The organism is Ruegeria sp. CDSA021, assembly GCF_059612325.1.
In genome coordinates this window covers 54,119-107,385 of record NZ_JBXWQJ010000013.1, presented here as the reverse complement: position 1 = coordinate 107,385, position 53,267 = coordinate 54,119, and the positions used below count along the sequence as shown (strand labels likewise).

66 protein-coding genes (2 of these 66 running past the window's edge) are annotated in these 53,267 nt (G+C 57.3%); 32 read left to right on the top strand and 34 right to left on the bottom strand.

Annotated features, from left to right (window positions below; all coding sequences use genetic code 11):
• On the top strand, positions 1–563 hold the 3' portion of the coding sequence (locus AC2FLD_RS17135) for an iron chelate uptake ABC transporter family permease subunit (RefSeq protein ID WP_050605307.1). Its footprint begins 235 nt before the window's first position; the window shows 563 of its 798 coding nt (coding positions 236–798); the start codon falls outside the window, past its left edge; it ends in the stop codon at positions 561–563.
• Positions 564–659: 96 nt separating this feature from the next.
• On the opposite strand, the gene AC2FLD_RS17130 is transcribed toward AC2FLD_RS17135, so the two are convergent.
• A complete protein-coding gene (locus AC2FLD_RS17130) occupies positions 660–1,256 on the bottom strand; it encodes a LysE family translocator (RefSeq protein WP_050605306.1) in 597 nt (198 codons plus the stop codon).
• A gap of 73 nt (positions 1,257–1,329) precedes the next feature.
• Here AC2FLD_RS17130 and AC2FLD_RS17125 point away from each other — a divergent pair, with 73 nt between their 5' ends.
• On the top strand, positions 1,330–1,782 hold the full coding sequence (locus AC2FLD_RS17125; RefSeq protein WP_496670855.1) for an Lrp/AsnC family transcriptional regulator: 453 nt from the start codon (positions 1,330–1,332) through the stop codon (positions 1,780–1,782).
• A gap of 119 nt (positions 1,783–1,901) precedes the next feature.
• The gene (locus AC2FLD_RS17120) at positions 1,902–2,480 is read left to right on the top strand and encodes a PA14 domain-containing protein (protein ID WP_496670858.1); all 579 of its coding nucleotides are present in this window, start codon (positions 1,902–1,904) and stop codon (positions 2,478–2,480) included.
• Between the two features lie 44 nt (positions 2,481–2,524).
• On the opposite strand, the gene AC2FLD_RS17115 is transcribed toward AC2FLD_RS17120, so the two are convergent.
• On the bottom strand, positions 2,525–3,487 hold the full coding sequence (locus tag AC2FLD_RS17115; RefSeq protein ID WP_496670861.1) for an L-malyl-CoA/beta-methylmalyl-CoA lyase: 963 nt from the start codon (positions 3,485–3,487) through the stop codon (positions 2,525–2,527).
• 295 nt (positions 3,488–3,782) lie between these two features.
• On the opposite strand from AC2FLD_RS17115, the gene dgcN reads away from it, so the two are divergent.
• From dgcN to AC2FLD_RS17100, 3 genes are all read left to right on the top strand, one after another.
• Positions 3,783–4,784 (top strand): N-acetyltransferase DgcN, encoded by a 1,002-nt coding sequence (gene dgcN, locus AC2FLD_RS17110; RefSeq protein WP_496670864.1) that lies wholly within the window; start codon positions 3,783–3,785, stop codon positions 4,782–4,784.
• 74 nt (positions 4,785–4,858) lie between these two features.
• A complete protein-coding gene (gene dgcA / locus AC2FLD_RS17105; protein ID WP_496670867.1) occupies positions 4,859–5,824 on the top strand; it encodes an N-acetyl-D-Glu racemase DgcA in 966 nt (321 codons plus the stop codon).
• A 10-nt stretch (positions 5,825–5,834) separates the two neighbouring features.
• On the top strand, positions 5,835–6,695 hold the full coding sequence (locus AC2FLD_RS17100) for a D-amino-acid transaminase (RefSeq protein ID WP_496670870.1): 861 nt from the start codon (positions 5,835–5,837) through the stop codon (positions 6,693–6,695).
• 42 nt (positions 6,696–6,737) lie between these two features.
• Here the strand turns inward: AC2FLD_RS17100 and AC2FLD_RS17095 are convergent, their stop codons facing one another.
• From AC2FLD_RS17095 to AC2FLD_RS17085, 3 genes are all read right to left on the bottom strand, one after another.
• Complete coding sequence (locus AC2FLD_RS17095) at positions 6,738–7,052, bottom strand: DUF1244 domain-containing protein (protein WP_496670872.1); 315 nt, start codon at positions 7,050–7,052, stop codon at positions 6,738–6,740.
• A gap of 89 nt (positions 7,053–7,141) precedes the next feature.
• On the bottom strand, positions 7,142–7,381 hold the full coding sequence (locus AC2FLD_RS17090) for a DUF6868 family protein (RefSeq protein ID WP_496670875.1): 240 nt from the start codon (positions 7,379–7,381) through the stop codon (positions 7,142–7,144).
• Positions 7,382–7,467: 86 nt separating this feature from the next.
• Positions 7,468–8,205 carry an N-formylglutamate amidohydrolase gene (locus tag AC2FLD_RS17085; protein ID WP_496670880.1) on the bottom strand — a complete coding sequence of 246 codons (738 nt, stop codon included), beginning with the start codon at positions 8,203–8,205 and terminating at the stop codon, positions 7,468–7,470.
• A 140-nt stretch (positions 8,206–8,345) separates the two neighbouring features.
• On the opposite strand from AC2FLD_RS17085, the gene pyk reads away from it, so the two are divergent.
• From pyk to rplT, 5 genes are all read left to right on the top strand, one after another.
• Positions 8,346–9,791, top strand: a complete 1,446-nt coding sequence (pyk, locus tag AC2FLD_RS17080; RefSeq protein WP_050605298.1) for a pyruvate kinase — start codon at positions 8,346–8,348, stop codon at positions 9,789–9,791.
• 254 nt (positions 9,792–10,045) lie between these two features.
• Positions 10,046–10,483, top strand: a complete 438-nt coding sequence (locus tag AC2FLD_RS17075) for a universal stress protein (protein ID WP_496670883.1) — start codon at positions 10,046–10,048, stop codon at positions 10,481–10,483.
• Positions 10,484–10,496: 13 nt separating this feature from the next.
• Positions 10,497–12,047, top strand: a complete 1,551-nt coding sequence (locus AC2FLD_RS17070) for an alanine/glycine:cation symporter family protein (RefSeq protein WP_496670886.1) — start codon at positions 10,497–10,499, stop codon at positions 12,045–12,047.
• A 184-nt stretch (positions 12,048–12,231) separates the two neighbouring features.
• Complete coding sequence (gene rpmI, locus AC2FLD_RS17065) at positions 12,232–12,432, top strand: 50S ribosomal protein L35 (RefSeq protein ID WP_005981143.1); 201 nt, start codon at positions 12,232–12,234, stop codon at positions 12,430–12,432.
• Between the two features lie 14 nt (positions 12,433–12,446).
• Positions 12,447–12,812 carry a 50S ribosomal protein L20 gene (gene rplT / locus AC2FLD_RS17060; protein ID WP_008756009.1) on the top strand — a complete coding sequence of 122 codons (366 nt, stop codon included), beginning with the start codon at positions 12,447–12,449 and terminating at the stop codon, positions 12,810–12,812.
• Positions 12,813–12,959: 147 nt separating this feature from the next.
• On the opposite strand, the gene AC2FLD_RS17055 is transcribed toward rplT, so the two are convergent.
• Together AC2FLD_RS17055 and AC2FLD_RS17050 are read right to left on the bottom strand one after the other, a co-directional pair.
• Positions 12,960–14,201, bottom strand: coding sequence for a membrane dipeptidase (locus AC2FLD_RS17055; RefSeq protein WP_496670889.1), 1,242 nt, complete (start codon positions 14,199–14,201; stop codon positions 12,960–12,962).
• 172 nt (positions 14,202–14,373) lie between these two features.
• Positions 14,374–15,765 carry an aminotransferase family protein gene (locus AC2FLD_RS17050; RefSeq protein ID WP_496671161.1) on the bottom strand — a complete coding sequence of 464 codons (1,392 nt, stop codon included), beginning with the start codon at positions 15,763–15,765 and terminating at the stop codon, positions 14,374–14,376.
• 215 nt (positions 15,766–15,980) lie between these two features.
• On the opposite strand from AC2FLD_RS17050, the gene AC2FLD_RS17045 reads away from it, so the two are divergent.
• Positions 15,981–17,609 (top strand): acyl-CoA synthetase, encoded by a 1,629-nt coding sequence (locus AC2FLD_RS17045; RefSeq protein ID WP_496670892.1) that lies wholly within the window; start codon positions 15,981–15,983, stop codon positions 17,607–17,609.
• Here AC2FLD_RS17045 and AC2FLD_RS17040 read toward each other — a convergent pair.
• From AC2FLD_RS17040 to hmgA, 8 genes are all read right to left on the bottom strand, one after another.
• Entirely contained in the window at positions 17,606–17,941 is a 336-nt protein-coding gene (locus AC2FLD_RS17040) for a DOPA 4,5-dioxygenase family protein (protein WP_496670897.1), read from the bottom strand. The genes AC2FLD_RS17045 and AC2FLD_RS17040 overlap by 4 nt on opposite strands.
• Before the next feature lie 88 nt (positions 17,942–18,029).
• Entirely contained in the window at positions 18,030–18,665 is a 636-nt protein-coding gene (gene maiA, locus AC2FLD_RS17035) for a maleylacetoacetate isomerase (protein WP_496670900.1), read from the bottom strand.
• An 11-nt stretch (positions 18,666–18,676) separates the two neighbouring features.
• On the bottom strand, positions 18,677–18,874 hold the full coding sequence (locus tag AC2FLD_RS17030) for a DUF2783 domain-containing protein (RefSeq protein ID WP_496670903.1): 198 nt from the start codon (positions 18,872–18,874) through the stop codon (positions 18,677–18,679).
• A 5-nt stretch (positions 18,875–18,879) separates the two neighbouring features.
• Positions 18,880–20,490, bottom strand: coding sequence for an FAD-dependent oxidoreductase (locus AC2FLD_RS17025; protein ID WP_496670905.1), 1,611 nt, complete (start codon positions 20,488–20,490; stop codon positions 18,880–18,882).
• Between the two features lie 133 nt (positions 20,491–20,623).
• Positions 20,624–21,574 carry an MBL fold metallo-hydrolase gene (locus AC2FLD_RS17020; protein WP_050605287.1) on the bottom strand — a complete coding sequence of 317 codons (951 nt, stop codon included), beginning with the start codon at positions 21,572–21,574 and terminating at the stop codon, positions 20,624–20,626.
• A gap of 10 nt (positions 21,575–21,584) precedes the next feature.
• Entirely contained in the window at positions 21,585–22,841 is a 1,257-nt protein-coding gene (gene fahA / locus AC2FLD_RS17015; protein ID WP_496670908.1) for a fumarylacetoacetase, read from the bottom strand.
• A gap of 21 nt (positions 22,842–22,862) precedes the next feature.
• Positions 22,863–23,486, bottom strand: a complete 624-nt coding sequence (locus tag AC2FLD_RS17010) for a LysE family translocator (RefSeq protein WP_496670912.1) — start codon at positions 23,484–23,486, stop codon at positions 22,863–22,865.
• Positions 23,483–24,838, bottom strand: a complete 1,356-nt coding sequence (gene hmgA / locus AC2FLD_RS17005; RefSeq protein WP_050605284.1) for a homogentisate 1,2-dioxygenase — start codon at positions 24,836–24,838, stop codon at positions 23,483–23,485. Before hmgA ends, AC2FLD_RS17010 begins: the two co-directional genes overlap by 4 nt.
• Positions 24,839–25,021: 183 nt before the next feature.
• On the opposite strand from hmgA, the gene AC2FLD_RS17000 reads away from it, so the two are divergent.
• Positions 25,022–25,348: a MarR family winged helix-turn-helix transcriptional regulator gene (locus AC2FLD_RS17000; RefSeq protein WP_496670917.1), complete on the top strand. Its 327-nt coding sequence runs from the start codon at positions 25,022–25,024 to the stop codon at positions 25,346–25,348.
• A 60-nt stretch (positions 25,349–25,408) separates the two neighbouring features.
• Positions 25,409–26,659 carry an adenylate/guanylate cyclase domain-containing protein gene (locus AC2FLD_RS16995; protein WP_496670924.1) on the top strand — a complete coding sequence of 417 codons (1,251 nt, stop codon included), beginning with the start codon at positions 25,409–25,411 and terminating at the stop codon, positions 26,657–26,659.
• Positions 26,660–26,831: 172 nt separating this feature from the next.
• Here AC2FLD_RS16995 and AC2FLD_RS16990 read toward each other — a convergent pair whose 3' ends face one another.
• On the bottom strand, positions 26,832–27,731 hold the full coding sequence (locus tag AC2FLD_RS16990; RefSeq protein ID WP_496670929.1) for an MBL fold metallo-hydrolase: 900 nt from the start codon (positions 27,729–27,731) through the stop codon (positions 26,832–26,834).
• A gap of 131 nt (positions 27,732–27,862) precedes the next feature.
• The gene (locus tag AC2FLD_RS16985; protein ID WP_050605281.1) at positions 27,863–28,672 is read right to left on the bottom strand and encodes a division plane positioning ATPase MipZ; all 810 of its coding nucleotides are present in this window, start codon (positions 28,670–28,672) and stop codon (positions 27,863–27,865) included.
• Between the two features lie 218 nt (positions 28,673–28,890).
• On the opposite strand from AC2FLD_RS16985, the gene AC2FLD_RS16980 reads away from it, so the two are divergent.
• A complete protein-coding gene (locus AC2FLD_RS16980) occupies positions 28,891–29,778 on the top strand; it encodes an AEC family transporter (RefSeq protein WP_496670933.1) in 888 nt (295 codons plus the stop codon).
• Between the two features lie 53 nt (positions 29,779–29,831).
• Entirely contained in the window at positions 29,832–30,242 is a 411-nt protein-coding gene (locus tag AC2FLD_RS16975; protein ID WP_496670938.1) for a VOC family protein, read from the top strand.
• 72 nt (positions 30,243–30,314) lie between these two features.
• On the opposite strand, the gene rpmE is transcribed toward AC2FLD_RS16975, so the two are convergent.
• Both rpmE and rplS read right to left on the bottom strand, forming a co-directional pair.
• Positions 30,315–30,536, bottom strand: a complete 222-nt coding sequence (gene rpmE / locus AC2FLD_RS16970) for a 50S ribosomal protein L31 (RefSeq protein ID WP_050605278.1) — start codon at positions 30,534–30,536, stop codon at positions 30,315–30,317.
• A gap of 11 nt (positions 30,537–30,547) precedes the next feature.
• Positions 30,548–30,931: a 50S ribosomal protein L19 gene (gene rplS, locus AC2FLD_RS16965; RefSeq protein WP_496670941.1), complete on the bottom strand. Its 384-nt coding sequence runs from the start codon at positions 30,929–30,931 to the stop codon at positions 30,548–30,550.
• 370 nt (positions 30,932–31,301) lie between these two features.
• Between rplS and AC2FLD_RS16960 the strand changes: the two genes are divergently transcribed.
• Positions 31,302–32,102 carry a glycoside hydrolase family 25 protein gene (locus AC2FLD_RS16960; RefSeq protein ID WP_496671164.1) on the top strand — a complete coding sequence of 267 codons (801 nt, stop codon included), beginning with the start codon at positions 31,302–31,304 and terminating at the stop codon, positions 32,100–32,102.
• Here the strand turns inward: AC2FLD_RS16960 and AC2FLD_RS16955 are convergent.
• From AC2FLD_RS16955 to ffh, 10 genes are all read right to left on the bottom strand, one after another.
• Positions 32,099–32,524: a hypothetical protein gene (locus AC2FLD_RS16955; RefSeq protein WP_050605275.1), complete on the bottom strand. Its 426-nt coding sequence runs from the start codon at positions 32,522–32,524 to the stop codon at positions 32,099–32,101. The genes AC2FLD_RS16960 and AC2FLD_RS16955 overlap by 4 nt on opposite strands.
• A gap of 134 nt (positions 32,525–32,658) precedes the next feature.
• Complete coding sequence (trmD, locus tag AC2FLD_RS16950) at positions 32,659–33,468, bottom strand: tRNA (guanosine(37)-N1)-methyltransferase TrmD (protein WP_496670944.1); 810 nt, start codon at positions 33,466–33,468, stop codon at positions 32,659–32,661.
• Positions 33,465–34,280: a hypothetical protein gene (locus AC2FLD_RS16945; protein WP_496670947.1), complete on the bottom strand. Its 816-nt coding sequence runs from the start codon at positions 34,278–34,280 to the stop codon at positions 33,465–33,467. The genes trmD and AC2FLD_RS16945 overlap by 4 nt, the downstream gene beginning before the upstream one ends.
• Positions 34,280–34,783, bottom strand: a complete 504-nt coding sequence (gene rimM / locus AC2FLD_RS16940; protein ID WP_496670951.1) for a ribosome maturation factor RimM — start codon at positions 34,781–34,783, stop codon at positions 34,280–34,282. Before rimM ends, AC2FLD_RS16945 begins: the two co-directional genes overlap by 1 nt.
• Before the next feature lie 148 nt (positions 34,784–34,931).
• Entirely contained in the window at positions 34,932–35,567 is a 636-nt protein-coding gene (bluB, locus tag AC2FLD_RS16935; protein ID WP_496670955.1) for a 5,6-dimethylbenzimidazole synthase, read from the bottom strand.
• 12 nt (positions 35,568–35,579) lie between these two features.
• A complete protein-coding gene (gene rpsP / locus AC2FLD_RS16930; protein ID WP_050605270.1) occupies positions 35,580–35,960 on the bottom strand; it encodes a 30S ribosomal protein S16 in 381 nt (126 codons plus the stop codon).
• A 42-nt stretch (positions 35,961–36,002) separates the two neighbouring features.
• Positions 36,003–36,299, bottom strand: coding sequence for a chorismate mutase (locus AC2FLD_RS16925; RefSeq protein ID WP_050605269.1), 297 nt, complete (start codon positions 36,297–36,299; stop codon positions 36,003–36,005).
• Positions 36,296–36,847 (bottom strand): GNAT family N-acetyltransferase, encoded by a 552-nt coding sequence (locus AC2FLD_RS16920; protein WP_496670959.1) that lies wholly within the window; start codon positions 36,845–36,847, stop codon positions 36,296–36,298. The genes AC2FLD_RS16925 and AC2FLD_RS16920 overlap by 4 nt, the downstream gene beginning before the upstream one ends.
• On the bottom strand, positions 36,844–37,398 hold the full coding sequence (locus tag AC2FLD_RS16915) for a GNAT family N-acetyltransferase (protein WP_496670964.1): 555 nt from the start codon (positions 37,396–37,398) through the stop codon (positions 36,844–36,846). Before AC2FLD_RS16915 ends, AC2FLD_RS16920 begins: the two co-directional genes overlap by 4 nt.
• Positions 37,399–38,907 carry a signal recognition particle protein gene (gene ffh, locus AC2FLD_RS16910; RefSeq protein ID WP_050605266.1) on the bottom strand — a complete coding sequence of 503 codons (1,509 nt, stop codon included), beginning with the start codon at positions 38,905–38,907 and terminating at the stop codon, positions 37,399–37,401.
• 352 nt (positions 38,908–39,259) lie between these two features.
• On the opposite strand from ffh, the gene AC2FLD_RS16905 reads away from it, so the two are divergent.
• Positions 39,260–39,790: a prolyl-tRNA synthetase associated domain-containing protein gene (locus AC2FLD_RS16905; protein WP_496670968.1), complete on the top strand. Its 531-nt coding sequence runs from the start codon at positions 39,260–39,262 to the stop codon at positions 39,788–39,790.
• Here the strand turns inward: AC2FLD_RS16905 and AC2FLD_RS16900 are convergent, their stop codons facing one another.
• Together AC2FLD_RS16900 and AC2FLD_RS16895 are read right to left on the bottom strand one after the other, a co-directional pair.
• Positions 39,791–40,528 (bottom strand): aspartate/glutamate racemase family protein, encoded by a 738-nt coding sequence (locus AC2FLD_RS16900; protein WP_496670971.1) that lies wholly within the window; start codon positions 40,526–40,528, stop codon positions 39,791–39,793.
• A 70-nt stretch (positions 40,529–40,598) separates the two neighbouring features.
• The gene (locus AC2FLD_RS16895; RefSeq protein ID WP_496670974.1) at positions 40,599–41,180 is read right to left on the bottom strand and encodes an FMN-dependent NADH-azoreductase; all 582 of its coding nucleotides are present in this window, start codon (positions 41,178–41,180) and stop codon (positions 40,599–40,601) included.
• 120 nt (positions 41,181–41,300) lie between these two features.
• Between AC2FLD_RS16895 and AC2FLD_RS16890 the strand changes: the two genes are divergently transcribed.
• From AC2FLD_RS16890 to AC2FLD_RS16880, 3 genes are all read left to right on the top strand, one after another.
• Complete coding sequence (locus AC2FLD_RS16890; RefSeq protein WP_496670977.1) at positions 41,301–42,179, top strand: LysR family transcriptional regulator; 879 nt, start codon at positions 41,301–41,303, stop codon at positions 42,177–42,179.
• On the top strand, positions 42,176–43,090 hold the full coding sequence (locus AC2FLD_RS16885) for a DMT family transporter (RefSeq protein ID WP_496670981.1): 915 nt from the start codon (positions 42,176–42,178) through the stop codon (positions 43,088–43,090). Before AC2FLD_RS16890 ends, AC2FLD_RS16885 begins: the two co-directional genes overlap by 4 nt.
• A gap of 127 nt (positions 43,091–43,217) precedes the next feature.
• On the top strand, positions 43,218–43,631 hold the full coding sequence (locus tag AC2FLD_RS16880; RefSeq protein ID WP_496670984.1) for a universal stress protein: 414 nt from the start codon (positions 43,218–43,220) through the stop codon (positions 43,629–43,631).
• Here AC2FLD_RS16880 and AC2FLD_RS16875 read toward each other — a convergent pair.
• Both AC2FLD_RS16875 and AC2FLD_RS16870 read right to left on the bottom strand, forming a co-directional pair.
• Positions 43,628–43,963, bottom strand: a complete 336-nt coding sequence (locus AC2FLD_RS16875) for an ArsR/SmtB family transcription factor (protein ID WP_050605260.1) — start codon at positions 43,961–43,963, stop codon at positions 43,628–43,630. The two genes, AC2FLD_RS16880 and AC2FLD_RS16875, sit on opposite strands and share 4 nt — an antisense overlap.
• Before the next feature lie 40 nt (positions 43,964–44,003).
• Positions 44,004–44,216 carry a hypothetical protein gene (locus AC2FLD_RS16870; RefSeq protein ID WP_496670987.1) on the bottom strand — a complete coding sequence of 71 codons (213 nt, stop codon included), beginning with the start codon at positions 44,214–44,216 and terminating at the stop codon, positions 44,004–44,006.
• A 106-nt stretch (positions 44,217–44,322) separates the two neighbouring features.
• Between AC2FLD_RS16870 and AC2FLD_RS16865 the strand changes: the two genes are divergently transcribed.
• From AC2FLD_RS16865 to AC2FLD_RS16830, 8 genes are all read left to right on the top strand, one after another.
• Positions 44,323–45,222, top strand: a complete 900-nt coding sequence (locus tag AC2FLD_RS16865; protein WP_496670990.1) for a LysR substrate-binding domain-containing protein — start codon at positions 44,323–44,325, stop codon at positions 45,220–45,222.
• Positions 45,223–45,422: 200 nt separating this feature from the next.
• Entirely contained in the window at positions 45,423–45,755 is a 333-nt protein-coding gene (locus AC2FLD_RS16860; protein WP_050605258.1) for an AtpZ/AtpI family protein, read from the top strand.
• A 2-nt stretch (positions 45,756–45,757) separates the two neighbouring features.
• Positions 45,758–46,516, top strand: a complete 759-nt coding sequence (locus tag AC2FLD_RS16855) for a F0F1 ATP synthase subunit A (RefSeq protein ID WP_496670992.1) — start codon at positions 45,758–45,760, stop codon at positions 46,514–46,516.
• Between the two features lie 48 nt (positions 46,517–46,564).
• Positions 46,565–46,789: a F0F1 ATP synthase subunit C gene (locus AC2FLD_RS16850; protein ID WP_005981269.1), complete on the top strand. Its 225-nt coding sequence runs from the start codon at positions 46,565–46,567 to the stop codon at positions 46,787–46,789.
• Positions 46,790–46,875: 86 nt separating this feature from the next.
• Positions 46,876–47,427 carry a F0F1 ATP synthase subunit B' gene (locus AC2FLD_RS16845; protein WP_496670995.1) on the top strand — a complete coding sequence of 184 codons (552 nt, stop codon included), beginning with the start codon at positions 46,876–46,878 and terminating at the stop codon, positions 47,425–47,427.
• A 5-nt stretch (positions 47,428–47,432) separates the two neighbouring features.
• On the top strand, positions 47,433–47,993 hold the full coding sequence (locus AC2FLD_RS16840) for a F0F1 ATP synthase subunit B (RefSeq protein ID WP_496670998.1): 561 nt from the start codon (positions 47,433–47,435) through the stop codon (positions 47,991–47,993).
• Positions 47,994–48,225: 232 nt separating this feature from the next.
• Positions 48,226–49,026 carry a hypothetical protein gene (locus AC2FLD_RS16835; protein WP_496671000.1) on the top strand — a complete coding sequence of 267 codons (801 nt, stop codon included), beginning with the start codon at positions 48,226–48,228 and terminating at the stop codon, positions 49,024–49,026.
• A gap of 3 nt (positions 49,027–49,029) precedes the next feature.
• A complete protein-coding gene (locus tag AC2FLD_RS16830; protein WP_496671004.1) occupies positions 49,030–49,803 on the top strand; it encodes a class I SAM-dependent methyltransferase in 774 nt (257 codons plus the stop codon).
• A 26-nt stretch (positions 49,804–49,829) separates the two neighbouring features.
• On the opposite strand, the gene AC2FLD_RS16825 is transcribed toward AC2FLD_RS16830, so the two are convergent.
• Positions 49,830–50,600, bottom strand: coding sequence for a FadR/GntR family transcriptional regulator (locus AC2FLD_RS16825; RefSeq protein ID WP_496671006.1), 771 nt, complete (start codon positions 50,598–50,600; stop codon positions 49,830–49,832).
• Positions 50,601–50,749: 149 nt separating this feature from the next.
• On the opposite strand from AC2FLD_RS16825, the gene AC2FLD_RS16820 reads away from it, so the two are divergent.
• The 3 genes from AC2FLD_RS16820 to AC2FLD_RS16810 all read left to right on the top strand — a co-directional run.
• Entirely contained in the window at positions 50,750–51,943 is a 1,194-nt protein-coding gene (locus AC2FLD_RS16820) for an aminotransferase-like domain-containing protein (protein WP_496671009.1), read from the top strand.
• A 44-nt stretch (positions 51,944–51,987) separates the two neighbouring features.
• Entirely contained in the window at positions 51,988–52,383 is a 396-nt protein-coding gene (locus AC2FLD_RS16815) for a hypothetical protein (protein WP_496671011.1), read from the top strand.
• A 141-nt stretch (positions 52,384–52,524) separates the two neighbouring features.
• A protein-coding gene (locus tag AC2FLD_RS16810) for a chromosome segregation SMC family protein (RefSeq protein ID WP_496671014.1) crosses the window boundary here: on the top strand, positions 52,525–53,267 show its beginning. The gene runs 2,713 nt beyond the window's last position; only the first 743 of its 3,456 coding nucleotides appear in the window; the start codon lies at positions 52,525–52,527; its stop codon lies beyond the right edge, outside the window.

The following is a 53,267-nucleotide window of genomic DNA, read 5'->3' as shown; positions in this document are numbered from 1 at the left end:
GCTATGCGATGGATACGCTGTTGGGCGTTCTGGCGCATTCTGCCTTGGCGTTTGGATTGGTCGCTGTTTCGTTCCTGTCCGGTGTGCGCATTGATCTGATGGCCTATCTGTTCGGGGATATTTTGGCGGTCTCACGCTCGGATCTGCTCGTGATCTGGGGCGGTGCCGCGCTGGTCGTTGCGCTGATCACGTGGCGTTGGTCACAGCTGTTGACGGCCACTCTGAACGAGGAACTGGCTTATGCCAGCGGTTTTGATCCCAAGCGAGAGCAATTGATCCTGACTTTATCCTTGGCTGTTACCGTGGCGGTAGCGATCAAGGTTGTAGGCGTGTTGCTGATCGCGGCGATGCTGATCATTCCGGCTGCCGCAGCGCGCAATCTGGCGCGCTCGCCGGAATCGATGGCCTTAATTGCCGCTGGGATCGGGGCGTTCTCCGCCGTTGCGGGATTAAGGGCGGCTTACGTTTTCGATACCCCTGCAGGGCCTTCGATTGTCTGCGTGGCCGCCGTTCTTTTCGCCTGTTTTAGCATCCTCGGTTTGAAATCACGGGGCAGGACGTAAGGCAGCGTTGAGCCTAAGTGTTTGTGATCATGTCATTGTGCTGACCGTGCAGAGTGGGCTGTATCCAGATTCGGACCGCATCCGATTGGACTGTGCTCAATGGGGCCAAAGCACTGGATAGAGCGAGGCAAGTAGCAGCGCGGCCATTGTCCAGTTGAACGCAACCAACCGGCGCGGGTTTGTCAGCACGCGCGCCATCTGCTGTCCAAGGACAGTCCAGGTGCTGACCGAAGGCAGATTGACCGCTCCAAAGACAAGCGCCACCAGCAAGATCGCGTGCAACGTCTGGTTAGGGGCATAGGCGGTCGTTGCGGTCAGGGCCATGGCCCAGGCCTTGGGATTCACCCATTGAAAGGCCGCCGCTTGCAGGAATGTCATGGGGATGCCTGACGCCTCGGATCTTTTGGCAGGTGCGGCATGGGCGATCTTCCACGCCAGATACAGCAGATATGCCACCGATACGATTTTCAGCGCGGTATAGCTGACCGGGTATCGGTCAAAAACCTGCACCAACCCTGCGCCGACCAGCAGCACCATGATCGTGAAACCCAAACCAATGCCCAGCATATGCGGGATCGAGCGCCGAAAACCGAAATTTGCACCTGATGCCATCAGCATCAGGTTGTTGGGCCCTGGTGTGATCGAGGTCACGAAGGCAAAGACGATCAGGGCCATCAGGATATCATAGGTCATGGCGCGCAGTATTGACCGTGACCATGAAAATGAAATTGCTTATTTGTGCGTGTTTCCGGTAAATTCACAACTTATGACGAAAGATGATCAGATAAACCGCCAGATATTGCGAGAATTAACACGCGACGGGCGCATCAGTAACCTGGAATTGGCCGAACGGATCGGTCTGTCGCCCTCGGCCTGCTTGCGCCGCGTGCAAGAGCTGGAAAAGGCAGGGGTGATTACCGGCTATCGCGCCGTTTTGGATCCAGCCGCTATGGGCGTGGGTTTTGTTGCCTATATCGGTGTTGGCCTGGGTGAACACACTAAGGCCGCGCAAGAGGGGTTTGAACGGGCCCTGCAACAAGCCCCCGAAGTGGTCGAGTGCCACAATATCACCGGTACAATCGAATACCTGCTTCGGGTCGAATGTGCGAACCTGCCGTCCTACAAAACATTCCATACCGAGGTGCTGGGAACGCTGCCACATGTCACGTCAATCACCTCCTACGTTGTTATGGGATCGCCCAAGGACTTGAGGGCGTAGCGGCCGAAATTGTGAAGTTTCACTCTCTTGCAGGGAAAAAATTCAGAGCCTAGTGTCATGGTAATGACGTTGCCAGGGGATACGCCCAGCCATAATGGCACGCAAACAGGGAGATACCGATGAAACTTGTTCGAACAGTGGCGACCGCAGTAGCCATGTCGCTTGTTGCCGGGGCTGCTTTGACTGCCCCGCTGAAACTGCAACCCGCCAGTCCACAACCCAGCCCAAAGGCAGGGTTGAATGTGAAGTATTATGGTACAGGCAACCAACACAAAAAGATCCGAGATCTGAGCGAGGCAAAAAGTCTGCTGTCTCAAGCGAAGCCCGGAAAGCCGTTGCGGGGGTTGGATTACAGGGACACCAGCAAGGGCGAAGACGTCATGACGTTCGACCAGGCTTACAATGTTGCTGCCGAGGTGACGGGGTATATGAAGTTCGACTCGGCGGGGGTTTACGAGTTGGAAACGTGGTCGAATGACGGGATCGAGGCTTGGGTAGGTGGCCAACAGATTGGCCGCGTAACAAGCATTCAAGGCTGTGAAGCCAATCAACGCACCGAAGTAGAAGTGCCCAAAGCGGGCTGGTATCCATTGAAGATCGTCTATTTCCAAAAACTGGGAACTTCATGCCTGATGATGAAGTCAGGAAAGAAGGGTGAACGTGTCACATGGACGCCCAACGAGGTCTTTGGTCGTTGAATTGACTACATGAGGGCGCTCGATTGAGCGCCCTTTTTTGTGACCTAGCTGCCCGACGCAATCAGTTCGGCCTGCGCCACAATAACTTCGGCTTGCTTGATTGAGGCAATATCGACCAAACGCCCTTTATAGACGGTCGCGCCTTCACCATTTGCCTTGGCCTGTTCCATTGCCGCTAGAATTTCGCGGGCCTCGGAAACGGCTTCGTCCGACGGGGTGAATACCTGATTGGCCAGCGCGATCTGCTTGGGATGGATCGCCCATTTGCCGACCATGCCCAAAGTTGCAGACCGTTTGGCCTGAGCGATATAGCCTTCGTCGTCGCTGAAATCGCCGAAAGGTCCATCCACTGGCAACACACCATGCGTGCGGCACGCCGCCACAATGGCCGCCTGCGCCCAGTGCCATGGATCAGACCAGTGTTTCTCGCCCTCGCGCAGCATGTAATAGTTTTCCTGCGTGCCGCCGATGCCCGTGGTCTGCATCCCCATCGAGGCAGCAAAATCTGCGGCCCCAAGGCTCATGGCCTGCAAACGGGGTGAGGAGGCTGCGATCTCTTCCACATGCGCGATACCGGCAGCGGATTCGATAATGACTTCGAAGCTGATCGGTTTGGTCCGGCTCTTGGCGCGCTCAATCGCAGTGACAAGGGCATCCACGGCATAGACATCCGCCGCGCAACCGACTTTGGGAATCATGATCTGATCCAGACGGTCGCCTGCCTGTTCCATCACGTCGACAACATCGCGGTACCAGTATGGGGTATCCAGCCCGTTGATCCGGACGGACATGTATTTGTTGCCCCAGTCCACGGTGTTCAGTGCCTCGATGACATTGGCGCGTGCTACGTCCTTGTCCGAGGGTGCGACCGAGTCTTCAAGATCAAGGTTGATGACATCAGCAGCCGAGGCGGCCATTTTGGGGAACAGCTTGGTGTTCGACCCCGGGCCAAAAAGCTGACAACGATTGGGGCGTGCTGGTGCAGCGGGTTGGATGCGGAAGCTCATCTGGACCTCGTGTGGGTAATGAAATTGCGATTTTCCTGCTCAATGAGGTATTAAATTGCGTGTCACAGCGCAAGAGCGATTGTGCATCTGCGGCAATGCGGCTGCAGAATGGAACTTTAGGTTAACTGGGAAGGGGTGATTAAAGTTTAATCACTTTGAAAACTTCGAATAAATTTGCGCCATGGCGTAAGTACGCGCAAAAACGTCGCGCGTTAATCGTGTTGGGCGGATCAAAACGCGAAACGTTCGTTTTGCTGCTTCTCTAGCTTAGGCCGGAATCAAAGGAGTGACCGCAATGATCGAGACACCGTACCTGCTGTTTCTGGGCGATGCGCCCGACCAATTGGCGGCCAAAGTGGCTGTGGGCATCAAGGATTGGCGCCCGGAAAACGCCGTGGGCCAATACCGGATGGATGGCTGCAAGGCCGATCTGGGTCTGACAGACATGACCCTGACCGAGGCGAAAGAGGCCGGCGCCAAAACGCTCGTGATCGGTGTGGCCAACCGTGGTGGTGTGATCAGCCAGGAATGGAAAAAGGTTCTGGTCATGGCGCTGGAGGAAGGGTTTGACCTGGCTTCGGGTCTGCACAACTTGCTGCGCGATGAGCCCGATCTGGTAGCCGTGGCCGAAGCAACCGGTCAAAAGCTGCACGACGTACGCGTGCCCGAAGTGGATTACCCGATTGCCAACGGCATAAAGCGTAAGGGCAAGCGTTGTTTGGCTGTGGGTACCGATTGTTCGGTCGGCAAGATGTACACGGCCATGGCGATGGATGCCGAAATGCGCAAGCGTGGTATGAAATCGACCTTCCGGGCGACCGGTCAAACGGGTATCCTGATCACTGGCGATGGTGTGCCGCTTGACGCGGTCATTGCCGACTTCATGGCCGGTTCGATCGAATGGCTGACACCCGACAATGATGACGACCACTGGGACCTGATCGAAGGGCAGGGTTCACTGTTCCACGTGTCTTATTCCGGCGTGACTATGGCACTGATCCACGGCGGCCAGCCGGACGCCCTGATCCTGAGCCACGAACCGACTCGCGAACACATGCGTGGTTTGCCGACCTATCAGCAGCCATCTTTGGAAACACTTCACGACACCGCGCTTGCGCTTGCCAAGGTAGCGAACCTGGATTGTCAGGTTGTTGGCGTTTCGGTCAACACGCAGCATATGTCCGAAGAAGACGCAATCGCCTACTTGGCCAAGATCGAAGCCGACATGGGTCTGCCTGCAACCGACCCGTTCCGCTTTGGATCCGGCAAGCTGGTGGACGCGCTGGCCGCGATGTGATCTGAGACACGTGCCGGTGGCGGGCTCATCCGCCTCCGGCGGGCGTATTTGGGAAAAGATGAAGGGGCGGGTGCGTGCAGATAGAGGTCTCTCGCGATGTGTTTCGGCTGGCGCAGGTGTTCACCATCTCGCGCGGGTCGCGGACTGAAGCAAAGGTGCTGACGGTACGGGTGTCGGACGGAACCCATCAGGGCTGGGGCGAATGCGTTCCCTATGCGCGCTATGACGAAACGCTCGAGACGGTTGAGGCCGAGATTGCGGGTTTGCCTGCAGAGTTCACTCGACAGTCGCTGATGAATCTATTGCCAGCGGGTGCGGCCCGAAACGCCATGGATTGTGCCCTGTGGGATCTGGAGAGCAAGCGCGCTGGCAAACGTGCCTGGGATTTGGCCGGTCTGCCGGTGCCGGGCCCAGAGATCACCGCGTACACCCTGTCGTTGGATGCGCCAGAGGCGATGCAAGCTCAGGCGGCTGAGAACGCGCATCGTCCGCTGTTGAAGATCAAACTGGGCACGCCTGACGATATGCCACGGCTTGAGGCTGTACGCGCGGGCGCTCCGAACTCCAAGATCATTGTGGACGCGAACGAAGGGTGGACGGCCGAAGTTTATGCCGATCTTGCGCCGCATCTGGTGCGCCTGGGCGTGGCCCTGGTCGAGCAGCCCCTACCGGCCGGAGATGACGATGCGCTGATCGGAATGGATCGCCCGGTCCCGGTCTGTGCTGATGAATCCTGCCATGACCGCAACAGCCTGCCCAAGCTGAAGGGCAAATATGATGTCATCAACATCAAGCTTGACAAGACCGGGGGCCTGACCGAGGCGCTGGAACTGCGCACGGCCGCGATTGCCGAAGGCTATGACGTCATGGTGGGTTGCATGGTTGGCAGTTCGCTTGCCATGGCCCCTGCGACATTGCTGGCGCAAGGTGCGATGGTAACGGACCTTGACGGCCCGCTTTTGTTGGCCGAAGACCGTGATACCCCGCTGATTTTTGACGATGCCGGAGTGCACCCGCCGGTGTTCGCGCTCTGGGGCTGAGGAGACAAACATGACCCGAACCGTTTACGTAAATGGCGAATACCTGCCCGAGGCAGAGGCCAAGGTGTCGATCTTTGATCGAGGTTTTCTGTTCGCAGACGCCGTTTATGAAGTGACCAGTGTACTGGACGGCAAGCTGATTGATTTCGAAGGCCATGCAGTACGTCTCAAGCGATCGCTGGACGAGTTGGAGATGGCCGAGCCCTGCACCAAGGATGAGTTGCTGGAAATCCATCGTAGGCTGGTTGAGCTGAACGGCATCGAAGAGGGCCTCGTTTACCTGCAGGTCTCGCGCGGCAGCGATGGCGACCGGGATTTCGTATTCCCCTCGGCAGATACCGAACCGAGCCTTGTTCTGTTTACGCAGAACAAACCTGGTCTGGCTGATAGTCCGGCTGCCCAGAAAGGTGCCAAGATCATCTCGATCGAAGATATCCGCTGGGGCCGCCGCGATATCAAAACCGTGCAGCTGCTCTACCCATCAATGGGCAAGATGATGGCCAAGAAAGCAGGTTGCGATGACGCTTGGCTGGTCGAAGACGGTTATGTGACCGAGGGCACCAGCAACAACGCCTATTTCGTCAAGAACGGCAAGATCATCACCCGACCGCTGTCGAACGACATCCTGCATGGGATCACGCGTAAGGCTGTTCTGCGCATGGCAGCGGAAGCGCAGATGGAAATCGAAGAGCGTCTGTTCACAATCGACGAAGCCAAAGAGGCAGATGAGGCATTCACAACCTCGGCCAGTGCTTTTGTGATGCCGGTGGTCGAGATTGACGGGGTCGCGTTGGGTGATGGTACGCCAGGGCCGATCGCCAAACGCCTTCGCGAAATTTATCTGGACGAAAGCCGCAAAGCTGCAGTCTAAAGAATAGGCCCGCCGATTTGGCGGGCCTTCTTCGTTTCGAACTTAACCCTTTTTCGTTACATTCTCTTCGAACGCAACCTTGAAGGCTGCCTGTTTTTCGGGGCTGGCGTCGGTCTGATAACTAGCTTTCCATTCATCCATGGTCATGCCGTAGAAAACCTCACGGGCTTCGTCCTTGCCCATCTCGATGCCTTTGTCATTGGCGGCCTCCTGATACCAGCGCGAAAGGCAGTTTCGGCAGAACCCGGTCAGATTCATCATGTCGATGTTCTGGACGTCTGTGCGGTCTTCCATCAGGTGCTTTTGCAACCGACGAAACGCGGCGGCCTGAAGTTCGATTTCGGTTTGCTTGTCCATGATGCGGCTCCGGGTGGCTTTGTGTGCAGTGTCTGACCTAACAATCCCGCTGTCCTGTTACAACAATCAGACTTGCGATCCGAACTTGCTCACATCAGTTTCAAGGCCAACCAAGGTACGACACAAAAGATCAGTGTCAGAATCTTGTAGTTGGCAAGATATCTGAAATAGGCACGTTTCACATCGGGACGCTCCATCTGAAACATCCTGCCGTGAATGCCCGCGATCCAATCCTGCAACAGCAGGACCATCACGGTGGTGAACAGAAGAACCGCGATATTGAGCGCAGCCATCCAGCCAAAAAACGTCGTCAGAAATTCATGTGTCACGATGATCCCCTTTCTTGCAGAATATGGGGATCAGGGGAGGTGCTCACAATGGCGTGAGCTGTGGAAAGCCACTGTCGAACTTGCGGTTAAAGGTCGCTGTTCTCCAATGTATCCCGCAGGACAAGGGCCAGGCGTTCGGCCCATTCTTTTTGCCCCACATGGTTGGCAATTAGATCATTGCGCAGTTCGATCAGGGCGTTGGGACGCCCGAACGCCGTACAGTGCTTGTCAATCGCATCGCCCGGCAGAACGCCGGTGTAGGGTTCGTTGACGCCTACGCACATATCGTCCTCGGCCTGAAGCCGGTCGATCAGGGGGCGCGCGAACCTCTCGTCTGGGGTGTGCAAGACACCTATGTGCCAGGGGCGCGGGTTACGTCCGCGCAGCTGGCGGGTGAAGGAATGCATGGAAACGATCACAGCGTGCGGCAATGCGGCCATCTGAGCCAGCGCCTCGTGATAAGGGCGATAGCACATGTTCAGGCGACGCTCGCGTTCAGCTGCGTCCGCATGGCGGTTGCCGGGGATGATCGAGCCGTCATAGAGCTTCATCAACAATGTCGGGTCGTCTTCACCGCGGTTGGGATCGATCACCAAACGCGAGAAATTTGCGGCAATTACTGGCGCGTTCAGGATCTCGCCCAAATGTTTTGACACCTCATAGGCACCGACATCATAGGCGATGTGGCGCTCCATGTCTTCGCGTGACAGGCCAAGGTCGCCTCCGTTCACCTCAGGGGGTACAGAATTGGTTGCGTGGTCGCATGTGATCAGCCAACGGGACGGGCGATCCGCGCCGTGAACGAAAAACGGGGTGTATGTCATGGGCCTGTCATCTAGTTTGTCGCAGGTGTAGGGCAGTTGCTTTGAAAAGGGAATTGGGCAATAAGCACTCAGCTAATGTTTGCGGTAACATTTTACTGCACCCTAACTGCAACTAAGACGACGTGAGGAGAGCAGGACTGATGCGACGCCTGAGAAATGTAAAAATCGTGGCGACGCTGGGACCGGCGTCCAGTGATTATGAAACCATTCGTGCCCTGCACGAGGCTGGTGCGGATGTGTTCCGTTTGAACATGAGCCACGGCAGCCATGATGAGATTCGCGAACGGCACAAGATCATTCGGCAGGTTGAAAAAGACCTCGACAGCCCGATTGCCATTCTGGCTGACCTTCAGGGGCCCAAGCTGCGCGTTGGCGTTTTTGCCAATGAGGCGGAAGAGTTGGAAGAAGGCGCGGCATTCCGCCTCGACCTTGACCCTGCTGCCGGCGACATCAATCGGGTTTGCCTTCCGCACCCCGAGATTTTTGCTGCACTTGAGCAAGGCGCGCGCCTTCTGGTGAATGACGGAAAGATACGTCTGACCGTACAGGATTGCGGACAGGATTTCGCCAATTGCAAGGTTGATGTGGGAGGTACGATCTCTAACCGCAAGGGCGTAAATGTGCCGGATGTGGTGCTGCCGCTGGCAGCGCTTTCGGCGAAGGATCGCGATGATCTTGAGTTTGTCTGCCAGTTGGGCGTCGACTGGTTGGCGCTGAGCTTTGTGCAGCGCGCAAAGGATGTGTTTGAAGCTCGGGCTTTGGCTGATGGCCGTGCTGCGATCCTGTCGAAGATCGAAAAGCCCGCCGCTGTTGAGGCATTTGAGGATATTCTCGACGCGTCAGATGGGATCATGGTAGCGCGGGGCGATCTGGGTGTGGAACTGCCCGTATCCGCCGTGCCGCCAATCCAGAAACGGCTGGTCCGCAGGTGCCGTGGTGCCGCCAAACCGGTTATCGTCGCGACCCAGATGTTGGAAAGCATGATCGAAAGCCCGATGCCCACCCGCGCCGAAGTGTCGGATGTGGCCACTGCGATCTATGAAGGCACGGACGCCATCATGCTCAGCGCGGAATCGGCGGCAGGTGCCTATCCAATCGAAGCCGTGCAAACCATGAACAAGGTCGCCATCGAGGTCGAGGCCGATCCGACCTACACCCAGATCATCGCCGCCTCGCGTACTGCCAAGGGCAGCACCGTGGCCGATGGCATCGTCGCAGCGGCCCGTGAAATAGCGGAAAAGACCGACATCAAGGCCATCTGCTGTTTCACCCAGAGCGGCACAACTGCCTCGCTGACTGCGCGTGAACGTCCTGGTGTGCCGATCATTGCCATGACCTCGCAACGTGGCACGGCGCGTCGGTTGTGTCTGAGCTGGGGGTGCAACTGTGTGATGACGCCCGAACTGCAACGGTTCAAAGGCGCGGTGGTGAACGCAGCGCGTGCCGCGCGGGCGGGCGGTTTTGCGTCTGAATCGGATCAGATCGTGGTCACCGCCGGTGTGCCGTTCAATGTCCCCGGCACTACCAACATTCTGCGGGTTGCCCCCTGTGACGAACGCCTGATTTACAGCACCGATCCTGAATAATTTGGGCTCAAGGCGACATCGGAACCTAGAAAACGGCTGCTTCAGAAGCAGCCGTTTTCTTTTTCGCACCGGGTGAAAAACTTGATTAATAAGCGAAATTTGACCGGTGCTGGTGAATTTGCCACAATAGTCTTCATTCATGAGTAGAATTTTCTAATAAATGACCTAAGGGCAGTCTCAGCCAAAGTTCCAAGTTCCGGCTGTCCTGCCGGGGGCACGGGCCCCGGACTTAACAACAATAATGGAGGAACAAGATGACAACAAAGATTGTCATAGGACTCGACGGGACAGAGACCGGTGAACGCGCGATTACTTTTGCCAAAGATCTGGCAAAGCTAATCGGATCCTGCGAATTGCTGGTCGCTTATGTGATTGAATGGTCCCCTTACACATTTCAGACACCGGAGGAAAACGCCTTGCGTCACAAGCGGCGCGAGGAAGAGGTCGATCTGGCAACGTCACGCGTCGTGACGCCCGCCGTCGATGCCCTCAAGGCGGCTGGTTTCGAGGCGCGAGGCGTCGTGCGACATGGCGATGTGGCAGAAACCCTGAACACCATCACGGTCGAAAACGGCGGTTCTCAGATCGTTGTCGGCCGGGCTTCGGCGGATGGGATCAAGAAACGAATCTTCGGCAGTTCAACGCAAAATCTTGTGATGCACGCTGAAGTTCCGGTCACAGTTGTAAATTGAGGTGGGCAGAAGAATGAAAACGCTACAACACCTGTACCTTGCGGCGCTTGCCGCCATAATGGCCACCGCCGCTTCCGCGCAAGAGGCTCCGGGCCTGGATGACAAGATCAATCAGGCTTTCGCTGATGCAACCGGACCCTTCGTCAGCTTTATCTTTGCCCCTTTCCCGGGAACTGGCTTTCCGTGGATTGTGGGGTGGCTGGTGGTCGCGGCCACAGTTTTCACGCTGTATTTTGCGTTTGTTCAGTTCCGCTTCTTTGGACACTCGATCAGCCTTGTCAAAGGCGACTATTCTGATCCAAACGATGCCGGAGAAGTCAGCCACTTTCAGGCTCTGGCCACGGCGCTGTCCGGCACAGTTGGTCTGGGGAATATCGCCGGTGTGGCGGTTGCAGTCGGCATCGGTGGTCCGGGCGCGACCTTCTGGATGATCGTCGCGGGCCTGCTGGGCATGGCGTCGAAATTCACGGAATGTACGCTGGGCGTGAAATACCGAAATGAATACGATGACGGCACCGTATCCGGTGGCCCGATGTATTACATGTCCAAAGGGTTCGACGAGTTGGGCCTGCCGGGTGGCAAGATCCTCGCGGTTCTGTTCTCGATCTTCTGTATCCTTGGCGCGCTGGGTGGGGGCAATATGTTCCAGGCCAATCAGGCGCATCAGCAGATCGCGGGCATTGTGGGTGACTATCCGGGCTGGATCACGGGTCTGGTCTTTGCGGCGATTGTGTTTGCGGTGATCGTCGGCGGTCTGAAATCCATCGCACGGGTGACTGAGAAGGTCGTGCCGTTCATGGGAGTGATGTATGTACTGGCGGCGCTGGTTATCATCATCATGCATGCCGATCAGATCGGCTGGGCCTTTGGTCAGATCTTCGCGGGCGCCTTTACTGGCCTCGGCGTTGCGGGCGGCATGGTCGGCGCGCTGATCCAGGGGTTCCGCCGGGCGGCGTTCTCGAACGAAGCGGGCGTTGGTTCTGCCGCGATTGCCCACTCGGCCGTGCGGACCAAAGAGCCGATTACGGAAGGGTTCGTGTCGCTGCTGGAGCCGTTCATCGACACCGTCGTGATCTGCACCATGACAGCGCTGGTGATCATCATCACCCAGCAACTGATTGTGGACCCGGAAACCGGCAACTACATGCTGAACGAGGCGGGTAACGCCATTGCCACCGTTGACGGCAACACCGGTGTCAGCCTGACCTCTGCCGCTTTCGGCAGCGCGTTCAACTGGTTCCCCTTCATCCTTGCGATTGCCGTGGTTCTGTTTGCCTTCTCAACCATGATAAGCTGGTCTTACTATGGCCTAAAAGCCTGGACCTACCTGTTCGGTGAAGGCCACACCAAAGAGCTGGTTTTCAAGTTTATCTTCTGCGTCTTCGTGGTTATCGGTGCGGCAGCCAACCTTGGTCCGGTCATCGACTTCTCGGATGCGGCGATCTTTGCGATGGCTGTGGTGAATGTTTTTGCGCTCTACTTCCTGATGAAAGTCGTGCGTCAGGAACTGGCGTCTTATGCCGAGCGGTTGAAAAGTGGAGAAATCCGCAAGTTCGAGCATTAAACCGATCCACCGGGGCGGCGAGTGTCGCCCCGGTGCCAGACCAGCCGCGCACAAAGCGCAAATTCTGGTCGAATCCCCCTTGCCAGTATGGCGGAACTTGCGTAAATGGCGCTTCTGATCGCGTGACCGGCCGAGATGGCATGCCGAGTCGCGTTTGAAACCGAACCCGGAAAAGGAGACGGAAATGCCTAAGATGAAGACAAAGTCGAGCGCCAAGAAGCGCTTCAAGGTGACTGCGACCGGTAAGGTCATGGCAGGCCAGGCCGGTAAACGGCACGGCATGATCAAGCGGACCAAGAAATTCATCCGCGACGCCCGTGGCACCACCACCCTGTCCGCCCCCGACGCCAAGATCGTCAAGGGCTACATGCCCTACGACCGCTAAGAGGAGATTAAGACATGTCCCGCGTTAAAGGTGGAACCGTAACTCACGCCCGTCACAAGAAGGTCATCAAGGCCGCCAAAGGTTACTATGGCCGCCGCAAGAGCACCTTCAAGGTTGCCCGTCAGGCCGTCGACAAGGCCAACCAGTATGCAACCCGCGACCGTAAGAACCGCAAGCGCAATTTCCGCGCGCTGTGGATCCAGCGTATCAACGCTGCCGTCCGTTCGCATGACGAGGCACTGACCTATTCCCGCTTCATCAACGGCCTGAACCTGGCCGGTATTGAAGTGGACCGCAAAGTTCTGGCCGACCTGGCCGTGCACGAACCGGAAGCGTTCGGCGCGATCGTCGCCAAAGCTCAGGCCGCTCTGGCTGCCTGATCCTCTCTTGGAGAGACAGTGAAAGAAGGGTCGTTCCGCAAGGAACGGCCTTTTTTGTTTTCTGGGTAGAGAATGTCGGCTGAGAGCCCAGACCGGTCAATTAATTAGGCGATGGGAGTAACTCCGCGTGTGGTCGTTCTAGGACAACTAGCGCGAGAAGAACAACTCTTCCATTTCGCGTCGCATCCGCAAGCGCTCGGGATACTCCTGCAAAAATACGTCGGGTGGCTTGCCTTCCCAGACCTGTGCAAAAACCCGCATTTTGTTCCCCCCATAGATCTTGGCAAGGTCTTCGTTCGTGTAGCCACGTGCCCACAGATCGTCAGTAATCGCGGCGAGAATCTTGGCCAGTTCGCCATTGCCGGTCGCGCCGCGATTAAAGGCATCGATCATGTAGCCGCCATCGTTGTACAAGTCGGCATTTGCTGTGGCGAAATCAACGACAAGCTCAGTTGAGAACATGTCGTCCGATGCTATTCCAACATGATCGACCCCAATAAGCTTTACGTAGTAGTCGATCATGTCGGCCGCTTGTTTCGGCGAAATGTCTTCTGGCCACACCCCATCCATCATCCATTCAGTGAAAGTTGGTGACACATAGCCACCGGAGTTTGCAGCCCTAATTGCTTCGTCGTCCGGAATGTTCCGATAGCAACCCTGTGGGGTCGCGTTCGGTTCATTTGCATACAGCCCTGCAGGAATAGAATGGGTGTAGACATAGGGTACGCCTGGGTAGTTTTCGTCCATGTAGTCCATGGCATCATTGGCAGTCTTCGATCCGGTGTGGCTAAGATCAAGCAGAATGCCGAACCGCACCATTTCGTCGATGACCGACTCCCCCCAAGCCGTGAGGCCGATATCGCGTCCGTTTTGCGCGGCCAGTTGACCCGAACCTGTCCGAAAAATGTCGTTGTAGGCGAGGATCATGCTCTTTATGCCCATGTCCTTGAGCAGCGCCATCTTCTTCAGATCGCCGTTCAGGATTGTGGCGGTCTGGCTGTTCCAGATGACGGCGGTTTTGCCCTGGATATGCGCCGCCTCGATGTCGCGTGTCTCATTCACGATCTGATAGTTTTCGGGTTGCTGCGCCATCGCGGCGCGGTAGTGATAGTGCTGCTCTAGGAGTGTTTCAAACGTCATGTCGGCCGCAGAGAGTGTCATCTCATGCCCTGTGATCCCATTGTCACGAGCCCGCTGAAAATAGGTATGGAGTTGTTCAGGGTCTGTCCATCCGGTTCCATAGGGACTGGCGATCATCCCCAACACGATGGTTTCTTCAACAAACTGCTTAGCCTCGTTCGAGGCCTCCCACGTTTTGCTTTCTTCGCTCGCGTGGGCGGGTATGACCAGTGCCAATGCCAGCGAACCCGCTGAAATCAATCGCTTCATGATGTTTGAACCTCCGCAAGCAAGTCAATTAGGTTCTACCGTGCACTCTTCTCAGTGATTACGACAGGCTTTTTATTGGTATGGCAGTGTGTCCGCTTAGTCCGCGTAGCAGAAGTTTAAAAAAAAACCGGCGCTTCGGGCGCCGGTTTAGCATTTTTGGTGTCTGACCGGGTTACCCAAACACACGCCCCAACGCGCCATCGACCGCGTCGGTGATCTGGTCGATGTCATCCGCAGTGGCGATCAGCGCGGGAGAAAAGCACAGGGTGTTGTTGCGGCTGGGGATCGACCGGTTGGTGGCGCCGATGATCACACCTTGCGCCATACAATCGGCAACAACGGCCTGAACCCGCTTTTCGTCCACCGGATCTTTGGTCTCTCGGTCGGTGACAAGTTCAGCACCCAGGAACAGACCCTTGCCGCGCACATCGCCAATGACTTTGTGCTTTTCCATCAACGCCTGCAGGTTGCCCATCATGCGGTCGCCCATGTCGGCGCAGTTGCCCAGCAGGTTCTCATCTTCGATGATGCGCATGTTCTCGATGGCTGCGGCCGGACCGGCGGTGCAGCCGCCAAAGGTCGAGATGTCGCGGAAATAGTTCAACGGATCCGACGCATCGTCCTTGAACATGTCAAAGACTTCCTCGGTCGTTACCATCACCGCAATTGCGGCATAACCCGAGGCGACGCCCTTGGCCATTGTCACGAAGTCGGGCTTGATGCCGTACTGCTGATATCCGAACCACGTGCCGGTCCGACCAACACCGCAGACAACCTCGTCGATATGCAGCAGGACGTCGTATTTCTTGCAGATCTCCTGCACGCGCTGCCAGTACCCTTCGGGCGCTTCGATGACGCCGCCGCCGGCGGTCACGGGCTCAAGGCACAGGGCACCAACGGTTTCGGGACCTTCCCGCAGGATGACCTCTTCGATCTGATCAGCGGCCCATTCACCGAAGTTTTCGACCGGTGCACCGTCCAGCTCATGCTTGCGGTATTCCATGCAGTGCGGCACGCGGATGAAATCGGGCGCGAAGGGGCCGTATTGCGCGGTACGCTCGTCCTGACCACCCGCCGACATGGTCGCAAGAGTCGAGCCGTGGTAGTCGCGGTCGCGGTACAGGATTTTGGTTTTCTTGCCGCCATAGCGCTTGTGCGCGATCTGACGAACCATCTTGAACACCTTCTCGTTCGCTTCGCTCCCCGAGTTGGTGTAGTAGACGCGGCTCATGCCGGGCATCTTGTCGATCAGCTTTTCTGCGAAGATGGAACCGGGGATCGAACCTGCGGTATTGGCGAAATAGCACAGTTTCATCAACTGGTCATAAACAGCCTTGCAGATCGATTCGCGGCCATAACCAACGTTCACGGTCCAGACACCGCCGGAAACAGCGTCCAGGTGCTCTTTGCCCTTCTGGTCCCAGACACGCATGCCTTTGCCTTCAACGATGATGCGCGGATCATTGGTTTCAAAGGGTTTATGCTGCAGCAGGTGGTGCCAGATATGGGCGCGGTCGGCCTCGACCACGCGGGAAAGATCGTTTTCGTTGAACGTGCCGTCCATGACAAGTCCTTTCACTGAGATGCGCTTTTTGGGGATATGGTTAGGCCATCCCCAGCCATTGTTTAAGATGCTTCAGATCACCGCGAAAGGCCCTCTGTAAGTAGGGCCAGATCACATCATCCCGTATTGCCAGAAGCAATCGTATTACTACGGATTTGTCAGGGCACCAAGTTTATGCTCAAGTCGCGCGGACTGTGATTTGGGAGGATCAGCGGATGACAGCCACAAACATCTACGAGCGTCATTTGGATAAAAGCCGGGCCAACTACACGCCTTTGTCGCCGCTGACCTTCCTTGAACGAACGGCTCAGGTCTATCCGGATTACCCTTCGGTGGTGTACGGGGACCGCCGGTATTCCTGGGCTGAAACCTATGCCCGGTGCCGACGTTTGGCAGGCGCGCTGAGCGCGCGAGGCATCGGGAAAGGCGATACCGTTTCAATTATCGCAGCAAACATTCCCGAGATGTATGAGGCGCATTTCGGCGTACCAATGTCTGGCGCTGTTCTGAACGCCATCAACACGCGCCTGGATGCACCGATTGTTGCCTTCATCCTGAAGCACGCCGAGTCCAAGGCGCTGCTGGTCGATCCGGAATTCTCTGGCGTCGTAAAAGACGCGTTGGAGCAGGTCGACCATGATATCCTGATCATAGACATTGAAGACCCCGGCTTTGAGGGCGGTGAAAAGCTGGGCAGCCTGACGTACGATGCCCTGCTGGACGAGGGCGACCCGGAATTCAAATGGTCTCTGCCAGAGGATGAGTGGGACGCAATTACGCTGAATTATACTTCGGGCACCACAGGAAACCCGAAAGGGGTTGTGTATCATCACCGTGGCGCCAACCTGAACGCGCAGTCGGATTTGCTGGATTGGGACATGCCCAAACACTCGGTTTATCTGTGGACTCTGCCGATGTTCCATTGCAATGGCTGGTGCTTCCCTTGGGCCATGGCAGCCAATGCAGGCGTGTCCGTGTGTTTGCGCGCCGTACGGGCCGAGCCGATCTATGCGGCATTCCGCGATGAGAAAGTCACCCATTTCTGCGGTGCGCCCATCGTTTTGAACATGCTGGCCCATGCGCCGGATGAACTGAAAGACTTCGATCACCAGATCAAGGTGATGACGGCAGGTGCCCCGCCGCCTGCCGCTGTGATCGAAGCGATGGAGGCGATGGGCGTCGAAGTCACCCACGTCTATGGCCTGACCGAGACCTATGGGCCTTCAGTTGTTTGCGCCTGGAAAGACGAATGGAATGAGAAAGGGCCGGAAGACCGCGCTGCTCTGAAGGTGCGCCAGGGCGTTCGGTATACGGCACTGTCTGGCCTGATGGTGGCCGATCCCGATACCATGGAACCCGTGCCGTCGGATGGCGAGACCATGGGTGAGATCTTTATGCAAGGTAACGTGGTGATGAAAGGGTATCTCAAGAACCCCGATGCCACAGATGATGCCTTTAAAGGAGGCTGGTTTGCATCCGGTGATCTGGGTGTCATGCACCCTGACGGCTATATCGCGCTGAAGGACCGCTCAAAGGACATCATCATCTCAGGCGGCGAGAATATTTCTTCTGTCGAGGTGGAGGGTATCCTTTACAAACACCCGGCGGTGATGGAGGCAGCTGTGGTTGCACGCCCTGATGAGAAGTGGGGCGAAACCCCATGTGCCTTTGTTGAGCTAAAGCCCGATGCCACTGTGACCGAAGCAGAGCTGATTGCCTTCTGTCGGGATAACATGGCCCATTTTAAAGCGCCCAAGAGCGTGGTGTTCGGCACTTTGCCGAAAACATCGACTGGCAAGGTGCAGAAATTTGTTCTGCGGGATCAGGCGCGGGCGCTGGGTTAAAGCTTGTCGAAGATCGAGAGGTCCAGATCCAGCATCTCACCCATCCAGATTGCCCGATCACGGTGATCTTCCAGATGCTCACCGGTTTCAGGGTGGGTGAAAACAGTCAGGCCTTGCCGGTTCAGCATCAGCCATGGCATGACCTGATCAAACGCACCAGCGGCAAAGCCAAGCTGGCAGCTCCAGCGCGGGTGAGGGCCGACGTTGCGGGTATGCATACGCCCCATCTGAACCGGAAACAGCCGTGCGGCCTCGTCACAGACCTGTTGCGCCGTATCCTGTGTATCGGCATCGAAATAAACATGGGCGTGGTAGCCAGTGATCTCGGGCATGGAAACCTCTTTGCATTGATGGAACAAAGCTATGACCGATCAGGCTGGACGCCTAGTCGCACAGGCACACAGAGACTGTGCGACGTTATTAGGGCGCGTGCGCGTCAGGATGCGCCGCGACAAAGGCCGGATGATCGGCGCAGGCCGCCTCGACCCCAAGAAGGCGGGGCATGTCCGACAGATCAACCTGCCAGCGTCGCGCGTTGTAGACTTGCGGGATCAGGCAGATGTCCGCAAGACCAGGTCGCTTTCCAACACAGTAGGGCGCTTGTTCGAACTCGCCCAACATGGTCTCGAAGGCCTGCAAGCCAGGCCGGATGAAGTGCCGCATCCACCCGCCGGGCATATCGGTTGCATCTTTGCCTAGGGACGTCGCGTGACGAGCAACAGACAGGTTGCAGACCGGGTGAATGTCCACCGCAATCGCATATGCCAGCGCCTGCACGCGCGCGCGCTCTGCCGCGTCTTCGGGCAATAGGTTTAGCTGGCGCGTGCGGTCCAGATAGTCGAGGATTGCCAAGGACTGCGTCAGTCGTAGCCCATCGATATCCAGAACTGGCACAAAGCCTTGTGGATTTCGCGCGATATGTTCATCACCTCTGTGTTCGCCGCCCACCAGATCGACAACAACTGCGTCATAGTCGATTCCGGCCAGATTCAGGGCGATCCGCACCCGATAGCTGGCCGAGGACCGCCAATAGTCAAAAAGAACGGTTTTGCTCACACTGAGTCCCGTCAATTTTTGGTCAAAGCGGCTGCGCGAATGGCGTCTGATAACACCGTGCCGTCGCCGATGTGATTGGCCAGAACCAACACCAGTCTGGCGTTCAGCGCGTCGCTGTCGGTTTTTTCGAGCCCTTCATGAGCGGCCAGAAGGTTGGCGTAAAAATCATCGGCATTGTCGAGATTGGGGGTTAGGATCAGGTCTGACATTGCGCTTACTCCTTACCACAGGCTCTGCGGATTGCATGACGGAAACTGTTTTCTTGATAGCTGTCCCGTCGTGCTGCCACGTGTTGATCCGGGCGGATCAGATACACTGCGCTGGTTGCATCACCCAGGTAACGGCGTTTGAGAGCCAGCGTCAGGTCGTCTTTGACTGACAGTGCCAGCCGCGTGACCTCAACCCCATCCTCTTCCAGCGTGTCGGGGGCATCGGCATCGATGGTCAGCAAGGTGAACTTGCCTGCCAGCTTGGGCAGCAGGAATTCATCGCCCAGCGGTGCATCCGGGCAGGCCGATCCCGGGCGTGTGCAGGCCGGGCCATCCAGCGCATCGGCCGAGTTCAGCGAGGACCCGTCATAAGTGCAGGGTTGGCTCAACCGGCCCGAGTTTACCAGAGGGCGGGCGAACTCGTACTGTTCGCTCAAGTCCAGAACCGCATCCCGCATGACCCGCGACATCTCGGATTTTGGAGTGATGAAATCGGTGGATCGGCTGGACTTTTGAATATTCTCGTCGGCCCCGTGCACACGTTCCGCGTTGTAGCTGTCCAGCAGGCTTTCGGGGGCTTTGCCATCCAGCACCAGCTTCAGCTTCCAGCACAGGTTGTCGGTGTCTTGCAGGCCGGAATTCGCCCCGCGCGCGCCAAAGGGGCTGACCTGATGTGCGCTGTCACCAGCAAACAGAACACGGCCTTTGCGGAAGCTTTCCATGCGTCGACACTGGAAGGTATAAATCGAAACCCATTCCAGCTGAAACTCAACGTCGTCGCCCAGCATCGCCCTGAGGCGGGGGATCACATTCTCGGGGCGCTTTTCGCGTTCCTTGTCAATGTCCCAACCCAGTTGCAGGTCGATGCGCCAGACATTGTCGGGCTGTTTGTGCAACAACGCGGATTGCCCGCGATTGAATGGCGGATCGAACCAGAACCAGCGTTCCGAGGGGAAATCCGCATCCATGATCACATCCGCGATCAGGAAGTTGTCTTCGAATACACGCCCTTCGAAATCGATGCCCAGCATCCGCCGGGTGGGTGAGGTGGCTCCGTCGCAGGCGATCAACCACTCGGCTTCAACCGTATAAGGGCCTTCGGGGGATTCGACCTCCAGCCGAACGTGATCCTCGTGAGTTCCGATTGCGTCAACCTTGTTACGCCCGCGAATCTCGATCGGGGCACCTTCTGCCTGCAACTCGCGAACCCGTTGAACGAAGTAATCTTCAAAGTGGTATTGCTGCAGGTTGATGAAGGCCGGGTTGGCATAGCCCTCATCCGGTTGCAGGTTGAAGTCATAGACTTGACGATCATCGAAAAAGACCTTGCCACGGTCCCACAATACGCCTTTGTCGACCAATCGGCGCCCACATCCCAGGCGGTCAGCAATTTCCAAAGTGCGTTGAGAAAAACAGATGGCGCGGCTGCCGAAGCTGACCTTGTCGTTCTCGTCCAGAACCACAACTTCGATCCCTTGCTGGGCCAGATCAATGGCTGCGGCCAAACCAACCGGACCGGCACCAATCACGATGACCTTGCGCCTGACGGGCGTTGGGTTGTCCTGATCCGGGCTGCGTTCATAGCCGTAAAGCGGCGTTTCAAAGATCTTGTTCATGGGCTCCCCCCAAACAAATGCACCAATGTGCTGCATATCCTGTCCCCCGGCGACAGGCGCCGGAGGCCTTGGCTTATGGTTTCATCGAATCCCGCCGCAAAAAACGATCTGGATCAAACTCAGCCGTTTTTTGTCAGCCTTGCAGGGCCTCCCACATTTCAAGGTCGCGCTGGGCGGTCCAGATGCGGGGCGTGTCGATGCCGCGCGCCTCGTCATAGGCGCGTGCCACGTTGAACGGCAGGCAGTGTTCGTAGATCGCGTAGTCAGCAAATTTGGGGTCGCATTCAGCGCGCACGGCGTCCCAAGCTTCTTTCAGGCTGCCACCGCGTGCCGCCACCTTGGCGGCCGGGCGGTAGGTGCTGCTGACGAAATCGCGTGTATTTTCGATGGCAGCATTGACCATATCCTTGCCGACCAGCGCGTCGCCGCGCCCTGGGGCGATGGCGTCGACATCAAACCACTTGATTTCGTCCAGCGTGTCGCCCCAATCGCTGAAATGCCCGTCGCCGCAATAGCAGGCCGAGTGGTATTCGACGATGTCACCCGTGAACATCACGTTCTGATCCGGCACATGAATTACGATATCACCGGCGGTGTGCGCGCGGCCCAGATGCATCAGGTCGATCCGGCGGTTGCCCAGATAAACGGTCATCGTATCGCTGAACGTGGTGGTGGGCCAGGTCAGGCCGGGGATGCTCTCGTGCCCTTCGAACAGGCGCGGAAAGCGTTGGAATTCGCTGTCCCAGTCCTCTTGCCCGCGTTCCACGACCATGGCGCGCGCCATGTCCGACATCAGGATCTGTTGCGCGCCAAACGCGCTTGCGCCCAGAACGCGAACGGCGTGGTAATGGGTCAGGGCCACATGGGTGATCGGTTTGTCCGTGACCGACCGGACGCATTCGATCACCTTGTTCGCCAAACGCGGGGTCGCCTGAGCTTCCACGATCATCACGCTGTCATCCCCGATGATGACGCCCGAGTTCGGGTCGCCCTCGGCGGTAAAGGCATAGAGACCTTCGCCTACTTCGGTGAATGAGATTTTCTTTTCCGACATGTCCCCCTGGGACGCGAATGCTTTGACCATGGTGGGTTCCTTATCGTGAATAGGGGTTTTCAAGAGCGGGCAAAACTGTGCCACCGCAGTCGCCGAAGCCGATTGTGTAGCCGTCACCTTTAGCGTTGCCGGTCAGAGTCAGGGTATCACCGTCTTCAATGAAACTGCGGGTTTCGCCAGTGCCGAGCGTCAGCGGTTCCTTTCCGCCCCAGCTCAGTTCCAGCAGCGACCCGCGTTCTGGCTTGGTCGGGCCCGAGATGGTGCCAGACCCCAACAGATCTCCGGTGTTCATGGGACAACCCGATGTCGAATGATGCGCCAGCTGCTGTGCTGCCGAGTAATACATCTGGTTGTAATTGGTGTTGGCGATGGTGGTCGACGACTGACCTTCGGGGGCCATGGTGATGGCGAGATCGATGTCATAAAGCATCGGGCCGCAGTCTTTCAGGTGATCCAGCAGCTCAAACTCTCGGGCGGGCGTGTCACAGCGGAAAGGTTCGAGTGCGGCTTTGGTCACGATCCAGGGGCTGATCGAGGTTGCTGTGGCCTTGGCCTGGAAGGGACCTAGCGGCTGGTATTCCCAGGCTTGAATGTCACGTGCGGACCAGTCGTTCAGAAGGACGTAGCCGAAAATGTTGTCGTCGGCTTCCTGCACCGTGATCGGGCCATCCGAAGGGGTGCCAACGATTGCTCCCATTTCAAGCTCGATGTCAAAACGGCGGCTGGGCAGGAAGGCGGGCAGGTCTTGGTCAGGCGACTTCAGCTGACCCCACGGGCGGCGAATATCTGTGCCCGACACAACAACCGACGACGCGCGGCCGTTGTAACCGATTGGAATATGCAGCCAGTTCGGTGGCAATGCGTTTTCCGGTCCGCGGAACATGGTGCCCACGTTGAAAGCATGGTTTCGACCGGCGTAGAAATCGGTGTATTCGCTGACCGCGAACGGCAGGTGCATCTCGGCGTCGTCTTGTTTGACAAGCAGCGGTTCAACCTTGCTCTGCTCTTCCGAGTCTTCGGCCAGCAGGCTGATCAACCGCTGGCGCAGGGCGGTCCAGACGGCTGGGCCTTCCTCCATGAGGGGGTTCCAGAAGGGCATGTCGAACAGTGGCTCATCGCTTAGGGTGATCAACCCTTCGGCTTCGGCGGTGGTGACGTCGAGGATCATGTCGCCAATGGCCACGCCACATCGGGGATCATCGCCCTGGGTCGAGAATACGCCATAAGGCAGATTGTTCAGTGGGAACGGATGTGTCGCGCCATTGGCCGACGTCACCCAGGATGTCATTAGAGGCATACGATGTCCCTGTTTTATTGGTTAAGTTGAGGAGCGAAGGGATTTCAGACCCAACAAGATAGCAGCCAGGATCATGAAGCTGCCGCCAATTCGATCTAGCCACAGCTTTGCCGGGCCTTGCAAGTGGCGGGCCAGCCAACTTGCGCTGCCGCCATATGCAGTCAGCAATATCCCGTCCATGACCAGATAGGTCACCGATAGAATGGCAAATTGAGGCCAGAAAGGCAGCGTTCCATCGAGGAACAGCGGAAACAGCGCTGCAAAAAAGACCACGGCCTTTGGATTAGCGGCAGAAGTTATGAAACCTTGCAACCAAAGCGCCTTGCGGCTGGCTTTTGGCGCGGTCTGCGTGGCAGACACGCGCGCCATCAGGATTTGTTTGACCCCAAGGTAAACCAGATAGGCGACACCAAGCCATTTGATGACGGTCAACGCAGTTGCGGATGTAGCGATCAGAGCGGCCAGGCCAAGCCCCGCCGCCAGCATCTGCAGAAAGTTCGCCGTCAGATCTCCGGCAGCTGTGAACAGCCCGCGCCGAAGCCCGTTGGTCGCCGAGTTTGACAACATCAGCAATTGGCTGGGTCCCGGTGTGCTCATCAGAAACAGGACAGTTGCCACATAGGTGAACCAGAGGTCCAAGTTCATTTCTTACCCGGCGTTCCGTCGAACTTCTTTTCAAGCGATGTCCAGCAGTCGATATAGTCGTCCTGAAGCGGTGCTTCTTTGGCGGCAAACGGGGTCAGGTGCTGGGGGAAGCGGGTTTCGAACATGAACGACATTGTCTTGTCCAGCTTGTCCGGCCCCAGGTTGGAGTATGACGCCTTGTCGAAGGCCTCCCTGTCGGGTCCATGCGGGATCATCATGTTGTGCAGACTGGTGCCACCGGGCACGAAGCCCTGCGGTTTCGCGTCGTACTGGCCGTAGATGTTACCCATCAGCTCGGACATGATGTTCTTGTGATACCACGGCGGGCGGAACGTGTCTTCCATCACCATCCAGCGTTCGCGGAACAGAACAAAGTCGATATTGGCCGTGCCGGGCTGCCCAGACGGAGCTGTCAGAACCGTGAAGATCGACGGGTCGGGATGGTCGAAAAGAATCGCGCCAACCGGGCAGTAATTGCGCAGGTCATATTTGTAGGGCGCATAGTTGCCGTGCCACGCGACCACATCCAGAGGGCTGTGGCCGATCTTGGTGGTGTGGAACTGACCGCACCATTTGATTGTCACGGTCGAGGGTACCTCGCGGTCCTCGAACGCCGCCACCGGTGCCTTGAAATCGCGCGGGTTGGCCATGCAGTTTGCACCAATCGGCCCACGGCCCGGCAGTTCGAACTTTTGCCCGTAGTTTTCGCAGACAAAACCCCGTGCAGGGCCTTCCAGAACCTCAACCCGGTACAGCAGGCCGCGTGGAATGATCGCGATGTCCTTGGGTTCCAGATCGATGATGCCCAGCTCGGTCGCAAAGCGCAGCCGGCCTTCCTGTGGAACAACCAGAAGCTCGGAATCGGCCGAGAAGAAATAGTCATCGATCATGGATTCCGTGGCCAGATAGATATGGCAGGCCATGCCCACCTGCGTGTTTACATCCCCCGCAGTCGTCATGGTCCGCATCCCGGTCATCCAGTTCAGACCTTCATCGGAATGCGGGACGGGATCCCAGCGATACTGGCCCAGGCTGATCACATCAGGGTCGATGCACGGGGCGGACTTCCAATACGGGAGATCGATTTTTTCGTAGCGATGTGAATGCTTTACGGATGGGCGAATGCGATAGCACCAGGTGCGCTCGGGCGGGTTCGCGGTAAAGGCGGTACCGCTCAACTGCTCTCCGTAAAGGCCGTAGTTGCACCGCTGCGGGCTGTTCATCCCCTGCGGAAGGGCGTCGGGCAGGGCTTCGGTTTCAAAGTCGTTTCCAAAGCCGGGCATATAACCGGCATGTGTGCCGACCGGCGTTGCAGCCTGTGTCAGCATGTGCGGATTACTCGGACGATTCATGGTGTTTTCCTCCGTTTGCTGCTTGTCGAGTAATAGTTGATTTTGTAACTAACAAGCATGTCACACGAACAATCCGAAAAAAATGATGACTTTGATCTGCAAAATTTTCTGCCCTTCCTCTTGAACCAGGCGTCAGAACGGGCATCGTTGGAGTTTCAGAGCGTCTATAAAGGCCGTTACGGGATGCTCAGAACCGAATGGCGGGTGCTGTTCCATCTCGGGCTTTTTGGCGAGATGACCGCCAAGGATATCGGTGAGCGCGCCAAAATGCACAAAACCAAAATCAGCCGGGCGGTCGCCAAGTTGGAGCAACGCAGGTACCTGAAACGTACCCGGGATGAGGCCGATCGGCGGGCGGAATGGCTGGCGCTGACACCGGCGGGACAAACAGTGTATCGTGACTTACGCAGTGTGGCCGCAAATTACGACGCCAGACTATCAAGCTTGTTTAATGAGGAAGAGGCTGCGCTGCTGCGACACATGCTGCAGCGGTTGGCCGGACTGGATTGACCACTGGTAATTGGGCCATGCCGGCCCCAGATGTATCCCATGCTTGATACGGATTTTAGAATGACGTCATTTGAACCTGCTTCATCCTCGACCAATGACCTGATCAACTGGCTGGTCGATAAGGGGCTTGAGGGTGCTGGGCAGGAAGAATTGCTCGAAGGTTTTTGTACCAGCCTCGTGGATATGGGTATTCCGTTGATGAGATTTCACGCGGCGCAATCGGCCCTGCACCCTGTCTACGGTGGAACCGGCTATAGCTGGTATAACGGTTCGGGTGGAGAATCCGAGAGATTCGAAAACACGGATACGCCCAGCGAAGTCTGGCAGCAAAGCCCGCTTTATGCCCTGCTGCACGAGGATCTGGACGAGATTCGGGTCAAATTGGTAGAGCAGAACGAACCAAGTCGTTTTCCATTGCTGAATGACCTGCGTGAAATCGGAGCAACCGACTATTATGCGACCGGGCTTTCCTACGAAGGAGCTGGCTCGGTTTCCCCAAAGGGGTCAAAAAAGATTGGCGATGGCGTCTTGATGTCCTGGACCAGCGATGCCCCCACTGGTTTCGAAGATAATGACCTGAGCCGGATCAACAGCGTGCTGCCGCATCTGGGACTGGCGCTCAAATCCGCCAAGAACCAGAACCTGACAAAGGATTTGATGCGAGTTTACCTCGGCCGCGATGCCGGCCGCCGGGTTCTTTCGGGTGAGATCAGGCGCGGGTCCTTGCAGCAAATCGATGCAGTGATCTGGAATTTTGACCTCGAAGGCTTCACCACCTTGTCCGAGGACCTGCCGGGGAACGAGATCATCGACATGCTGAATGATTATCTGGCCGTGGCCGTCGGTGTGGTGCATGACAGGGGCGGTAACATCCTGAAATTCATGGGCGACGGGCTGATGGCGATGTTCGACGTCGGTGAGATAGACGAGGACGCCCGCGCCGCGCTCGGCGCCGTACCCCTTCTCCAAGCCCGAATGGATGACTTGAACACCAAACGTCAGGCCGAAGGCTTGCCGGTTGCAAACTTCACATTGGCGCTTCACTCGGGCGAGATTCTCTATGGCAATATCGGGTCCAAGACGCGGCTGGACTTCACGGTGATCGGTCCGGCCGTCAACCAGGCCGCCCGCATTGCCGGAATGCACCGGTCGCTGGGTCAGAGAATCCTGATCTCGGACGATGTCGCCCGCGCCGCGTCGCCCTGCGCGCAAGAGCTCGTCTCGGTCGGTCGCTACATGCTACGCGGTGTGCACGAACCGAAAGAGTTATTCACGGTGTACAGCCCGGGCGGGCCATCAGTAACTAGTTGAAACTGAGGCTATTCCGTTCACCGGTTCCGAAGCTGAAAGACCAGATGGAAGGTCTTGCTTCCGCTGAACATGAGCGGTGGGTTTGCCCGGATGTTTGGGTATAGTGTGGATTTAAATCAATAGCTGGTTTGAGCCCAAAGCTGACCTCATGCAGGACATAAACAATACGCCGCTATAAGGTACCCGCCACTGATTGAAGGTTGTCGCGATGAACCGCTTCATAGGCATCGTAGTAGGTCAGTGAGCCGTTATCGAACCAATCCTTCGCAAATTCCTTCAGCGACAGTCCGGCCAATTCGGCATTCTCTCTACACCGCAAGAGCTTGGTAACATATTGCTCTGTGGCCGTAATGAATGAACTACCGTAACCACTTTTCGCGATCCGATCAGGGTCGCCATGACAGGGGAGAATTGACGAAATATCCCAGGTTGAAAGCCTATCAAGCTCGGCCAAGTGAACTTCAAGGCGCTCTGGCTCGGCGACATAGGTCACGCTGTCTTCCAGTGCATCACCAGCCAGCAAGACCCTGGACTTTGGCAGGTAGAGTGCAACTCCATCGTGGCTGTGGATGTCCAAAGGACGAAGTTCAATTTCGGTTGTTCCCACGTTCAGTGTCATTCCGCCGTCAAACACTGTTGTAGGCATTATCACAGGATTGATCGCTGGATCGCTCTTGGAATAGCTTTCCTCTTTTTCAACCAACGCGGCTTCCGTTTTTTTACCGGCGATTATCTCGCAATCAGCAAACACCTCGGTTCCGGCGACATGGTCTTTGTGATGATGGCTAAGCACAACCCGAATTGATGTCACCCCACGCCTTTGCAGTTCGCTTCGTATCCAGTGCGCGTGGTCCGGCGAGATGTGGGTATCATAGACTAGGGCGTTGCTGCCATCGACAACGGCGTAGCTCGCGATCCCGAGTGTGTACGCCGCATCGTCCAGCCAATTCCACGTCGAAGAGTGCAACCGCCTGCCTACAACGCGGCCGTCATAAAAGACCAATACGTTGGCCAAGGTTTCTAATACCCGCAGCGTGGATGTGGACACCATGAAATCAAATTTGTCTTTCAAGTTTGGCGATCAGTTGGGCTTGGCCGAGTTGAATTTTCTAGACACTCTCCATTCTTCCTGTTCAACAATATGGCTAGGTCCCGGGTAAAAAGGAAATGACCGGAATGTCCGCAGAGCGACTGCCTGACAGATCAAAAATCGATCTCAACACCCGGAAGGTTCAGCTCTTTCATCATGTCGCGCAGCTCTTGACGGGCGGCGATGTTCGAGATGTTCAGCTGCTTGACGCCGATATCCTTGAGGTCCAGCAGGGTCAGACCGCGGGGGAACAGCTCACGGAAGATGACCCGTTCGGAAAAGCCCGAAGCGACGCGAAAACCGATGCGCTGTGACAGCATCTCGATCGCGCGCTGCATCTTTTCCTTGTTGACCATCCGCTGCGTGCCGACCCGGTTACGGACCACAACCCAGTCAATTGGCTTTAGCCCGGCTTGTGCGCGCAACTGCCGCGCGTTCCAGACCATCTCGGAATAGACCGACGGGCCGAGGATTTTCTCGCCCTTTGAATCAATCCGCGCCAGCAGGTCAAAGTCGATGAAACTGTCGTTCAGCGGCGTGATCAGCGTATCGGCCAGCGAATGTGCCACCTGGCTGAGCCGGGTGTGAGAGCCCGGGCAGTCGATCAGAATAAAGTCGCTGTCGCTCTCCAACTGCGACACGGCGGCGGACAGGCGGTGGTCATAGATGTTCTCGCCCGGCTTCAGCGTGGCGGCGTCGATCTCGGGCAGGTCGTGATGGCGCGGGCCGGGCAGGGTCAGGTCCGAGCTTTTGAGGAAGTTGTTTCTGTTCTCAAAATAGCGTCCCAGACTGCGTTGCCGCAGGTCCAGATCCAGCGTGCTGACCTTGTGTCCCAATCGGGCCAGTGCGGTCGCCACGTGCATCGACACGGTCGATTTGCCTGCGCCACCCTTTTCGTTCCCGACCACAATGATATGTGCCATGCTTGTATTCCCAAGTCCCGCCGTGCTTAACTACACGTTGTTGGTTCCCACTATATGTTGTGTCGCCTTGGAAGAAAAGAACCTCAAGCGGCGGTTTCTGGCAATATCAGACCCTAAATCGGAAAACCCTGCGTGGTGCGCAGGTTACAGACGGGCACTTGCCAATGTATCGGCCCTGATTCACAGTCCACATGCGGGTCTGGCAGGGAGAATGTGGCTTGGAACACTTGTTCCTGAACGTTTTGAACGTGGTTTTGCCGGTTCTGATCTGCGCCGGGATCGGCTATGGCCTTGCGCTGATTCACGCCCCATTCGACAAGAAGGTGATCGGCGGCATCGTCTCAAAAGTTGGTTATCCAACGCTGATCATTTCGCATCTATCGACCACCAAGCTTGCCGTCGGCACCTTTCTGGATGTGATGACTGCGGCCGCGTTGGCAGTGGCGGGGTTTGGCGTGTTGGGGTTTGTTGTACTCAAGGTCATGCGCCTGCCGGTCAGGGCGTTTCTGACGCCTTTGATGCATGGAAATGTCGGCAATATCGGTTTGCCGATCACTCTGCTGGCATTGGGCGACGCGGGCATGGCTTATACCATGGCGTTTGTGGTGGTTGTGCTGATTAGCATCTTCACCGTGGGCATGTGGATTCCAGCCGGAGAGTTTTCACCCAAGAAATTGGCCACATCCCCGATCATTTATGCCGTGGCGCTTTCGCTGATCCTGATGGCGACGGGAACCAGCCTGCCACAGCCGATTTCGAAGTCGTTTGACATACTGGGTGGGCTGTCGATTCCGCTGATGCTTCTGACGTTGGGCCACACCCTGGCTACATTGCAGGTGAAAAGTCTGGGACGATCGATCCTGTTGACGCTTTTACATTTGGTGATAGCTGTTGTCATTGCCAGCGCATTGATCTGGTTGTTCGGATTTACAGGACCGGAACGGGGTGCTGTAATCCTGTGTTGCCTAATGCCGTCGTCGGTGGCGACCTATCTCTTCATCGATCAGCATGTGCCGGAATACGGGCCTGATGTGGCGGGCTTTATTCTGGTCTCGACACTGACGACAATACTGGTGTTGCCGGTGGCGCTGTCCTACTGGATCTGACACCCGACCGATGCCGGTTTCGTGACTTGTAACCCTCGGGAGCCTGACAGACTATGCCCCGGATATCACGCAGTATTCAAAAGGGCCCACATATGATCGGATATGTAACCATCGGCGTTTCCAACATGGACGCCGCAAAGACATTTTATACTTCGCTGTTCGAGGATAAAGGCGCACAGGTTCTGATCGACGCGGGTCGCATTGCCTTTATCGGCAATAATCCGGCGGCACCGATGCTGGCCGTTTGCGAGCCTTATGATGGCAATGACTGCGCGTCAGGGAATGGCAATATGGTGTCTTTCGCCGCCGACACCAAAGAGGCTGTCACCACAATGTATGACAAGGCCATCAGCCTTGGCGCGACGGACGAAGGTGAACCCGGGCAGCGCGTACCGGACCGGTTCTATGGTGCTTATGTGCGGGATCCAGATGGCAACAAGCTTTGCTTCTACGTCTTCGGATAATTCCGGACACAACGCAGGCAAGAAAAAAGGCCGCCCCAAAGGGCGGCCTTTCGCATTTCATACCAGTCAGGCTTAGAAGCCCAGACCTTCGTATTTCTTTTTGAACTTCGACACGCGGCCGCCGGCGTCCATCAGGCGCGACGAGCCACCGGTCCATGCCGGATGCACAGAGGGGTCGATTTCCAGAGCCAGCTGATCGCCTTCGGCGCCCCAGGTGGATTTCATCTGAACTACGGTGCCATCGGTCATTTTGACGTCGATGACGTGATAATCGGGATGGATGTCTTTTTTCATCTTTCCGTTCCTTACGCTTCGGCGCCAGCCTTGGGCTTGTAGTTGGTGACTTCCGCGATACGCGCGGACTTACCGCGACGGGTGCGCAGATAGTACAATTTGGCGCGACGAACGCGGCCACGGCGGACAACGGTGATGCTGTCGATGTTGGTCGAATACAGCGGGAACACACGCTCCACGCCTTCGCCAAACGAAATCTTGCGAACGGTGAACGAGCCGGCAATGCCAGTGCCGTTGTTGCGCGCGATGCAGACGCCTTCGTAGTTCTGCACACGGGTGCGCGACCCTTCAGTCACCTTATAGCCGACACGGATGGTGTCACCGGCTTTGAAGTCGGGGATGTCTTTCCCCAGGGCGACAATCTGTTCCGCCTCAAGCTGTGCGATCAGGTCCATCGCAGGTACTCCTATCTGCTCGTGGTTGGTCCACGAAGTTTGGGCGCGGCCTGAGAGCTCTTGGTCTTCACCGGGTCCTGCATGCAGCCCGCCAGAGATCAGATCGACTGTTCCTTGGGTCTGGTCAGATCTGACACGTCCCGGCCGAAGAAAGCTGAGCGTCACGCCATGATGCAAACCAAAGCACCGGAGTCGCAGGATGCGGCACCGGATTGCGGTCGTGTACTGGGATTGGGCGCTGGGATCAAGTGCAAATTGTGGGGCATGGCGGTGGGAATCCGCCTTTCCGAAATTGCACCGTTGTCATGATGGTCAGATCAGGCATTCTGAGGGGAATTAAAAGAGCAGAAATTTCAGGCAGGATCCAATGATGCGAATTACTTTCATGCTGGCCATAACGGCTGCTGTGCTTATGTCTTGCGGGCGCGGCGGCCCGAAACCGCAGGTCGTAGAATCCACACCGGGCGTGGACAGGACTGCACCGTCCATAATCTACCCTGACTTTGGCGACGCAGATCCACATGAATGGGAGGGGCGCCATCCCGGATTGTATCCGATCCACGGGCTGGACATCTCACGCTGGCAGGGACCGATAGACTGGCGCACGGCCAAAGCATCGGGTGTGAGCTTTGCATTCATGAAAGCGACGGAAGGCGGTGATGTGGCCGACCCGATGTTCGACGAACATCGACGTAGCGCGCAGGCGGCAGGCGTGCCTTGGGGGGCCTATCACTATTATTATTTCTGCCGGTCCGCCCGTGAACAGGCCCGTTGGTTCATCCAGAACGTTCCGAAAGGGGCAGACCTACCGCATGTTCTGGATATGGAATGGACGCCGCATTCCAAAACCTGCACGCTGCGGCCCGATGGCAGAACCGTTCGGGCCGAGGCGCAGCGGTTCCTGGACATTCTGGAACGGCACTATGGCCGACGTCCAATCGTCTATACTACTGTGGACTTTTTCGCAGACACGGATATCGGACGCTTGCCCAAGACCGAATTCTGGCTGAGGTCGGTCGCCGGCCACCCGCGCCAAGTCTATCCGCGCACTGTCTGGCGGTTCTGGCAATACACCGGCACCGGGCTGGTACCGGGTGTTCAGGGCAGGGTGGACATCAACACGTTCAACGGAACTCCGGAAGCTTGGGCCAGCTGGAAGTCGGGGAATTAGGTGTTAGGTGTTCCGTAGGTCTCGATAGTACCGCCCGTCACCAGATGGCCCAGTCGTCGTTCGCGTTCTTCACCGTACGCGTTGCGCAGCCAGAACGACTCGCCCGCACTCAGCTCGCGGCGTTCAAACCCGCGCTCGCGGAGGCACCGGTCCACTTGATCGATTTCGCCCTGCACGCGCAACTGGTCCTGAATCGGAACGGTAACGGCGGGTCCGACAATAATTCCCCAAAGAAGGATATTGGTCGCATAACCCCCAATGACGGCGCTGTTTCCGCCTTCATCCGCTTCTTGAGAGCAGGAATCGACTGCGACCCGCGCAGAGTGCAAATTATGTCCGGCTTGCGTAGGAATAGACGTCCCGAGGGGTTTGGTGGTGCAGGCCGAGGCAACCAACAAAGCGCCAAGCAATAACTTCTTCATAATGTTGTTAGTCTCGCTCTTAATTACCCAAAAATTGTATGGGACTTAAACGTGAATAAAATGAGGCATAAACAACTTCAAATGGCATTCTGACAAACATTTAACCTGCGGCACGTCGGCCACATACCGCGTCTTTAGTCTGCGCTTTCGGCAGAGGTTTTCTGATATTCCGCCCAGATGTCCGGGCGTCGTTCACGCGTCAGATCTTCGGCCATCTTCTGGCGCCATTCCGCGACGCGGCCGTGATGGCCTGACATCAGAACCTCGGGAATCGAACGGCCCTTCCAATCTGCGGGGCGGGTGTATTGGGGGTGTTCAAGCAGGCCCGAGGAAAAGCTTTCCTCTTCGGTCGACGCCTGATTGCCCAATACTCCGGGAATCAGGCGTACCGTTGCATCGATCAGGGCCTGCGCGGCGATTTCCCCGCCGGTCATCACGAAATCGCCCAGTGACACTTCCTGTACGCCGTAATGTTCCAGCACGCGCTCGTCCACACCTTCGAACCGGCCACACAGCAAGGTCATCCCGTCACAGCGGGCAAGGTTCTGCATCATGCGCTGATCCATGCGTCGTCCGCGCGGGCTGAGGTAGATCAGCGGCCAGTTGCCGCGCACATCGGCCATTGTGTGTTCAATCGCATCGCCAAGAACATCTGCACGCAGCACCATTCCCGCACCACCGCCAGCGGGCGTGTCATCAACATTGCGGTGCTTGCCGGCGCCGAACGGCCGCAGATCCACGGTCTCCAGCTGCCACAACCCCTCCTGCAACGCTTTGCCGGTCAGGCTCTCGCCCAGCACACCGGGAAAGGCATTGGGAAACAGCGTAATGATCTTGGCTTTCCAGACCCCATGCAGATCCGGGGTAGGGGTCATCAGTTCACGCGGCTTCAAGGTGGGCCGGATCGCCTTGCGACCATGGGACTTGCTGGGTTTTTCTGTCATATCTCGCGGGCCAGTTCGTTCTGCGCGGTTTGAATCAGAGCCTTCTTCTGGGTGATCATTGCGCCTTCGTCCAGCGATGAACGGTTCAGCACCAGCATTTCTTCCAGTGTATCGGCAGAAAACCTGGGGCTTGTCCGCGTGGGCCCAACAAGTTGCGCTGTTTTCTCGGGCGGCAGATCCAGGAACTCCGCCAAAGGCGCAGCTGAACCAAACTTATGGTTCTGAACCTCTTCCATCCACCCGGTCCGTACGGTGACTGAAGGCAGCCGGTCCCTGATCCTGTCCACCGTGTCCTGCAGCGGCGGAAGATGGGCAAGGGCGTTGCAGTAGGCATCCAGATCCTGAACAAGGCGGGAATGCTGCAGATCGTGGGCCCAAAGGCTGCGCAACCATTGATCCTGCTGGCGCAAAGACAGGTAGATTGTGAATTCGACTTCCTGCCCCAGCAGACGGCGGCGCAATACGCTGACCAGAGTCTCTGCCAGTTCCGGTGCCGCCCCATAACCTTCGCTTTTGTTTCTGCTGGGGCGAAGGCCCAGAAAATTCTCTTCGCTCACGATCAACCCTCGACGAGCTCCGAAATCCAGACCATCAAGGAATTCGCTCATCTGCCCGCCAAACCCTGCCAGCGTTGCGTCCAGACGATAGATCGAATGGCGCGTGGCCGCTTCGCTCAGCCCCAACTTGCGCGTTTTATAGGGAAGAACCAGCGAGTAACGGGGCCAGATCAACTCGCGGTTTTCATGCAAAAACGATTGTGCGGCGGCCATGCCGGTCTTGTGCAAACCCAGATGCAGCAAGACCCGACGCATCAGATCAGACCTTCAGGCGGGTCGGCCACGATGCGGCCTTGCTCCAGATCTACAGTGGGTATCACTTGCAGCGTAAAGGGCAGCAGAACCGTCGATTTCAAACCTGGCCCATGCAGTTCCAGCAAATCCGCCGCGCCGTGATTTTGCACGGATTTGACCTTGCCCAGCAGCGTGCCGCCGGTGTCATAAACGTCAAGTCCGATCAGGTCGGTGTGATAAAACTCATCATCAGGCAAGGACGGCAACTGATCGCGCCGTGCAAACAGGCGCAGCCCGTTCAGCGCATCGGCCTCTTCCTTGGTTTCGACCCCACCCAGACGGGCCGAAAACCCGTTCTTGATCGCGCGTGTCAGAACAACCGGATAGCGTTCCTTACCCGCCTCATCGGTCAGCGGCGAATACGCTTCGATTTCTTCGGGAACGGCGCAAAAGCTTTTCAGGCGCACTTCGCCGCGTACGCCGTAAGATCCTGCAACGCTGCCGACGCAGATCAGATCACTCATTGGAAGCGCCCGTCGTCAAACAAATTCCGTTTCTCCATTCCCCAAGCCCCTCGCAGGCTTCGCGTTGATTGCTGCGTTCGAAGAACACGCCAACAATAAAGGCGATCAGCAGCAGAATGGGAAGTCGTATCAATCCGAACATGTGGCCTTACCGTGTTTCGATTTTCAGACCGTCAGCCCGGTTTTCCCAACCGACTTGTTCAAGTTCCGGCGTGTCCGAGACCCGCTCGGGCCAGCCGACACAGAAATATCCGATCAGACGCCAGTCTTCCGGCGTCTTCAGATCGCGCATCATCTGTTCGGGATCCAGAATAGATACCCAACCTAAACCCAACCCTTCGGCCCGCAAGGCCAGCCAGAACAGGGTTATGGCAGACACAACGGAATAGCGCCGCATCTCGGGCATCGTGCCCGCACCCAGCCCCATGCCCTTGTCGGTGCTGTCATCGCAGAACACGGCCAGTTGTACAGGGGCTTCCTGCATCCCGGACAATTTCAGGCGGCTGTATAGCTGCGCCTTGTCGCCGGAATACCCCGCCAGAGCTTCGGTATTGGCGGTTTGAAAATTCTTCAATGCTGCGGCCCTTGCCGCGTCGCTTTCGACGCGGATCACGCGCCAGGGTTCGCTGAGCCCCACCGAAGGGGCAAGTCGAAATGCGTCGAGGCAGCGCGCCAGCACTGCCTCGTCTATCGCGTCGGTACGGAACCGGCGCACATCACGCCGGAGCCGCAACAACAGCTCGAACTGCGTGCGAAAATCGTCAGTAAAGGTTTGATCCCGCACGCGCCCGCCTGCTTATTCTTCTGCAGCCGCTTCTTCAGCCGGTGCAGCGGCAGCTTCAGCTGCCTTTGCCGCTTTCTCTTCCGCGCGCTCCTGAGCTTTCTTGCCCGGGGTACCCTTGTTGGGGTTGTTACGCTCGGCTTTGTCACGGCTGCCGGCTGCTTCCAGCATACGTGCGATACGGTCGGTAGGCTGAGCGCCCTGATCCAGCCAGTACTGAATGCGCTCCATGTCCATTTTCACGCGCTCTTCGCTGTCTTTCGGCAGCAGCGGGTTGTAGGTGCCCAGTTTCTCGATGAAACGGCCGTCGCGGGGCATGCGGCTGTCGGCAGCCACGATGCGATAGAAGGGACGCTTTTTCGAGCCGCCGCGGGCGAGACGAATTTTCATTGCCATGGTGGTATCTCCTTTAGATGGCGTGTGCCGGGAATTTCCCGATCAATTCTGGTGTTTCTTGTGGTGTCGGATGACTTCCTGAATGATGAAGTTCAGGAAAGCCTTGGCGAAATCGGGGTCCAGATCGGCCTCTTTCGCCAGGTCTTCGAGCCGTGCGATCTGCGCCGCTTCGCGCGAGGGATCGGACGGGGGAAGGTCGTGTTCAGCCTTGAGTTTGCCAACGGCCTGAGTGTGCTTGAACCGCTCGCCCAGCGTATAGACAAGAATCGCGTCCAGTCGGTCGATGCTTTCGCGATGCTCTTTCAACAGCGTGGCAGCCTGTGTCACGGGGTTGGTCATTGGCCGATCCTTTCGGTGGTCAAAGCGGGTTCAGACAAATCGATTTGCGGGTGCCGCCAGATCTGAGCTTTTTTACCCAGCAGCTCGGCTTCGCGCTCATAAGTCGCGCCAAGACGCTCGGCCAAGGCGCGCGAGCGGTCATTTGCGTGGGCGATGTAGGACATCACGCCATTCAGGCCTTGATGACGGGCCGCATAGTCGCGCGCAGCTTCTGCAGCCTCAAATCCCAGACCTTTGCCTTCGGCTTGCTCCATCAGGGTCCAGCCCAGTTCCGGTTCATCCCAGCCCGGAGCAAAGATGATGCCTGCCCAACCGACGAACGCACCGCGCGATTTCTCGGTCAGATGCCAAAGGCCAAAACCATTGAGTGCCCAATGACCCAGTCGTTTGACCAGTGAGTCCCAGCTTCCCAGATTATCTTTCGGGCCACCAACCATGTGGCTGCGCTCGGTCGCAAAGAACGCGGTCATCGCGGGCAGATCGTCCTGATGCGGTGCACGTAGAATCAGACGCTCGGTTTCGACAGTGGGGATAGTGAACGAGGTCATGCGTAGGCCTCCATTCCACCGTTCACCAGATCTGCCGGGGCAGGGTGTCGCCAGATTTCCGAGATCTCATATTTGGGGTGCTCGTAGTTGTATTCGAACTGTGCGCCCAAACGCTTGGCAACGGCGATGCTGGCGTGATTGTCAGGATCGATCAGCGAGATCGCGGTGTCCCAACCCAGAACATCATAGGCATAGCTGCGTGCCGCAAACCCGGCTTCGGTGGCATATCCTCTGCCGGTGGCATGGTTCAGCAGCGTCCAGCCGACTTCGGGTTCGGGCCATCCTTCGGGGCACCAGAGTCCGACACGACCAACATAGGTGCCGGTGTCTTTTTCATCGACGCTCCAAAACCCGTAGCCGCGCAGAGTCCAGTGGCCCAGCAAGGCGGCAATCACGCGCCACACCTCATCCCGGCGCATCTGACCGCCGACATACTTCGCAGCATCGCTGGCGAAGAACGCGGTGTCTGCGTCAAGATCAGCCTCGGACGGAGCACGCAGGATAAGGCGTTCGGTCTCAAGCTGAGGGATATGAAGCGCGTGGGTAGTCATTTACTTCTTCTTGCCAAACCCGCTCAGCCCGGGGGGCAGACCCATGCCGCCACCCATGCCGGGCATGCCGCCGGGCATCTTGCCGCCCATCGCCTTGGCCGCCTGTTCCAGCGCTTTGGGGTCCATGCCTGCGGCCATGTCTTCGGGCGAGGGGCCGCCTTTGCCAAACATGCCCTTCATAGCCTGTTTCAGCATCTTGCCTTTGCCCATCTTGCCCATCTTCTTCATCATGTCCGACATCTGCCGGTGCATCTTGAGCAGCTTGTTGAGGTCGCTGACCTCCATGCCCGAGCCTGCCGCGATCCGCTTTTTACGGCTCGCCTGCAACAGCTGCGGGTTGGCGCGTTCGCGTTTGGTCATGGACTGGATCAGGGCGATCTGCTGGCGCAGGATCTTGTCGTCAAGCCCCGCCTGATCCATCTGCTTGGCCATCTTGCCCATACCCGGCATCATGCCCATCATGCCTTGCATGCCGCCCATCTGGATCATCTGTTCCAGCTGCATTTTCAGGTCGTTCATGTTGAACTGACCTTTGACCATGCGCTTCATCATGCGCTCGGTCTGTTCCATCTCCATCGTTTCCTGGGCCTTTTCGACCAGGGCAACAATGTCGCCCATACCCAGGATACGACCGGCGATCCGGTCCGGCTCGAACGTTTCGAGCGCGTCCATCTTCTCACCCAGACCCACAAAGCGGATCGGCTTGCCGGTGACTGCGCGCATCGACAGCGCCGCACCGCCGCGCCCGTCACCGTCCATACGGGTCAGGACCACGCCCGAGATGCCAACTTTGGCGTCAAATTCCTCGGCCACCTCAACAGCGACCTGACCGGTCAGGCCATCGACGACCAGCAGGGTCTCGCGCGGATCAACTACGTTGCGAACCTGCTCGACCTCGTTCATCAGCACTTCGTCGATGTGCAGACGGCCCGCGGTATCGAGCATGTAGACGTCATAGCCACCCAGCGTTGCCTGCTGCTTGGCACGCTTGGCGATGTCGACCGGCGACTGGCCGGGAACGATGGGCAAAGTATCGACGCCGACCTGAGTACCCAAAACCGCCAACTGATCCATCGCCGCCGGGCGATAGACGTCGAGCGAGGCCATCAGAACCTTCTTGCCCTCTTTCTCTTTCAGGCGCTTGGCGAGCTTACCTGTCGTGGTCGTCTTACCCGAGCCCTGCAGACCGACCATCAGGATCGGGGCGGGCGGGTTGTCGATCTTCAGCGCGCCGGGGTCTTCCTCGCCGCGCAGCGTATCGACCAGCGCGTCATGTACGATCTTGACGACCTGCTGGCCGGGTGTGATCGACTTGGTGACGGCCTGACCGGTTGCCTGTTCCTGCACCTTCTTGACGAATTCGCGTGCCACCGGCAGCGAAACATCCGCCTCTAACAGGGCAACGCGAACCTCGCGTAGGGCGGTTTTGACGTCTTCCTCGGACAGGGCACCCTGTTTCGTCAGCCGATCAAAGACGCCAGAGAGGCGTTCGGATAGATTTTCAAACATGCCTTCGGCCTCCTTCGCCGGTTTTGACTAGGCGCTTCCTAAGTAGGAACCACCGGTTGAGTACACAATTGCCCCCTCCCACTGAATTAGACGTGGGGGTAATGCCAAATGGCATTGCCCCCACGGGCGAAACTCGCTGGTGGGGGGCGATCCCTGAACGACTCAAGGGACCGGAAGATCAGACGCTTCCGGATGTTTGGACCGGGCTTTAGGCGCAATGGCCGTCAGAGTCAACAGCGTTCACATTGAATCAAGGGTTTGGAATGGCCAATGCTCTTAACTGTATTTCGGCTGATTGCGGGCGCGTCCGTTCTGTGGCACAGCGCAGGAAATTCTGCGCAAGGAGATCAGGATGGACGCTTCATCCGCCTATCAGGACACACTACCGCTGAGTTCCGACGCATTGCTGGCGCAACTGGATGAGTGGGGGTTGGCCTATCGTATGCATACTCATGTGCCCCTGCGTACGGTCGAGGATGCCAAGTCCGTCGAAGGTCAATTCACGTTGCCGGGCGAGAATGCGTTGCGGGTCAAGAACCTGTATCTGCGCGACAAGAAAAAGCGCAACTATCTGGTGACACTTGAGCAAAGCCGCGAGATCGACCTTAAGGTGCTGGGTGCTGAGTTGGGAATTGGCAATCTGTCCTTCGGCTCGGTGGACAGGCTGCTACAGAACCTCGGCATTCGACCGGGCGCGGTCAGCCCTTTGGCGATGATCAACGGGGTTCAGAATGATGTGCGGTTCTTCATGGACGCGGCGGCCCGACAGGCCGAGGTGATTTACATGCACCCGCTGGTCAATGACCGCACTGTCGTCCTGAAACATACCGACATGATGGCTTTCTTTGATCGCATCGATTGCGAAATCACTTGGCTGCCCTGATCACTCAAGCGCCTCTTTCAGCGCGGCGGCGACATGCGCGGCAGACGGGTTGACGAACATGTGCCCGTCAGCCTCGAACACCGGGTCGTCCAGATTGTTCGGAAAAGCCAGTGGCAGCTCGGTGCAGGCCAGCAGGATCGCGGTTCCCGGACTGGCGTGCTTGTTGCAAAAGGCCAGCAATCGCGTACGGGCGGTGTCGGAAGCGCCACCGTAGAAGTCACTGTCGATCATGGCCTGCATCTCGGAAATCTCGGGCTCTGGCAGCCGCTCATTTGCAGTGATGCCCTCGGCGGCCAGACGATCCGCATAGTTGGTGGCCTGCATCGTTACGGTTGTGCCCAGGACCAGAGCCTCGGACGCGCCAGTTCCTGCCGTGGCGTCGGCGGTTGCATCAAAGATGCTGAGGATGGGCATGGAAACACCCAGCCGGATCGCGTGGAGCCGTGCGTGCGGTGTGTTGGACGCGATGATGCCGAAGTCGCAGCCTGCACGCTCCAACGTCAGCAGTGCATCACGGAATACGGCATCAAAACCCGCCCAGCTTGCCTCATCTCCGGCGACACCGCGCAAGGCGCGCGTCTTGGCCTGTGTGACAGATTCGATTGTCATCGGAGGGATCGGCAAAGGAGAGCCATGGCCGCGTTCCGCGAAATACCGCCCGGCTCCTTCGGCAATCGCCCTGTAATAGTCGACGGTCGAGGCCCAGCCCACACCGCCCAGAATGCCGATTTTCTTCATGTGCCCATCCAGTCTGCCTGTCATACTGAATGGCAGACTGGACGTTTCCGGGCTCATTGACCAGAGGGGATCAGGCTGCAAGCTCAGCTACAGCCTTATGGGCGCTTTGCAACGCTGCATCGGGGTTCACGGCCATCTGATCGGCAGCGATGACGTCCACGTCATGGATGCCGATAAAGCCCAGAACGTGGCGCGCGTAGTTGGTGGCGAAATCCGCCTCGGACCCGACAGGGACACCGCCCGAAGCGATAGCCAGAATGGCGCGTTTACCTTCCAACAGACCTTTGGGACCGTTTTCGGTATAGGAAAAAGTCAGACCGGCGCGTGCAACAAGGTCGATCCAGGCCTTGAAGGCGGCCGGTACCGAGAAGTTGTAGATAGGCAGGCCAATGACGATGGTGTCGGCGTCCTGCAATTCGGCCACCAGCTGGTCTGACAGGGCGAGCCGGTCGCGTTGTACTTCGTCGCGCTGTTCCGCTGGTGTGAAGTTGGCAGCGATCCAATCTTCAGTCAGCATTGGAAGTGGGGTGGAAAGATCACGTCGGATGATGCGCTCTGCGCCCAGTTGCTTGACCACACGCTCTGACAGATCGCGCGTGGTCGAGTTCACGCGGCGGGCGGATGAGTCGATATGAAGGATAGTATTGGTCATTGATTGGGTCCTTTGGGTCAGGGAAATCTTGTCCTGCTTCCAATATGAATGTTGCACTGGTGAACAAAACTCGGATACATCAACAGCTATTGTTGGAAATTGCACAGTGACGACATTGCCATGGACAATTGGGATGAGGTGAGAACTGCCTATCAGGTGGCCCGCATGGGGACGGTCAGTGGTGCCGCCGAGGTTCTGGGGGTGCACCACGCCACAGTGATCCGCCATATCGACGCGATCGAGGCGCGGTTGGGGGTCAAACTGTTCCAGCGTCACGCGCGCGGGTACACGCCGACCGAAGCGGGTGACGATTTGTTGCGTGTGGCCCAGGCCACTGAAGACCAGTTCAATCAGCTTGTGGGCCGAATGAAGGGTCGGGGTGACGATGTTTCGGGCGAGTTGGTGGTGACGTCACTGGGCTCGATTGCGCCTCTGGTGGTTCCAACGCTCACCGCTTTTCAAGAGATGCATCCGGATCTGATAGTGCGTTACTTAACCGGAGACCGGCTGTTCCGGCTGGAATATGGCGAAGCGCACGTAGCAATCCGCGCCGGGTCGGCACCGGATCAGCCAGACAACGTCGTTCAGCCCTTCAGGCAAGAAGAGGTCGGCCTGTATGCCAGCACTGCATATGTCGAACGGTTTGGTAAACCGTCGGGCACCGAAGATTTCGCGAAGCACCAATTTGTCAGCTCTGATGATGAAGGCAGCCGGGCACCGTTCACCCGGTGGCTGCGCGCGACGGTGCCTACTGACCGCATTACCTTTCGCTGCACCAACAACTTCTGTATGCGCGAGGCCGTTTTGGCCGGGGCCGGTATTGGATTCATGTCCCGATGGGAAGCAACCCGCCATGACAATCTTGTCGAAGTGATGGAGCCGCTGCCAGAATGGTTCGGTAACCTTTGGCTGGTGACGCATGTGGATCTGCATCGAACGACCAAGGTGCAGGCGTTCCTGACTTTTTTGAAAGCACAGGCCAAAGGCTGGCAATCATGACCCCTCAGGCCCGTGGCCATCTGGCCATGCTGGCTTTTTCTGCGCTCGTTGCGGGCAGTTTTTCGCTTGGGTCGATGATTGCGAACGAGATTGCCCCGGCGGCGCTCAATGCGGTGCGGTTTGCCATTGCGGCGGTGGTGATTGGTGTCGCCGCTCTGGCCACAACCGGATTGCCGCGCGCTGCGGCGCAGGCCCCCTGGCGCTATCTTGTATTGGGCGGGTTGTTCGCCACCTACTTCGTGCTGATGTTCTATGGTCTGCAAACCGCGCCACCGGTCAGTGCCGCCGCAGTCTTCACGCTGACACCCGTCGTCTCGGCCCTCGCAGGATGGGTTCTGTTGCGTCAGATCACCACCCCGCGTATGGCGCTGGCTTTAACCATTGGGGCAGTGGGGGCGTTATGGGTAATCTTTCGAGCCGATTGGCAGGTGTTTCGCGCCTTTGAGATCGGGCGCGGAGAGGTCATCTATTTCTGGGGCTGTGTCGCCCATGCGGTTTATACTCCGATGGTACGTAAACTGAATCGTGGAGAGCCCGCTGTGGTCTTCACCTTTGGTACCTTGCTTGCCGGATGTCTTTTGCTGACAGTGTTTGGCTGGTCTGATCTGGGGGCCACAGACTGGGCCGCGCTTCCGGCCATTGTCTGGATTGGTTTGCTTTATATTTCGTTTTTTGCAACGGCTGCCAGTTTTGTGCTGGTGCAGTTTTCGTCTTTGCGGCTGCCCTCGGCGAAGGTGATGGCTTATACCTATCTGGTGCCAAGTTGGGTGATCTTGTGGGAAATCGCGCTGGGCAAAGCTGTACCCACGGGTTTGATCCTGGGTGGGGTGGTCCTGACCGTCATCGCTTTGCTGATGCTGCTGAAAGAGGAAGCACCGCGTGCCGTGCAGATGAGCACAACTGCGGAATAACGCCGAACGTGCGCTTTAAGCCGCCTAGGTTTTCGAATGCATTCCGAATGCGGAATTTGCTTGAGCCAGATCAAGGCTTGAAATTTGCCCCTCCAATACACTGCAAAGAAAGTGAGAGGAGGAGGTTATGTTCAAGCATATTATGCTGCCGATAGATCGGCATCTGCCGCCCGAGGTCCGCAAAGCTGCTGATATCGCTGCGGAAGTGGCGAAATGGCAGGGGGCTAAAATCACTCTGGTCAGCGTGACCGGAGCCCATATGGGTGAATCCACGGAAACCGAAGCCGAAATCGACAGGGATTTGGCGGTGTTCACCGAAAAGCTTGCCGCTGATAGTGGGACCAAAGTTACCATCCGCAAGATTCACTCGGTCGACGTTGCCGCCGAAGTGGACGGCGACCTGACCCGCGCAGCGGAAGAGATGGGGGCTGATTTGATCATTGTGGGAACCCATGCCCCCCGGATTACGGACTACATATTCTCCAGCCACGCCGGGTATCTGGCCAAACATGCCAGCATGTCGGTCTTTGTGGTGCGCTAGGCTTCGTCCGAGGCCGGAAGCTCAACTTCCAGAAAACGCTCGAACGCATCCAGATTAACGGGTTCGAACTGACCGAACCCCTGCATCCAAACTGATGCGGCGCGCAGCGCGTCAGGTTCCAGCTTGCACCATTTCACCCGCCCGCGTTTCTCCTGACTGATCAACCCGGCTTTCGTCAGAATGACCAGATGCTTGGAAATCGCAGCCAGTGACATGTCGAATGGCTCGGCCACATCAGTCACGGCCATGTCATCCTCCAGCAGCATTGCCAGGATAGCACGGCGTGTGGGGTCGGCGAGGGCTGCAAAGACTGTGTCGAGCGGATCGTTCATCACGCTTTCATAGCCGCTTGGCGTGCGCGCGGAAAGGGCGTTACAGCATCGGATGGCGGAGTCTGTCTAAAGGCAAGTGCATCCGCAATCGATCCACATCACTTTCAATCAGGCCGATATCCCGGACCATGCGCGCAGTTGCTGGCAAAGGCGTCGCCCTGGCGCGCCGTTTACGGTTTAGAAGTGAAAAACGTCGAAGTGGTTTAAAAATCAGACGTAAATTAAATGTCCATTTCTTCTGAATCTGTTCCATTACATGTTCCTTATCCACTAATTTCATTGAGAAAATGATCGGTTCTGTAGAGAAACACAAAATCAATTACTTGACTCAATGCGTTACAAAAAAGCACATATTGGGAATGGCTCGCATATTACCTCCTCTTAATGCTCTGAAAGCGTTCGAAGCTGCGGGACGGCACGAAAGTTTCAGCCGTGCCGCGGATGAGCTGAATGTCAGCCATTCTGCGATCAGCCGACATGTGCGCGGTCTCGAGGATCGGCTGGGTGTCGCTTTGTTCCGGGACCTGCCGCGCGGCGTTGAGCTGACGCTGGAAGGGCGCGGCTTGCTGATCAGGGTCATGGCGGCGCTCGACGAGATTGCCGAAGCCACCGAACTGGTGCGCCAGCGGCCCGAAGGAACCATCACGATCAGTTGTGAGCCGTTGTTTGCACAAAAATACCTCGTCCCCCGGTTGTCCGGTTTTTACAATGCCTTCCCGGGTGTTGAGTTGCGGCTGGAGGCCTCGCAGGCTTTGGCCGACGTTGACCGTCACGACGCGGATCTGGCCGTTCGCTTTGCGCATCGCGGTGAATTGGACATGCCGTCAGACCTGATCAGCGATGCGCCGGTATATCCCTATGCCGCGCCAGCCCTGCGGCCCGAAGGTTGGAGCAACCCCGAGCAAATCCTGAACTATCGTCTTTATCGCGATCGACCGGCCGAAACCTGGCGGCGTTGGGCGGAATTGGCTGGAATTGAAATGCCCGAACGCCGTATCGGCAGCTGGAAGACCATGACGGGGCTGGCGATGGAGGCGACGTTGTATGGTCAGGGCATCTTTCTGGGGTCCGCAGATTGTATGCTTACGGATCTCAATGCGGGGCGGCTGATCCGGTGCTTTCCGATCGGCTTTAGGGACGGGGGATTCCGGTTGGTTCTTGGAGCGGGCGCAGTCCGCAGGAAGTCTGTTCAGGCCTTTCGTGGCTGGTTGCTGGATGAAACAGCCGGTCTTCGCGGGCAACCTGTTGACGGGGGATAATCAACTCTTTGGTTGAATATGAGGTTTGGACGCATTTTTGGACCGGCGCTCGGGTGTGATATCCCCCTGAGTCAAGTGTGTGCTGAAAATAGTTAATAAAAACAAATATTTAAGATGCGGCAATCAGGATGTGCAAGCCCGTTGACTCTGGGCCTCTGTCCCCTTAGCACCATGCTCAAGACTGTACGAGGGAAACGCCCGTGACCGATGACGACCAAAAGCAGCGTATGGCGCAGCTTGAGGCCAAGATCGACGCGGCGAAAAAGGCCAAAGCGCCGAAGCCCCGTGCAGATGCTGACGTGTCCGGGGGCGAGCTTGCCTGGAGGATGGTCATCGAAATGGTATCCGGTCTGGGGATCGGATTTGGCATCGGATATGGGCTGGACAGCCTGCTCGGGACAATCCCGATATTTCTGGTGCTATTCACATTGCTGGGTCTTGTCGCGGGCGTGAAGGTTATGCTCCGCAGCGCACAGGAAGCTCAGGCGAAGCAAACGGCGGCTGACGCGGCCGAAAAGGACGAGAGGGACTGAACGTGGCGACTGAGACCACCGCAGCAGAAGGCAGCAGCCTGGTTTTTCACCCGATGGACCAATTCATCGTCAAGCCGTTGTTCGGCGACGGTGCAGTGGGCATGTTCACAGTCACCAACGTGACCCTGTGGTTGTTCATGGCAATTGCTGCCGTTGTGGCTCTGCTGGTGCTGCCCACGTCGAAACGAGCAATCGTTCCGACCCGCATGCAGTCGATTGCGGAACTTACCTACGGTTTCGTCTACAAGATGCTGGAAGATATCTGCGGCAAGGAAGGCGTCAAGTTCTTCCCGTATGTCATGACCTTGTTCATGTTCATCGTCTGCGCGAACTTCCTGGGCCTGATCCCGACCTCGTTCACAACGACGTCGCATTTCGCGGTCACCATCCCGCTGGCACTGGCCGTGTTCCTGACGGTAACCATCCTAGGCTTCGTCAAGAACGGCGCGGCCTTCTTGGGCCTGTTCTGGGTCTCCAGCGCACCCTTGGCGTTGCGTCCGATCCTGGCGATCATCGAGCTGATCTCGTACTTCGTACGTCCTGTCAGCCACTCTATTCGTCTTGCTGGTAACGTCATGGCTGGCCACGCGGTTATCAAGGTTTTCGCGGGCTTTGCCGCGGTTGCCGTAATCTCGCCCGTGTCGGTTCTGGCGATCACCGCAATGTACGGTCTCGAGGTCCTTGTGGCCTTCATCCAGGCCTACGTTTTCACCATTCTGACCTGTGTTTATCTGAAAGATGCGCTGCATCCGTCGCACTAAGGTCCGATACCCAAACATCGAAACTTCCAATTCGTAAGGAGAAACATCATGGAAGGCGATCTCGCACACATCGGCGCAGGCCTGGCAGCAATCGGTTCCGGCGCAGCCGCAATCGGGGTGGGCAACGTTGCAGGCAACTTCCTGGCCGGAGCCCTTCGCAACCCTTCGGCGGCTGCTTCGCAGACCGCAACCCTGTTTATCGGTATCGCATTCGCAGAAGCCCTGGGGATCTTCGCATTCCTGGTCTCGCTGCTGCTGATGTTCGCCGTCTAATCTGCGGAACCTGATCCTTACGCGCGGGTGGGCCCAAGCCATAGCGGCCCACCTGTTGTAAAGACAACGTTCCGACGGAGGACATCATGGCGACAGAACCTGTAACCAAAGAAGTGGCTGGCACGTGTGTCGACGCTGGTGGCTCTGCCATCGGTATGCCTCAGCTCTGCTTCGATTGGTTCCCCAACCAGATCTTCTGGCTGGTCATTACGCTGGTCGTCATCTTTCTGGTCTTGACCCGCGTGGCTCTGCCACGCATTGCGGCAATCCTGGCTGAACGTCAGGGGACCATTACAAATGACCTGGCTGCGGCCGAAGATCTGAAGGCCAAGGCGGTCGAGGCTGAAGAAGCCTATAACAAGGCGCTGGCCGATGCCCGTGCCGAAGCGCAGCGTATCGCTGCCGAAGCACGCGCCGAAATCCAGGCTGGACTGGATGACGCGATTGCCAAGGCGGATGCGGAAATCGCTGCAAAGGCGGCTGAATCGGAAAAGGCAATTGTCGAAATCCGTGCCGGTGCGCTGGAAAGCATTCAAGTGGTTGCCAAAGACACGGCGGCCGAACTGGTTACAGCTCTGGGCGGCGAAGCGGAAGCGGCTGCCATTTCCAGTGCCGTAGATACGCAGACGAAAGGATAAGTGACATGCGGAACACTCTTGCCCTTATCCTGATATTTGGTGCCGCCAGCCCGGCCTTTGCTGCAAGCGGCCCGTTCTTCTCGCTTGGCAACACCGACTTTGTCGTCCTTCTGGGCTTCATCGTCTTCATCGCGGTTCTGTTCTACTTCAAGGTCCCCGGTATGATCGGCGGTGCATTGGACAACCGTGCCGAAGGGATCAAGTCCGAACTGGACGAAGCCCGTGCCCTGCATGAAGAAGCACGCACATTGCTGGCCTCGTATGAGCGCAAGCAGCGTGAAGTTCAGGGTCAGGCCGATGCGATTGTCGCGGCGGCAAAAGAAGACGCGGTTCTGGCAGCTGATCAAGCGAAGGTTGACCTTGAAAAGTCGATCGAACGTCGTCTGGCTGCAGCTCAGGACCAGATCGCTTCGGCTGAAGCATCTGCTGTGAAAGAAGTACGTGATCAGGCCGTTTCGGTTGCGGTTGCTGCTGCAGGTTCCGTATTGGTCAAGCAGATGACCGCGGCACAGGCAAACAAACTGATCGACGCGTCGATTGCAGATGTGGGCACCAAGCTGCACTGAGGGATGCCCCTTACAGAAAAGTGATGCAGACGACCCGAGGGCCAGTGGCTTTCGGGTCTTTTGTTTCTTGAGCAGTTCTGCTTTTTTGTTGGTCACACTCCGAATCCTACCAACCGTCGGGGATCAGGTTGGCAGGTAAACTCCGCGAAGAGCGTTACAGTTCAAGGAAAGACAGACCGTGTCGGGCGACCCAGTTTCGATGAATATTATTGGCGTGGTCAGAAACGGCGGCTTGGCGCTGATCGATACGATCAACAGGATTGAAAATCTGTCGGCCCAGTTGAGCCGGTATTCAGCCACCATTGCGACCAATGACAACACGGACGATACGGACCGAGTGTTATTCGATTACGCCGATCGAAATCAGCACGTCGATATCATTCAACTGGATGGGCTTGCTTCTCGTGTACCTGATCGGATTGAGCGCATCACAGCCGCAAGAAATGCCGTACTCAACAGATTGGAAGAGAAAGACATCGATCTCGATCTTACCCTGGTGCTGGATCTGGATGGCCCGAACGTCTGTCTGGATGTTCAGGCGGTTTTGTCAGCGGCGCAAAGGGTTGCCCCTTTGTGGGAGGGTGTCTTCGGCAATTCCAAGCCTGCATATTATGACATCCATGCCTTGCGCTGCTCCGGTTGGTGTGATGAAGACGTCTGGCAGCGCATTCAGAGCACGCGCAGACCATTGTTCGGGCGTCGCAAATGGCGCCATAGTTTGCTGAAGTCAGCGGTCTTTGACCGCCAGTTCCATATTCCGGCCGAAACGCCGCTTATCCCGGTTGATAGCGCTTTTGGAGGCGCCGGGTTGTATAAGACCCGCGCGCTCAGGGGCTTGCGCTATTCTTGCTGGGACGAAAAAGGTCAGCAGGTGTGCGAACATGTGATGCTGCACAAACAGCTGCGGGACCGTGGCGCAAGATTGTTCATCGATCCGGCGCTGACAACATTGGCCCCTGATCATCATTTGGGAGAAGGCAGCGGCGCGCCATTTCCATCTAATTTACTACCTAGAGAAGCAGGGGCGGCCTAACAAATGTCTCATTCCCCTCTGACTGGTGAAAAAGGTGAGTTTCTGTTTGAGGCCGATGTAATCGGCTGTCACCCGGCGCGGTACTTTCTGGACAAAAGTTGCGGGTTTATCTGGGTGGATTCTCCCACCTGGCTGGACGAAGCTTATAGCGATGCCATCGCCCTGACAGATACCGGAATTCTGGCGCGCAACCTGAACAATATTCGCGGTGTGTCACTTGCCATGCGCGCAAATGGCCTTGCCGAGGCTCGTGGCATCGACATTGGAGGTGGCTACGGGCTGCTCGTGCGTGGCCTGCGTGATATCGGGCTTCATTTCCATTGGTCCGACCCCTTTGCCGATAATCTGGTTGCGCGTGGGTTCGAAGCGGATAACGGTTCCTATTCTGTTGCCACCGCCTTCGAAGTGTTGGAGCACCTGCCCAACCCACTTTCGCAAATAAAAGAGGCGCGCGCCCGGTTCGGTTTTGACACTTTGTTCCTTTCGGCCACATGCTTCGATCCAAACGCCATACCCTCACGGGACTGGTGGTATTGGGTCTTTGAAACCGGACAGCATATCAGCTTTTTCTCGGAACAGTGCCTTGATTTCATGGCCTCTGAACTGGGAATGCGAAAGGTTCACCTGACCGGCGACATCTATGTTTTCACGACATTGGACAAGTTTGCGTGGCCTGGAAAATGGCATCGCCGAAAGCTGAAAAAGCGCTTTGGCCACGACAGCCTGACGCAGGTTGACTATGACGAAATGAAGCGTCGCGTGACCGAGCAGCAGTAAAAGCCCTGAATGGCGGTTGGCGCTTGTCAGTCGTGTTCGGTTTCGTGGGCCAGCCGCTGTTGTGCGATGGCTTCATTACGTTCGGCCTTTCGTTGATCCGCCATGCTGCGTTCAACAAAGTCCAGATGCTGTTCAATTGCGTTGCGCGCAGCCGAAGGATCGCGCGCCTGAAGCGCGCCATTGATCGCCCGATGCTGGTCTAGAATGGCCTCGCGCGTGGCGCGCTGTTGGAACATGGTCTGTCGGTTATAGAACACGCCCTGTATCAGCAGATCATACATCGAGCGCATCATGTGCAGCATGACGACGTTGTGGCTGGCCTCGATGATGGCCATGTGGAATTCGGCGTCCAGTTGCGCCTCGTCATACGCCGCGTTCCTGTCATGGGCCGCCTGCATCTTGTCAAAGACCGCCTGAACCACCTTCAGGTCGCTGTCTGATCCCAGCCGTGCGGCCCGTTCTGCGGCCAACCCCTCCATGTCGCGGCGAAAGGACAGGTAGTCAAATACCGCTTCGTCATGACTGCCAAACAATCGGATCAGCGCCGGGGAAAAGGCAGATCCCAGCACCTCGGCCACATAGATTCCTGATCCGGCCTTTGCGGCCAGCAACCCCTGCGCCTGAAGTTCGGATATCGCATCGCGCAACGACGGGCGCGACACCCCCATCCGCTCGGCCAACTCACGTTCGGATGGCAGGCGTTCACCGGGGCGCAGGATGCCACGCAGGATCAGAAGTTCGATCTGGCGAACAACGGCAAGCGAGAGTTTTTCGGTTTCGACTTTGTGAAAGGGCATCTTCGTTCCGGAATTGGTCAACTCATTTGACCACGGGTGCGCAATGCGTTCAAGAACGCCAGTTCACATCGATTGAAATAATAGGTCAGCATTATTGACTTTAAGAAGTATACCCATAGGCTGCCCTGAATTGAGATCGGAGGAGCCTCATGTCTCGACACTCATTGTTTGCCACCCGAACTTCCCGGATGAAGGCATCAGAAATCCGAGAGCTGCTGAAACTGCTCGATCAGCCCGGTATCATTTCTTTTGCCGGTGGCATCCCGGACCCTGCTTTGTTTCCAGCTGACGCGTTCGCACAGGCATTCCAAGCAGCACTGGGACCAGAGACACAGGCGCAGGCGCTGCAATATTCGGTGAGCGAGGGCTATGTCCCGTTGCGAGAATGGCTGGTGCAGCACATGCGTCAAATCGGAGTAGAGTGTGACATTGACAACATCCTGATCACATCGGGGTCGCAGCAGGCGTTGGATTATCTGGGCAAGCTATTCCTGTCTCCTGGCGATACGGCCTTGGTCGGATGGCCAACCTATCTGGGCGCACTTGCAGCGTTCAATGCCTACGAGCCCCGATTTGATCGGCTGAATGGCAACAACGGAGCCGAAGAATACATAGCAGCAGCAGGGGATGGTACTGTGAAGTTCGCTTATCTGTCGGCGGATTTTGCCAATCCAACCGGCGAAACTCTGGATCGGCAGGGCAGGGATGCTTTGTTGGATTTGGCAGAAGAACTGGACTGCGCCATAATCGAGGACGGGGCCTATCAGGCGTTGCGCTATGATGGTGATCCGATTCCACCGATCCTGTCCCTAGAGCTCGATCGTAAAGGGTCTATCGAAAGCTGCCGGACAATCTATTGCGGCAGTTTCTCAAAAACCCTGTCGCCGGGGCTGCGCATGGGCTGGGTTGTGGCCTCCAAACCGATCATCTCTCAGATGGTTTTGTTGAAACAGGCGGCGGATCTTCATTCGGCGACCATCAATCAAATGGCCGTACATCAGGTGGCACAAACGTGTTTTGACACACATATTCCCAAAGTGCGTGCGGTCTACAAGGCCCGTCGCGATGTGATGCTGGACGCGTTGGAACAGCATATGCCCGAGGGGGTCGAGTGTGCGCGGCCCGAAGGCGGTATGTTCATCTGGGTCACGCTGCCCGCAGGGATCAATGGGTCTGACCTGTTGGCGCGAGCTCTGGATACGGTGAAAGTGGCCTTTGTACCGGGGCAAGCATTCTTCCCGGATGGCAGCGGCACCAATACCATTCGTCTCAGTTTTTCAAATTCTGACGAAGCGACAATCCGCGAAGGTATTCGTCGTTTGGGAGAAGTCCTGCGGGCCTGAATTGGGAAAGGTTTCGTTAACCATATTGCCGCTAGAAATGCGGCATGACCCGAGTGTTTGCCTTTCTGTTCCTCGCCGCTTGTTCAGGCGGCACGCCTTACTTCCGCGACCTGCCGGCAACACGTGTCGCGGTGAATGGCAGCGTCTTTGACGTGCGGGTCCGCAATGAACTGGCCGAGGCCGTCCGTGTGAACGCTCAATACGCCCCGCGTCTGGGCCCGATCCGCGACCGGGCCGCGTTGGCGATGGAGCACGTGTCGGGCTGTCCGCTTCTGGACGTATTGGGCGATGCGGCGGTCACTGTCGGGGTGCTGGGGTGCGATCGCGAATTGGGGGAAAAGCTGATTTTCGGCGCACTCCTCCTCCGCCCGTATCAATGTGTCGATTACGGCTATACCAGCGGCTATGACTATCAGGTGTTCGAGTGTACGCCCTACTGAGATAGCCGGTCTTGCGCGTGGTTTCGCCAAGATATTGTGGATAACTCGGCCCAATATGCCACATCCTGCGCAATCACGTTGACACTTGCACCCATGGTTGCGCAGACTTCCTAACCATAGGAATCATACCAAGAGCAGCCATTGCGTTTCAGCAAACTTAAACTGACCGGCTTCAAAAGCTTCGTGGACCCGACCGATTTGATCATCGCGGACGGGCTAACCGGAGTGGTTGGTCCAAATGGCTGTGGCAAGTCCAACCTTCTGGAAGCACTGCGTTGGGTGATGGGTGAAAACCGCCCCAAATCCATGCGTGGCGGCGCGATGGAAGATGTCATCTTTGCCGGTGCTGCCACCCGGCCTGCACGCAACTTTGCCGAGGTGGTCCTGACCTTGGACAACTCGGAACGTCTCGCGCCGTCAGGTTTCAACGACAGTGATCAGTTGGAGATCGTCCGCCGCATCACCCGTGATGTCGGCAGCGCCTACAAGACCAATGGCAAGGACGTGCGAGCCCGAGATGTGCAGATGCTGTTCGCCGATGCCTCGACCGGGGCACATTCGCCCGCACTGGTGGGACAGAACCGCATTGCCGAGCTGATCAACGCCAAACCCCGCGCCCGCCGCCGTATTCTGGAAGAAGCCGCCGGGATCTCGGGCCTCTATCAGCGCCGCCATGAAGCCGAGTTGAAGCTGAAAGGGACCGAGGCCAACCTGACCCGCGTCGATGATGTTCTGGAACAACTCGGTGGGCAATTGGCTCAATTGGCCCGTCAGGCGCGTCAGGCCGCGCGCTATCGCGAGATTGGCGAACAACTGCGGCAGGCCGAAGGGATGCTGCTGTATCGGCGCTGGAAAGAAGCTGATATGGCCCGCCAGCAGGCTGA

What these genes read in the sequence shown, in the direction of transcription:
- AC2FLD_RS17115 (WP_496670861.1), bottom strand. Translation starts at nt 3,487, where the DNA reads ATGAGCTTCCGCATCCAACCCGCTGCACCAGCACGCCCCAATCGTTGT.
- rplT (WP_008756009.1), top strand. Translation starts at nt 12,447, where the DNA reads ATGTCCCGCGTTAAAGGTGGAACCGTAACTCACGCCCGTCACAAGAAG.
- AC2FLD_RS16985 (WP_050605281.1), bottom strand. Translation starts at nt 28,672, where the DNA reads ATGGCACATATCATTGTGGTCGGGAACGAAAAGGGTGGCGCAGGCAAA.
- rimM (WP_496670951.1), bottom strand. Translation starts at nt 34,783, where the DNA reads ATGAGTGATCTGATCTGCGTCGGCAGCGTTGCAGGATCTTACGGCGTA.
- trmD (WP_496670944.1), bottom strand. Translation starts at nt 33,468, where the DNA reads ATGACAGAAAAACCCAGCAAGTCCCATGGTCGCAAGGCGATCCGGCCC.
- AC2FLD_RS17075 (WP_496670883.1), top strand. Translation starts at nt 10,046, where the DNA reads ATGACAACAAAGATTGTCATAGGACTCGACGGGACAGAGACCGGTGAA.
- AC2FLD_RS16925 (WP_050605269.1), bottom strand. Translation starts at nt 36,299, where the DNA reads ATGACCAACCCCGTGACACAGGCTGCCACGCTGTTGAAAGAGCATCGC.
- AC2FLD_RS17030 (WP_496670903.1), bottom strand. Translation starts at nt 18,874, where the DNA reads ATGTCAGACCTGATCCTAACCCCCAATCTCGACAATGCCGATGATTTT.
- AC2FLD_RS16900 (WP_496670971.1), bottom strand. Translation starts at nt 40,528, where the DNA reads ATGAAGAAAATCGGCATTCTGGGCGGTGTGGGCTGGGCCTCGACCGTC.
- AC2FLD_RS17130 (WP_050605306.1), bottom strand. Translation starts at nt 1,256, where the DNA reads ATGACCTATGATATCCTGATGGCCCTGATCGTCTTTGCCTTCGTGACC.
- dgcN (WP_496670864.1), top strand. Translation starts at nt 3,783, where the DNA reads ATGATCGAGACACCGTACCTGCTGTTTCTGGGCGATGCGCCCGACCAA.
- AC2FLD_RS16865 (WP_496670990.1), top strand. Translation starts at nt 44,323, where the DNA reads ATGGCTCGCATATTACCTCCTCTTAATGCTCTGAAAGCGTTCGAAGCT.
- hmgA (WP_050605284.1), bottom strand. Translation starts at nt 24,838, where the DNA reads ATGAATCGTCCGAGTAATCCGCACATGCTGACACAGGCTGCAACGCCG.
- AC2FLD_RS16845 (WP_496670995.1), top strand. Translation starts at nt 46,876, where the DNA reads ATGGCGACAGAACCTGTAACCAAAGAAGTGGCTGGCACGTGTGTCGAC.
- AC2FLD_RS16895 (WP_496670974.1), bottom strand. Translation starts at nt 41,180, where the DNA reads ATGACCAATACTATCCTTCATATCGACTCATCCGCCCGCCGCGTGAAC.
- AC2FLD_RS17085 (WP_496670880.1), bottom strand. Translation starts at nt 8,205, where the DNA reads ATGACATACACCCCGTTTTTCGTTCACGGCGCGGATCGCCCGTCCCGT.
- AC2FLD_RS16945 (WP_496670947.1), bottom strand. Translation starts at nt 34,280, where the DNA reads ATGCGTCGGGTCTTGCTGCATCTGGGTTTGCACAAGACCGGCATGGCC.
- AC2FLD_RS16890 (WP_496670977.1), top strand. Translation starts at nt 41,301, where the DNA reads ATGGACAATTGGGATGAGGTGAGAACTGCCTATCAGGTGGCCCGCATG.
- rplS (WP_496670941.1), bottom strand. Translation starts at nt 30,931, where the DNA reads ATGGACCTGATCGCACAGCTTGAGGCGGAACAGATTGTCGCCCTGGGG.
- AC2FLD_RS16840 (WP_496670998.1), top strand. Translation starts at nt 47,433, where the DNA reads ATGCGGAACACTCTTGCCCTTATCCTGATATTTGGTGCCGCCAGCCCG.
- rpmE (WP_050605278.1), bottom strand. Translation starts at nt 30,536, where the DNA reads ATGAAAAAAGACATCCATCCCGATTATCACGTCATCGACGTCAAAATG.
- AC2FLD_RS17070 (WP_496670886.1), top strand. Translation starts at nt 10,497, where the DNA reads ATGAAAACGCTACAACACCTGTACCTTGCGGCGCTTGCCGCCATAATG.
- AC2FLD_RS16830 (WP_496671004.1), top strand. Translation starts at nt 49,030, where the DNA reads ATGTCTCATTCCCCTCTGACTGGTGAAAAAGGTGAGTTTCTGTTTGAG.
- rpmI (WP_005981143.1), top strand. Translation starts at nt 12,232, where the DNA reads ATGCCTAAGATGAAGACAAAGTCGAGCGCCAAGAAGCGCTTCAAGGTG.
- AC2FLD_RS16995 (WP_496670924.1), top strand. Translation starts at nt 25,409, where the DNA reads ATGACGTCATTTGAACCTGCTTCATCCTCGACCAATGACCTGATCAAC.
- AC2FLD_RS16815 (WP_496671011.1), top strand. Translation starts at nt 51,988, where the DNA reads ATGACCCGAGTGTTTGCCTTTCTGTTCCTCGCCGCTTGTTCAGGCGGC.
- AC2FLD_RS16955 (WP_050605275.1), bottom strand. Translation starts at nt 32,524, where the DNA reads ATGAAGAAGTTATTGCTTGGCGCTTTGTTGGTTGCCTCGGCCTGCACC.
- AC2FLD_RS17125 (WP_496670855.1), top strand. Translation starts at nt 1,330, where the DNA reads ATGACGAAAGATGATCAGATAAACCGCCAGATATTGCGAGAATTAACA.
- AC2FLD_RS17095 (WP_496670872.1), bottom strand. Translation starts at nt 7,052, where the DNA reads ATGGACAAGCAAACCGAAATCGAACTTCAGGCCGCCGCGTTTCGTCGG.
- AC2FLD_RS17050 (WP_496671161.1), bottom strand. Translation starts at nt 15,765, where the DNA reads ATGGACGGCACGTTCAACGAAAACGATCTTTCCCGCGTGGTCGAGGCC.
- AC2FLD_RS17100 (WP_496670870.1), top strand. Translation starts at nt 5,835, where the DNA reads ATGACCCGAACCGTTTACGTAAATGGCGAATACCTGCCCGAGGCAGAG.
- AC2FLD_RS16905 (WP_496670968.1), top strand. Translation starts at nt 39,260, where the DNA reads ATGGACGCTTCATCCGCCTATCAGGACACACTACCGCTGAGTTCCGAC.
- AC2FLD_RS16850 (WP_005981269.1), top strand. Translation starts at nt 46,565, where the DNA reads ATGGAAGGCGATCTCGCACACATCGGCGCAGGCCTGGCAGCAATCGGT.
- AC2FLD_RS17000 (WP_496670917.1), top strand. Translation starts at nt 25,022, where the DNA reads ATGCTCAGAACCGAATGGCGGGTGCTGTTCCATCTCGGGCTTTTTGGC.
- AC2FLD_RS16975 (WP_496670938.1), top strand. Translation starts at nt 29,832, where the DNA reads ATGCCCCGGATATCACGCAGTATTCAAAAGGGCCCACATATGATCGGA.
- AC2FLD_RS16880 (WP_496670984.1), top strand. Translation starts at nt 43,218, where the DNA reads ATGTTCAAGCATATTATGCTGCCGATAGATCGGCATCTGCCGCCCGAG.
- rpsP (WP_050605270.1), bottom strand. Translation starts at nt 35,960, where the DNA reads ATGGCAATGAAAATTCGTCTCGCCCGCGGCGGCTCGAAAAAGCGTCCC.
- pyk (WP_050605298.1), top strand. Translation starts at nt 8,346, where the DNA reads ATGCGACGCCTGAGAAATGTAAAAATCGTGGCGACGCTGGGACCGGCG.
- AC2FLD_RS16960 (WP_496671164.1), top strand. Translation starts at nt 31,302, where the DNA reads ATGCGAATTACTTTCATGCTGGCCATAACGGCTGCTGTGCTTATGTCT.
- AC2FLD_RS17020 (WP_050605287.1), bottom strand. Translation starts at nt 21,574, where the DNA reads ATGGTCAAAGCATTCGCGTCCCAGGGGGACATGTCGGAAAAGAAAATC.
- AC2FLD_RS17120 (WP_496670858.1), top strand. Translation starts at nt 1,902, where the DNA reads ATGAAACTTGTTCGAACAGTGGCGACCGCAGTAGCCATGTCGCTTGTT.
- ffh (WP_050605266.1), bottom strand. Translation starts at nt 38,907, where the DNA reads ATGTTTGAAAATCTATCCGAACGCCTCTCTGGCGTCTTTGATCGGCTG.
- AC2FLD_RS16915 (WP_496670964.1), bottom strand. Translation starts at nt 37,398, where the DNA reads ATGACTACCCACGCGCTTCATATCCCTCAGCTTGAGACCGAACGCCTT.
- AC2FLD_RS17055 (WP_496670889.1), bottom strand. Translation starts at nt 14,201, where the DNA reads ATGAAGCGATTGATTTCAGCGGGTTCGCTGGCATTGGCACTGGTCATA.
- AC2FLD_RS16885 (WP_496670981.1), top strand. Translation starts at nt 42,176, where the DNA reads ATGACCCCTCAGGCCCGTGGCCATCTGGCCATGCTGGCTTTTTCTGCG.
- AC2FLD_RS17025 (WP_496670905.1), bottom strand. Translation starts at nt 20,490, where the DNA reads ATGAACAAGATCTTTGAAACGCCGCTTTACGGCTATGAACGCAGCCCG.
- AC2FLD_RS16825 (WP_496671006.1), bottom strand. Translation starts at nt 50,600, where the DNA reads ATGCCCTTTCACAAAGTCGAAACCGAAAAACTCTCGCTTGCCGTTGTT.
- AC2FLD_RS17010 (WP_496670912.1), bottom strand. Translation starts at nt 23,486, where the DNA reads ATGAACTTGGACCTCTGGTTCACCTATGTGGCAACTGTCCTGTTTCTG.
- AC2FLD_RS16875 (WP_050605260.1), bottom strand. Translation starts at nt 43,963, where the DNA reads ATGAACGATCCGCTCGACACAGTCTTTGCAGCCCTCGCCGACCCCACA.
- AC2FLD_RS17040 (WP_496670897.1), bottom strand. Translation starts at nt 17,941, where the DNA reads ATGCCCGAGATCACTGGCTACCACGCCCATGTTTATTTCGATGCCGAT.
- AC2FLD_RS16820 (WP_496671009.1), top strand. Translation starts at nt 50,750, where the DNA reads ATGTCTCGACACTCATTGTTTGCCACCCGAACTTCCCGGATGAAGGCA.
- AC2FLD_RS16920 (WP_496670959.1), bottom strand. Translation starts at nt 36,847, where the DNA reads ATGACCTCGTTCACTATCCCCACTGTCGAAACCGAGCGTCTGATTCTA.
- AC2FLD_RS17045 (WP_496670892.1), top strand. Translation starts at nt 15,981, where the DNA reads ATGACAGCCACAAACATCTACGAGCGTCATTTGGATAAAAGCCGGGCC.
- AC2FLD_RS16870 (WP_496670987.1), bottom strand. Translation starts at nt 44,216, where the DNA reads ATGGAACAGATTCAGAAGAAATGGACATTTAATTTACGTCTGATTTTT.
- fahA (WP_496670908.1), bottom strand. Translation starts at nt 22,841, where the DNA reads ATGCCTCTAATGACATCCTGGGTGACGTCGGCCAATGGCGCGACACAT.